Annotated in this window: 52 protein-coding genes, 3 pseudogenes and 1 riboswitch (2 of these 56 cut by a window edge); of the genes and pseudogenes, 27 read left to right on the plus strand and 28 right to left on the minus strand. The window is 43.3% G+C overall.

Annotation, left to right across the window (positions count from 1 at the left end):
- The 4 genes from zds to V7K85_RS25300 all read right to left on the minus strand — a co-directional run.
- Nucleotides 1–1,266, minus strand: partial view of a 9,9'-di-cis-zeta-carotene desaturase gene (gene zds, locus V7K85_RS25285; protein WP_334817688.1) — the 5' portion only. Its footprint begins 171 nt before the window's first position; only the first 1,266 of its 1,437 coding nucleotides appear in the window; it begins with the start codon at nt 1,264–1,266; its stop codon lies off the left edge, out of view.
- Nucleotides 1,267–1,538: 272 nt separating this feature from the next.
- Nucleotides 1,539–1,715, minus strand: a complete 177-nt coding sequence (locus tag V7K85_RS25290; RefSeq protein ID WP_292760490.1) for a CopG family transcriptional regulator — start codon at nt 1,713–1,715, stop codon at nt 1,539–1,541.
- A 1,470-nt stretch (nt 1,716–3,185) separates the two neighbouring features.
- The gene (locus tag V7K85_RS25295; RefSeq protein WP_334817690.1) at nt 3,186–3,389 is read right to left on the minus strand and encodes a hypothetical protein; all 204 of its coding nucleotides are present in this window, start codon (nt 3,387–3,389) and stop codon (nt 3,186–3,188) included.
- Nucleotides 3,390–3,647: 258 nt separating this feature from the next.
- The gene (locus V7K85_RS25300) at nt 3,648–5,288 is read right to left on the minus strand and encodes a DUF6930 domain-containing protein (protein ID WP_334817692.1); all 1,641 of its coding nucleotides are present in this window, start codon (nt 5,286–5,288) and stop codon (nt 3,648–3,650) included.
- Between the two features lie 327 nt (nt 5,289–5,615).
- On the opposite strand from V7K85_RS25300, the gene V7K85_RS25305 reads away from it, so the two are divergent.
- The 3 genes from V7K85_RS25305 to V7K85_RS25315 all read left to right on the plus strand — a co-directional run bounded on the left by V7K85_RS25305 (nt 5,616) and on the right by V7K85_RS25315 (nt 6,856).
- Nucleotides 5,616–5,972, plus strand: coding sequence for an iron-sulfur cluster assembly accessory protein (locus tag V7K85_RS25305; protein ID WP_334817694.1), 357 nt, complete (start codon nt 5,616–5,618; stop codon nt 5,970–5,972).
- A gap of 120 nt (nt 5,973–6,092) precedes the next feature.
- On the plus strand, nt 6,093–6,515 hold the full coding sequence (locus tag V7K85_RS25310; RefSeq protein ID WP_334817696.1) for a tetratricopeptide repeat protein: 423 nt from the start codon (nt 6,093–6,095) through the stop codon (nt 6,513–6,515).
- A gap of 95 nt (nt 6,516–6,610) precedes the next feature.
- Nucleotides 6,611–6,856 carry a hypothetical protein gene (locus V7K85_RS25315; RefSeq protein WP_334817839.1) on the plus strand — a complete coding sequence of 82 codons (246 nt, stop codon included), beginning with the start codon at nt 6,611–6,613 and terminating at the stop codon, nt 6,854–6,856.
- Nucleotides 6,857–6,940: 84 nt separating this feature from the next.
- Here V7K85_RS25315 and V7K85_RS25320 read toward each other — a convergent pair whose 3' ends face one another.
- Nucleotides 6,941–7,951 (minus strand): TIGR01777 family oxidoreductase, encoded by a 1,011-nt coding sequence (locus V7K85_RS25320; protein WP_334817698.1) that lies wholly within the window; start codon nt 7,949–7,951, stop codon nt 6,941–6,943.
- Between the two features lie 301 nt (nt 7,952–8,252).
- Between V7K85_RS25320 and V7K85_RS25325 the strand changes: the two genes are divergently transcribed.
- The gene (locus tag V7K85_RS25325) at nt 8,253–8,552 is read left to right on the plus strand and encodes a hypothetical protein (RefSeq protein ID WP_334817700.1); all 300 of its coding nucleotides are present in this window, start codon (nt 8,253–8,255) and stop codon (nt 8,550–8,552) included.
- A 117-nt stretch (nt 8,553–8,669) separates the two neighbouring features.
- Nucleotides 8,670–9,017, plus strand: a complete 348-nt coding sequence (locus tag V7K85_RS25330; RefSeq protein ID WP_334817842.1) for a hypothetical protein — start codon at nt 8,670–8,672, stop codon at nt 9,015–9,017.
- 72 nt (nt 9,018–9,089) lie between these two features.
- Here the strand turns inward: V7K85_RS25330 and V7K85_RS25335 are convergent, their stop codons facing one another.
- The 5 genes from V7K85_RS25335 to V7K85_RS25355 form a co-directional block, all read right to left on the minus strand.
- Nucleotides 9,090–9,587, minus strand: coding sequence for an FHA domain-containing protein (locus V7K85_RS25335; RefSeq protein ID WP_334817844.1), 498 nt, complete (start codon nt 9,585–9,587; stop codon nt 9,090–9,092).
- Nucleotides 9,588–9,812: 225 nt separating this feature from the next.
- On the minus strand, nt 9,813–12,260 hold the full coding sequence (locus tag V7K85_RS25340; RefSeq protein WP_334817702.1) for a heavy metal translocating P-type ATPase: 2,448 nt from the start codon (nt 12,258–12,260) through the stop codon (nt 9,813–9,815).
- Between the two features lie 353 nt (nt 12,261–12,613).
- Nucleotides 12,614–12,889 (minus strand): TM2 domain-containing protein, encoded by a 276-nt coding sequence (locus V7K85_RS25345; protein ID WP_334817704.1) that lies wholly within the window; start codon nt 12,887–12,889, stop codon nt 12,614–12,616.
- A 257-nt stretch (nt 12,890–13,146) separates the two neighbouring features.
- Complete coding sequence (locus tag V7K85_RS25350) at nt 13,147–13,443, minus strand: hypothetical protein (RefSeq protein WP_334817706.1); 297 nt, start codon at nt 13,441–13,443, stop codon at nt 13,147–13,149.
- A gap of 336 nt (nt 13,444–13,779) precedes the next feature.
- On the minus strand, nt 13,780–15,357 hold the full coding sequence (locus V7K85_RS25355; protein WP_334817708.1) for a type II CAAX endopeptidase family protein: 1,578 nt from the start codon (nt 15,355–15,357) through the stop codon (nt 13,780–13,782).
- 253 nt (nt 15,358–15,610) lie between these two features.
- Here V7K85_RS25355 and V7K85_RS25360 point away from each other — a divergent pair.
- Nucleotides 15,611–15,886: pseudogene (locus V7K85_RS25360) on the plus strand (hypothetical protein); the annotation flags it as partial.
- Between the two features lie 417 nt (nt 15,887–16,303).
- Here the strand turns inward: V7K85_RS25360 and V7K85_RS25365 are convergent.
- Both V7K85_RS25365 and V7K85_RS25370 read right to left on the minus strand, forming a co-directional pair.
- The gene (locus tag V7K85_RS25365) at nt 16,304–16,486 is read right to left on the minus strand and encodes a CsbD family protein (protein ID WP_334817710.1); all 183 of its coding nucleotides are present in this window, start codon (nt 16,484–16,486) and stop codon (nt 16,304–16,306) included.
- A 359-nt stretch (nt 16,487–16,845) separates the two neighbouring features.
- Nucleotides 16,846–17,313: a hypothetical protein gene (locus tag V7K85_RS25370; RefSeq protein WP_334817711.1), complete on the minus strand. Its 468-nt coding sequence runs from the start codon at nt 17,311–17,313 to the stop codon at nt 16,846–16,848.
- Nucleotides 17,314–17,571: 258 nt separating this feature from the next.
- Here V7K85_RS25370 and uvrB point away from each other — a divergent pair, with 258 nt between their 5' ends.
- The 4 genes from uvrB to V7K85_RS25390 all read left to right on the plus strand — a co-directional run bounded on the left by uvrB (nt 17,572) and on the right by V7K85_RS25390 (nt 20,932).
- On the plus strand, nt 17,572–19,569 hold the full coding sequence (gene uvrB, locus V7K85_RS25375) for an excinuclease ABC subunit UvrB (protein WP_334817713.1): 1,998 nt from the start codon (nt 17,572–17,574) through the stop codon (nt 19,567–19,569).
- Between the two features lie 401 nt (nt 19,570–19,970).
- On the plus strand, nt 19,971–20,240 hold the full coding sequence (locus V7K85_RS25380; RefSeq protein ID WP_334817715.1) for a ParE family toxin-like protein: 270 nt from the start codon (nt 19,971–19,973) through the stop codon (nt 20,238–20,240).
- A gap of 267 nt (nt 20,241–20,507) precedes the next feature.
- Nucleotides 20,508–20,714 carry a type II toxin-antitoxin system HicB family antitoxin gene (locus tag V7K85_RS25385; RefSeq protein WP_300413054.1) on the plus strand — a complete coding sequence of 69 codons (207 nt, stop codon included), beginning with the start codon at nt 20,508–20,510 and terminating at the stop codon, nt 20,712–20,714.
- Nucleotides 20,711–20,932 (plus strand): type II toxin-antitoxin system HicA family toxin, encoded by a 222-nt coding sequence (locus V7K85_RS25390; RefSeq protein WP_334759173.1) that lies wholly within the window; start codon nt 20,711–20,713, stop codon nt 20,930–20,932. The genes V7K85_RS25385 and V7K85_RS25390 overlap by 4 nt, the downstream gene beginning before the upstream one ends.
- A gap of 453 nt (nt 20,933–21,385) precedes the next feature.
- Here the strand turns inward: V7K85_RS25390 and V7K85_RS25395 are convergent, their stop codons facing one another.
- Nucleotides 21,386–22,090 (minus strand): calcium-binding protein, encoded by a 705-nt coding sequence (locus V7K85_RS25395; protein ID WP_334817717.1) that lies wholly within the window; start codon nt 22,088–22,090, stop codon nt 21,386–21,388.
- A gap of 395 nt (nt 22,091–22,485) precedes the next feature.
- Between V7K85_RS25395 and V7K85_RS25405 the strand changes: the two are divergent.
- Nucleotides 22,486–23,046: pseudogene (locus V7K85_RS25405) on the plus strand (Uma2 family endonuclease).
- 464 nt (nt 23,047–23,510) lie between these two features.
- Complete coding sequence (locus tag V7K85_RS25410) at nt 23,511–24,584, plus strand: hypothetical protein (RefSeq protein WP_334817719.1); 1,074 nt, start codon at nt 23,511–23,513, stop codon at nt 24,582–24,584.
- A gap of 350 nt (nt 24,585–24,934) precedes the next feature.
- On the opposite strand, the gene V7K85_RS25415 is transcribed toward V7K85_RS25410, so the two are convergent.
- On the minus strand, nt 24,935–25,081 hold the full coding sequence (locus tag V7K85_RS25415) for a hypothetical protein (RefSeq protein WP_334817721.1): 147 nt from the start codon (nt 25,079–25,081) through the stop codon (nt 24,935–24,937).
- 79 nt (nt 25,082–25,160) lie between these two features.
- On the opposite strand from V7K85_RS25415, the gene V7K85_RS25420 reads away from it, so the two are divergent.
- On the plus strand, nt 25,161–25,886 hold the full coding sequence (locus V7K85_RS25420; RefSeq protein WP_334817723.1) for a gamma-glutamylcyclotransferase: 726 nt from the start codon (nt 25,161–25,163) through the stop codon (nt 25,884–25,886).
- Nucleotides 25,887–26,150: 264 nt separating this feature from the next.
- Here V7K85_RS25420 and V7K85_RS25425 read toward each other — a convergent pair whose 3' ends face one another.
- The 3 genes from V7K85_RS25425 to V7K85_RS25435 all read right to left on the minus strand — a co-directional run bounded on the left by V7K85_RS25425 (nt 26,151) and on the right by V7K85_RS25435 (nt 28,442).
- The gene (locus V7K85_RS25425; protein ID WP_334817724.1) at nt 26,151–26,792 is read right to left on the minus strand and encodes a TetR/AcrR family transcriptional regulator; all 642 of its coding nucleotides are present in this window, start codon (nt 26,790–26,792) and stop codon (nt 26,151–26,153) included.
- Between the two features lie 120 nt (nt 26,793–26,912).
- Entirely contained in the window at nt 26,913–27,410 is a 498-nt protein-coding gene (locus V7K85_RS25430; RefSeq protein ID WP_334817726.1) for a GNAT family N-acetyltransferase, read from the minus strand.
- 291 nt (nt 27,411–27,701) lie between these two features.
- Nucleotides 27,702–28,442, minus strand: coding sequence for a DJ-1/PfpI family protein (locus tag V7K85_RS25435; protein ID WP_334817728.1), 741 nt, complete (start codon nt 28,440–28,442; stop codon nt 27,702–27,704).
- A gap of 387 nt (nt 28,443–28,829) precedes the next feature.
- Here V7K85_RS25435 and V7K85_RS25440 point away from each other — a divergent pair, with 387 nt between their 5' ends.
- The 4 genes from V7K85_RS25440 (at nt 28,830) to thiC (ending at nt 32,929) form a co-directional block, all read left to right on the plus strand.
- Entirely contained in the window at nt 28,830–29,339 is a 510-nt protein-coding gene (locus V7K85_RS25440; RefSeq protein ID WP_334817846.1) for a protein tyrosine phosphatase family protein, read from the plus strand.
- A gap of 781 nt (nt 29,340–30,120) precedes the next feature.
- Nucleotides 30,121–30,942 (plus strand): alpha/beta fold hydrolase, encoded by an 822-nt coding sequence (locus V7K85_RS25445; protein WP_334817730.1) that lies wholly within the window; start codon nt 30,121–30,123, stop codon nt 30,940–30,942.
- 198 nt (nt 30,943–31,140) lie between these two features.
- The gene (locus tag V7K85_RS25450) at nt 31,141–31,386 is read left to right on the plus strand and encodes a DUF6887 family protein (protein WP_334817732.1); all 246 of its coding nucleotides are present in this window, start codon (nt 31,141–31,143) and stop codon (nt 31,384–31,386) included.
- Nucleotides 31,387–31,450: 64 nt separating this feature from the next.
- Nucleotides 31,451–31,547: riboswitch (TPP riboswitch) on the plus strand.
- A gap of 8 nt (nt 31,548–31,555) precedes the next feature.
- The gene (gene thiC / locus V7K85_RS25455) at nt 31,556–32,929 is read left to right on the plus strand and encodes a phosphomethylpyrimidine synthase (RefSeq protein ID WP_334817734.1); all 1,374 of its coding nucleotides are present in this window, start codon (nt 31,556–31,558) and stop codon (nt 32,927–32,929) included.
- A 262-nt stretch (nt 32,930–33,191) separates the two neighbouring features.
- On the opposite strand, the gene V7K85_RS25460 is transcribed toward thiC, so the two are convergent.
- Complete coding sequence (locus V7K85_RS25460; protein ID WP_334817736.1) at nt 33,192–35,180, minus strand: S8 family serine peptidase; 1,989 nt, start codon at nt 35,178–35,180, stop codon at nt 33,192–33,194.
- A gap of 653 nt (nt 35,181–35,833) precedes the next feature.
- Here V7K85_RS25460 and V7K85_RS25465 point away from each other — a divergent pair.
- The 3 genes from V7K85_RS25465 to V7K85_RS25475 all read left to right on the plus strand — a co-directional run bounded on the left by V7K85_RS25465 (nt 35,834) and on the right by V7K85_RS25475 (nt 37,543).
- Entirely contained in the window at nt 35,834–36,397 is a 564-nt protein-coding gene (locus V7K85_RS25465; RefSeq protein ID WP_334817738.1) for a hypothetical protein, read from the plus strand.
- A 106-nt stretch (nt 36,398–36,503) separates the two neighbouring features.
- Complete coding sequence (locus V7K85_RS25470) at nt 36,504–36,845, plus strand: hypothetical protein (protein WP_334817740.1); 342 nt, start codon at nt 36,504–36,506, stop codon at nt 36,843–36,845.
- Complete coding sequence (locus tag V7K85_RS25475; RefSeq protein WP_334817742.1) at nt 36,845–37,543, plus strand: DUF6745 domain-containing protein; 699 nt, start codon at nt 36,845–36,847, stop codon at nt 37,541–37,543. Before V7K85_RS25470 ends, V7K85_RS25475 begins: the two co-directional genes overlap by 1 nt.
- A gap of 39 nt (nt 37,544–37,582) precedes the next feature.
- On the opposite strand, the gene V7K85_RS25480 is transcribed toward V7K85_RS25475, so the two are convergent.
- From V7K85_RS25480 to V7K85_RS25490, 3 genes are all read right to left on the minus strand, one after another.
- Nucleotides 37,583–38,008 (minus strand): type II toxin-antitoxin system VapC family toxin, encoded by a 426-nt coding sequence (locus tag V7K85_RS25480; RefSeq protein ID WP_334817744.1) that lies wholly within the window; start codon nt 38,006–38,008, stop codon nt 37,583–37,585.
- Between the two features lie 143 nt (nt 38,009–38,151).
- Nucleotides 38,152–38,364, minus strand: coding sequence for a hypothetical protein (locus tag V7K85_RS25485; protein WP_334817746.1), 213 nt, complete (start codon nt 38,362–38,364; stop codon nt 38,152–38,154).
- Between the two features lie 197 nt (nt 38,365–38,561).
- Complete coding sequence (locus V7K85_RS25490) at nt 38,562–40,415, minus strand: vWA domain-containing protein (RefSeq protein ID WP_334817748.1); 1,854 nt, start codon at nt 40,413–40,415, stop codon at nt 38,562–38,564.
- Nucleotides 40,416–40,760: 345 nt separating this feature from the next.
- On the opposite strand from V7K85_RS25490, the gene V7K85_RS25495 reads away from it, so the two are divergent.
- Nucleotides 40,761–41,120, plus strand: a complete 360-nt coding sequence (locus V7K85_RS25495) for a Rieske (2Fe-2S) protein (RefSeq protein WP_334817751.1) — start codon at nt 40,761–40,763, stop codon at nt 41,118–41,120.
- 385 nt (nt 41,121–41,505) lie between these two features.
- On the opposite strand, the pseudogene V7K85_RS25500 reads toward V7K85_RS25495, so the two are convergent.
- Nucleotides 41,506–41,991, minus strand: a pseudogene (locus V7K85_RS25500) (GNAT family N-acetyltransferase); the annotation flags it as partial.
- An 802-nt stretch (nt 41,992–42,793) separates the two neighbouring features.
- On the opposite strand from V7K85_RS25500, the gene V7K85_RS25505 reads away from it, so the two are divergent.
- Nucleotides 42,794–47,911 carry a PAS domain S-box protein gene (locus V7K85_RS25505; protein WP_442940619.1) on the plus strand — a complete coding sequence of 1,706 codons (5,118 nt, stop codon included), beginning with the start codon at nt 42,794–42,796 and terminating at the stop codon, nt 47,909–47,911.
- 12 nt (nt 47,912–47,923) lie between these two features.
- Nucleotides 47,924–48,448 carry a response regulator gene (locus V7K85_RS36670; protein ID WP_442940622.1) on the plus strand — a complete coding sequence of 175 codons (525 nt, stop codon included), beginning with the start codon at nt 47,924–47,926 and terminating at the stop codon, nt 48,446–48,448.
- 309 nt (nt 48,449–48,757) lie between these two features.
- On the opposite strand, the gene V7K85_RS25510 is transcribed toward V7K85_RS36670, so the two are convergent.
- From V7K85_RS25510 to V7K85_RS25535, 6 genes are all read right to left on the minus strand, one after another.
- Nucleotides 48,758–49,090: an endonuclease domain-containing protein gene (locus V7K85_RS25510; protein ID WP_334817753.1), complete on the minus strand. Its 333-nt coding sequence runs from the start codon at nt 49,088–49,090 to the stop codon at nt 48,758–48,760.
- A 232-nt stretch (nt 49,091–49,322) separates the two neighbouring features.
- Entirely contained in the window at nt 49,323–50,630 is a 1,308-nt protein-coding gene (locus V7K85_RS25515; protein WP_334817755.1) for a CO2 hydration protein, read from the minus strand.
- 94 nt (nt 50,631–50,724) lie between these two features.
- On the minus strand, nt 50,725–52,221 hold the full coding sequence (locus tag V7K85_RS25520; protein ID WP_334817757.1) for an NADH-quinone oxidoreductase subunit M: 1,497 nt from the start codon (nt 52,219–52,221) through the stop codon (nt 50,725–50,727).
- A 255-nt stretch (nt 52,222–52,476) separates the two neighbouring features.
- Nucleotides 52,477–53,187 carry a carbonic anhydrase gene (locus tag V7K85_RS25525; protein ID WP_334817759.1) on the minus strand — a complete coding sequence of 237 codons (711 nt, stop codon included), beginning with the start codon at nt 53,185–53,187 and terminating at the stop codon, nt 52,477–52,479.
- A gap of 51 nt (nt 53,188–53,238) precedes the next feature.
- On the minus strand, nt 53,239–55,116 hold the full coding sequence (locus V7K85_RS25530; protein ID WP_334817761.1) for an NAD(P)H-quinone oxidoreductase subunit F: 1,878 nt from the start codon (nt 55,114–55,116) through the stop codon (nt 53,239–53,241).
- Between the two features lie 346 nt (nt 55,117–55,462).
- Nucleotides 55,463–55,648, minus strand: coding sequence for a hypothetical protein (locus V7K85_RS25535; protein WP_334817763.1), 186 nt, complete (start codon nt 55,646–55,648; stop codon nt 55,463–55,465).
- A gap of 245 nt (nt 55,649–55,893) precedes the next feature.
- On the opposite strand from V7K85_RS25535, the gene V7K85_RS25540 reads away from it, so the two are divergent.
- From V7K85_RS25540 to V7K85_RS25555, 4 genes are all read left to right on the plus strand, one after another.
- Complete coding sequence (locus V7K85_RS25540) at nt 55,894–56,106, plus strand: hypothetical protein (RefSeq protein WP_334817765.1); 213 nt, start codon at nt 55,894–55,896, stop codon at nt 56,104–56,106.
- A complete protein-coding gene (locus V7K85_RS25545) occupies nt 56,096–56,560 on the plus strand; it encodes a type II toxin-antitoxin system VapC family toxin (RefSeq protein WP_334817767.1) in 465 nt (154 codons plus the stop codon). The genes V7K85_RS25540 and V7K85_RS25545 overlap by 11 nt, the downstream gene beginning before the upstream one ends.
- 208 nt (nt 56,561–56,768) lie before the next feature.
- On the plus strand, nt 56,769–56,990 hold the full coding sequence (locus V7K85_RS25550) for a hypothetical protein (RefSeq protein ID WP_334817769.1): 222 nt from the start codon (nt 56,769–56,771) through the stop codon (nt 56,988–56,990).
- A 75-nt stretch (nt 56,991–57,065) separates the two neighbouring features.
- Nucleotides 57,066–57,671, plus strand: partial view of a pentapeptide repeat-containing protein gene (locus V7K85_RS25555; RefSeq protein ID WP_334817771.1) — the 5' end (the start) only. It continues 1,053 nt past the right edge of the window; the window shows 606 of its 1,659 coding nt (coding positions 1–606); the start codon lies at nt 57,066–57,068; its stop codon lies off the right edge, out of view.

Here is a 57,671-nt window from a genome sequence, read left to right on the forward strand (position 1 = left end):
GAGAGACTGGGCAAGTTTTACCACACTGTACCAAGTCATATTTAGCTCCCGCGACGAGGGAAACAGTTCATGCACTTGCTTGAGGACATGCTGCGCGATCGCTTCATTACTTTGGGCAATAAACGGATCTCCCGGTGTCAGCACCAGCTGCAACAATGACCCCTGTCCTGGGCGATAATAATCAGCAGGGCTAGTCAACGCCAAATCAGCAAAACAAGAAAAATCAGCATCGGCTGTGTAAAGTAAATTATCTATTCCAGCCGCATGATTTAGCTGTTTACGTTGCTCTCCATCACTCAGTTCCGTTACCCAACCATCGAAGCGTAACTGCACTGTAGCCACTGGCACTGCATCCAGTTTGTAAATATTGTCAAATTCTGACCACTTACGCCACTCGTGGGGTAGGATGCGTTGAATTCCTGGAACATCACAGGCAAAAACGTAAGCATCAGCAGTGATAGTTTCTACTGTATCACCTTGGGCAACTACTATACCAGTGACGCGGGTTTGTTCGTCTGATGTAAACTGAATTTCTCGAACTTGCCGACGCGTGTAAACTTTGGTGCCTCTAACTTGCAGATATTCCAGAATTGGCTTGTGTAAATACTCATGGGGAGAACCCTCCAGCATTCGCAAAACTGAAGCTTCAGTTCTGGCAGCAAATAGCTGGAATATCGTTAACATACAACGGGCAGACATATTTTCGCAATCAATAAATCCCAGAGCGTAGGCGATGGGGTTCCACATACGCTTGATGCTGCCATTACTTCCACCATGACTGCGGAACCAATCGGCAAAGCTAATTTTATCTAATTTGCGGATGGTTTTCATCGCCCCTTTAAAGTCTACCAATCCGCGAACTATGGGACTAGTACCCAAAGCGATCGCATTTTGCAATTTATCCTGCAACGATAGTTGGGAAGTAGTGAAAAAGGCCTTTAAGCCATTGAAAGGCGCACCTGTAAGGAAACGAAAATCTAAAGCACCAGTCTGGCCCCCTTTGTTAATGAAAGTGTGGGTATGTTCCTTGAGCCGTAAGTTTTCTAACACCCCCACTTTCTTCATCAAGTCAAATAGTTCGTAGTAGCACCCGAAAAATACGTGCAACCCCATTTCTAGATGGTTGCCATCTCCATCAACCCAACTGCCAACTTTACCACCCACAAACGGACGAGACTCAAAAATCTCTACTTCACAACCAGCATCCGCTAGATCTACTGCGGTTGCTAGCCCAGCCAGTCCCGCACCTACGATTGCAACGCGCATTCCGTCGTTCCTTTTCAGTTTCTTTACAGATTGTAACTGGGTTGGTGTCGGAATTTACTACTTAATATCAACTCCACCACCATATCTGGGCATAAGTCGATACTAGAACTTCTTTGATCACTCCTTTTAGCCCCGGCAATTGACCAGACGCGAGAAAAACGCGTCTGTATCACTTAGACAAACTCTTGTCCATTCCGGCGGACTCAAAAAAGTATTATAGCTATTTTTTTGGTGGCAAAGCAGTTATCTGGATCAGTCGTGAAAGCATCTTCTTACCTATTTACATCTTTGCTGTCGTCGGAGACAGGCAAACTTCTAATCAGTTCACGAATCACGTCGGTTGCGGGTCTACCTGTTTGTTCGCAATATTTTTCTAGTTTTTCCGCTTCCTGTGTTGCGAGATTAACTGTTATACGTTTAACGGCCCATTTTTTATTTGTCATTATCATGCTATTTGCTGTATATTTTAGATCATTGAAAGAATCTAACTAAAGAAGAGACCGATAACATTATCAGAGTTTGTCTCAGGAAACAAGTAATACCATTAATATTAAAAATGTTCCTTTTGTCAAAGAAGTCATCATTTTCTAAATAAATCAAAAAACTACACTTTATTTGTTGCTATTGTGACAATCAAAAGAGCACATAGTTGCTTTGGAAGATAATAACCCTACTAACAGCATGAGTAAAGCCTGACAATGAAATTTGAGAAATTAATTTGAGACACCTACTGTTGACTCAATCAAGATTTCCAAAATTATTCTCCATTGAAAGCATTTGACCTTCTATCTTAACCAAGTTTGTCAAACCCGCTTGGAGAGAACATCTGGTATCACACCAGACAAGAAAGCTTCAGAATCCTTATGATGCTGAAACGCTGGCTTACAGGCGGGTTAGAGTGGTGTGTATAGATCGTGAATAATCACTTAGAAAGTAGGCAAATAAGCGATCGCTCTAGAACAAACACCCATCTGCACCCATTACTGGAACCAAGAAGTTAAGAGCTACTTGAACGGTTATAAATTTTGGCTTCCCTCGATCAAGCTGATTGCTTTTCCGTGCCAATATAGTAACCATATACTAGCCACAAAAAAGGGGACAAGACTCAGTTTTCTGGGTGTAAATAGCCCAGTTTTTTGGTAAATTTTAACAGCATTATCTGTAATTTCACACAGATGAATGCTCCGAGAACAGATATGATGTTAGTTGACTGTTGCCGATAATAGTATTTTAGTTTTGTTTTATGCTTTTACACTAACTCCCCGTAAAGATACGATGAAATTTTAGATGTGTTTTCTCTTCCCTCTAGCGATATAGTTTGTCTCAAACTCAGCAATTTTTTTCCCGTTCATAGTATTCATCTATTGGCAGGTTCTACTAATCATTTTTCGCCAATTACTGTACGAAAAATTCGACATTAAATATTTTTTATATCTAAAGTAAGATATAAATTACTGCCAATAAAGTTTATAGTTGCAACTATTTATTATTGACTAAGTATTTCCATAAAAATAATTGTATATTTCAATTTTTTTCGATTATGTGTTCATTATAGCGATTATTTATGCACTTTAAAGAATCTTCATTTAGCGACTAAATAAGCTCATTTTCATCCTTTATAAAAAAAATACAAAGAAAAAGATATCACCTAAGCTTTTGCTTAATGATATTGATACATAACAAGATGCTAAACTCAAAAACTTGTTAAAAAAACATTCTGATATATCAGTACGTCAGGTAGGTTTGATTAAACGGAACTTTACAGAGAAATTTTTAGCATATTGTACGGATTTATACTGATAAATATCCAAATGAAATGACTGGAAAAATAGGAAAATACAGATACTTCATGAAATTAAGGTAAAGTTAACTTCTAATCATTGGTTGCTTTTTGGCAATTGTTATACATACAGCAGAATTCAGAGAGAACTCTGAGCTAAACGAAAAACTGGAGCGGAGGTTTCCGACGCTCGTTGCGCGGCATCGTCTCCCCTTCGTGAGAGGCTAACGCTAACGCCTGCCGTAGGATGCCCAAAGGGCTGTAGGGAGAAGACAAAGGCTACCGCTGCGCTATCTGTAGACCCTTTGGGGTGAGTCAGCCCTGAAGGAGGGTTTCCCTCCATAGGGGACTGCGTAAGCTTGCTTACGAGCGTCACCCGATAGCGCAGCGGTAGCGAGTCAGACGATCCTACGTGGCTAACGCTTCTTCTCTACAAGACGCCCAAGAGATGCGTTCCGTACCCTGCAGGAACGCTGCGCGAACAGAATGACATTCCTGATTTTTTGACTTTTGCAAGAGGTCTAATATGGGAATCAAATACACATCAACTTAATTTTTCATAGACACAATTTGAGATTGAGGATTGCGGGAATTAGTGCAACTATTCAAATTTAAGTTGGGGCATCAGTTGGAGAGTACCAATACCTAAATCTTTAGGTGAAAGCGATCGCGCTTCAAACAAAGCCATCATGTCTCGTAACTGAGGATTGCCACGGGAAGCTCCCGTTAGTCCTTTGGCAATGATTAAACCACAGTAGCCCTTAGTATTTTTACACCGCTGGTTCCATTTTTTGCGGGCTTCTACATGAATAGGATCTTCATCTAAAAATTCACCAAATAGGAACAATTCGCCATTTTGAGTTTGCAATAAACCTAAATCGTAACGATCGCCATCGAAAGGGTCGGCACCTGGATTAAAGCAAATTGCTCTCAGTCCGTCTGCGGCTTCAATTCTTTCAATTACAGTCTTAGCCTTGGGCCGGGAAGTTTGAATTAAAATCACCGGCAAACCGTCACCCACTTGTTTTATTTCACCAGCCTTATGGTAGCTGACCCCCTTCTGGAGGTACTCCAACATTTCCCAGGACACCACACCTAAGCTGAGGAAGGAATCTTCTGGTATCAAGTCATCTTGCAATGATTGGAACCTTGGGGAGCCAAGGTTGTCAATCTCCTGATCATCAACACCAAAGCCTGCCATTTCCTCTAATTCTGCTGCTAACTGCGGCATGGTAGAAACTGTCACAGCCACAGATTTAGTTGATTCTTCCGACTGCGGCAGAGAAATGCGATAGCGACGGCTGAGGGTAGGGAAGGTTTCCTCATGAAGGTGGCGACGGTGATCGCGAATAAAGCGGCTCAGGCTTTCAATCGCAACAAATATTACTAGTGCTTCTTCGTCATACAAAACAGACCGCAGTCCTTCTAAGGGGTGGATATTACCGAAGGTGGGGTCAATTTCTGATACTGGCAGATCCGCCAAATCACCCGCTTCATCCTCATCTTCATCGGTTTCATCAGCACTTTCAAAAGTAAGAAACAGGCAATCTTGCTTGAGGAACGCTTCTTCTAGATGCTCCGTTGATTCTTCATCTTTTAAAACTGCGGCGCGAAACTGTTTTAAAGACTCTTCTGAGCGATAAAACAAAATCCCATACTCCATTCCCAGCATTCCCATAATTGAGGCGTAGAGTGTGCCAACATCCCACTTATTAATCTCGATTGACAAAATTTGTTGTTCTTCCAAAAATTCCCAAGGTGCTGCTTGCCAAATTGCAAATGCTTTCTCTCGCAAGATTTGTGCATATTGTGGGGGTAAGTCGGGCGTTTGACTATCGAGGATGTCCGCAAATCCACGAAATAGTTCGTCAATTAAAGGCAGTTCTGGTGCGTAGTCAATGGCGATATCCAAATCTTGCAGCACCCCCCGCAGGTAAAATTGGATCTCGCGGTCTTTGACTACAATTCTTTGGGGTCTGGCAGGTCTTGCCGGACTGTGGGGATGCTCCATTGCTCGCATTAAAGTGCGAACTATTGCTTCTGGACCGATATCTGAAGCTACCACGTCCATTCCTCGAACCATACCTTGGGAGAAATCTACCCAAAGAATGCATTCTCCCTTTTCCTCGGAGTCTGAGTGCTGGTTTGGTGATGATAACGGACGGCGATCGCCCTCCCATACAGAAGGAATTTGAGTTAATTTCTTCAACCGACGACTGGTAGAGCGATTAAAACTTGTCATAGAGTAAGTTAATCAAAAGAAGCAATTTGGAAGTAAACTTTGGGGGATAGCTAGCCTCGGATTAAATTTTTATGGCTGCACCTGAAGGGTGGTTGCTTCTCAGGCTGCCGCAAGGCTTGAATTTCAAAAATACCGAATCTATAAACACACTGAGTCTCTCAATTCTAGAATAGAAATCTTTGGCTGCTTTTGACGGAGTGTTTACAATTTGGCATCTAGCAACATCTAAGCCGCTAGAATGAATACAAAAACACCAAGGGCAAGCCACAGGCATTAACAAGCCGATACAAGGTAACGCTAAGACTAATTAAGGAGTTTAAAAAGCAGATGACACAAGCAATTCAGGCTCAACAACGCGGAATTCTGTTGAGCGAAGCCGCATTGCACCAGGTAAAATCCCTCCGGGACAGACAAGGCACAGACTTATGCTTACGGGTAGGAGTACGTCAGGGTGGCTGTTCTGGGATGTCTTACATGATGGACTTTGAAGACAGCAGTAAGATCACCCCTCAGGATGAAGTTTTTGATTATGATGGCTTCAAAATTGTCAGCGATCGCAAGAGTCTGTTATATCTCTACGGCTTAATGCTCGATTATAGCGATGCCATGATTGGCGGTGGCTTCCAATTTACTAACCCCAATGCCAACCAAACTTGCGGTTGCGGCAAGTCATTTGGGGTGTAATATTGTCATTTGTCATTTGTCCCTTGTCATTTGTCCCTTCTCATTTGCAGTTGCCTAATGACTAATGACCAATGACCCATGACCAATGACTAATGACTAATGACTAATGACTAATGACCAATGACTAATACAGTTGAATCCCTGTTTGATACAGGTTTAGAACGCTATAAAGCTGGAGAAAGAGTAGATTCTTTAATCCCTGTGTTTAAAGAAGTGTGCGATCGCGCTCCCAAAACTAGTGCTGCTTGGATTTGTTTGGCGTGGTTATATCTACTCGATAACAAACCCAATTTAGCTTACAAAGCTGCACAGAAGGCAGTTAAGTTAAACCCACAAGATCCACAGGCCAGAGTAAATCTCGCCTTAGCAATGCTGGAAACAGGTCAAAAAGGTTTGCGGGAACACATTGATATAGCACAACAGTTAATTTTTGTTAACGAAGAATGGAGTGATGAAATAAAAAATAGTATTGAAGACGGTTTAAGTAGAAAACCAGATTGGCAGAGTTTGACAAAAGTTAAAAATTGGCTATTTGAAAAGTAGAGGATGGGGAGTGGGGAGTAGGGACTGAATTCTTCCCAATACCCAATCCCCAATACCCCATGCCCAATCCCCAATCCCTAATACCTAGTCCGATCATGAAAGATAAATTATTAAATTGGCTAAACAAGGCTTTAGTCGCAGATGTTTTTTTGGTTTTGTTTGGCTTTGGCTGGTTAGCGATCGCAGCGATCGGTGATGCGGCGGGACTAAACCTGGGTTTGGATTTGTGGCATCAACTGTGGCAACCCTTGTTTAACCCAGCAATTGGCATCCTCATGGGCGGTGCTATTCTCAGCGGTATTATCAGTTGGGTTTCCAGAAAATTTCTCTCTAGTCAATAGTCAAGGGACTGGGAAGTGGGGACTGGGGGCTGAATTCTTCCCAATAGCCAATCCCCAGTCCCTTTGAACTGTTAACTTTTGAGTCTATGTAAGAATTTGTGTTAATGCTGATTGCAAATTAGGATGTTTGTACTCAAAGCCTGTTTCCACAGTACGTTTCGGGATGACTTGCTGACCTTCTAAAACTACTATAGCCCCGTCTCCTAAAAGAGCTTCGATCGCAAAAGCAGGAACAGGCAACCAAGAGGGGCGATTCATCACTCGTCCCAAAGCTTGGCTTAAATCTGCCATCCGGACTGGGTTAGGGGCAGTGGCATTATATACGCCTTCTATTTCCGCTTTAGTTAAAGCTTGCAGAATCAGGTTAACTAAATCGTCTACGTGAATCCATGAGAACCACTGCCGGCCACTGCCAATGGGGCCACCGGCAAAGAGTTTAAAAGGCGGAATCATTTTACCTAAAGCACCGCCATTGCCCAAAACAATCCCAAAACGCAGAATTACCAACCGTACACCAGCATCTTTTACCTTTCTCGCCTCTGCTTCCCAGGCTTGGCAGACTTGGGCGAGAAAATCGTTACCAGATAGGCTTGTTTCATCAAAGGTTGCCGTTTCACTGGTGCCGTAGTAGCCAATAGCCGAAGCGTTAATTAACACGCTAGGGAGGCAGCGCGTTGCGGGGGTTCCCACGCCACTCCCCCCAACGGAGGGAACCTCCGCAAGGGGGTGGTTCCCCGTTGTAGCGACTGCCGTTTTGGGGTTAGCGCTGACTATTGCTTCAACTATTTTTTGTGTACCTAACTTTCGGCTATTGAGGATTTCTTGTTTGCGTTCTGGTGTCCAGCGTCCTTCACCAATGGGTTCTCCTGCCAAATTAACTACGGCATCACAACTAGCGATGACACTTTGCCAAGAACCAGAAGCATTTGGTGTATAGGCAACAATTTCTAGATTGGGGTAAGCCTCAGATGGAAAAACCTTTTGAGCAAAGGCAGTGTTCCGAGTTAATACTACTATTTTATCACCTTTTCCGTGGAGTCGTTGTATCAAACGACTACCTACAAATCCTGTTGCTCCAGTAATTGCGACTTTCATTTTCTACCTCAGCCAAACCTTTATTGTAAAGTTTTTGATCAAACTTTCAGCTTACCAAAGAGGGCAGAGAGCAGGAGGAAGAAAATATATTTTGCTCTCTGTTGAAAAGTGACGTTCCTGCGGACACTCGTTCCAACGCTTGATTACTCGTTGGCATAACCCAAGGTAGAGAAGAGGCTGCGCTAACAAATCGCCGATTTTCGGCACAAGAGACGCCAGTTGCTTCTCCCTACAGCCCTTCTCAAGACAGGAGACGCTGTTCGCGTTCCGGCATCCTACGGCAGGCGCTAGCCTCTCACGAATGGGAGAAGGGGAGACGCGCTTAGGACAAGTCGGGAAACTGCAAGGTAGCACTGGCTCGATTTTTCGCTTTGTCACAGGGTTTAAATACCTAAATTTATTTATTGAATTGGGTAAAAGGATTTTGTTCAAGACGCAAAGTGCCAGACAAAAGGTGCCCTTGTTAGAAAAATACGAATTTATTTATGGGGTTTCCTTCCTGCCTGATGGCACTCTTGAGTTTATACAATATTTCATCAGTGGTTTCCCTTCTGCCTTCTACCTTCTCATGGCACTTTCTTTGTGGATAGAACAGATGTGACTGTATATCTTGGTAATACCTGATCTCAAAACTCAAAAACTTTGCTTTTTAATGACTTTCCGTTTAGATGCTTCGGTATTATACGATGGACGGAGTGTTGCAAGGCGTGGGGCTATTATGGCTCGCTATACCTGTTCATTTATTGTTTCTGTTCCTAGTGAGCATCTCCAGGCGTTACTTGTGGAACTTCTACAGGACTGTCAGTTGGATATTCAATACCACACGGCCGAGTACATTATCGCTCGTGAGGTTCCCGGCAATGTTCATTTTGCTAAATTAGTTACCGTAGAAGTACTGATTGAAAAATCAAAATCTACTGAAACAGAAACCCGGATGAGTATTGTAATTAAAAATGAAGAACTACCACTCCAACTAGATAATTACTGCCGACAAATGTTTGAATTCATCAAGCAGGCTATTGAAAGTAGCCGCCATTGGCATTTGATTGAAAGTCTTGCAGGATAGCTTTGGTGATTGAATTGATACTCCCACGACTTCAAGCCGGGGGATTCTCAGACTGTTATTGGTAGTTATAATTCACTCTCCCAGATCCTCTAAATCCTCGGTCATACCGGGGTTTATTAGTGTAATGTCATACTCACTCGAATCCGTTTGTCCCAAACGCTGAGTGTTTCTTAAAAGGTAATAAATGGCACGTACTTGAGGGCCAAAAACGATCTCGTCTTCATTTTTTAGATCGTGAGCTGGTATCTTACGTCCATTAATCATCAAACCGTTGGAACTAGGCTTCCCTTTGGCATCGCCATCTACAATCCGGTAATAGTAGCTATGACTATTATGCTCTCGTGGCAATCTCACTAATGTGGCATGGCGGCGGGAGACAAACTGCGACATCAAACGGATATTACACTCACGGTCTCTACCAATAGAGTAGACGGGGTGCTCTAGAGAAAATTCTTTGCGACCTTGATCGTCTTCAATAATCAGTAGATGGTTTTCATTGGTTTCTGCTGCCATTGACAAATCGGTGGAACTGTGATTAATCAAGATTTGTTTAGTATTGTATCCGGCCATTCTCATGCACCATAAGTCTGTGGTGCTGATCTAAATAAGCTTTAAAATTGCATAATACCTTGAAAGAGTAGAACATGGCCGTTCTACTCCAGTAGCTATAATAGCTTTGGTAAGTGTCTCAAGAGGCTTTGTGGGCTGCGTAAAACCTGACGGGGCGACTCAGTTTAACTTGAGATGGGAATAACCAAGATTTGTGCTTGGAAATTTTACGTGCAAAAGAGTATTCTATGGGTGATGAGCTAACCGCCGTAATAATATTGAGTTTGTGACGACGCTAACAGAGCTAAAAGCCATTAATGCAGCAGCACCAGATGGGTTAAGGACAAAACCCAGACTGGGGAACAAAACACCAGCTGCTAAAGGAATGCCAACTGTATTATATGCAAAAGCCCAGAATAAATTTTGGCGGATTTTGTTGAAAGTGGCGCGACTAAGTTGAATAGATTCGACGACATCGTTTAAGCGATCGCGCATTAGGACAATTTCAGCAGTTTCCATTGCCACATCTGTCCCAGAGTGTAAAGCAATTCCTACATCTGCTTGGGATAAAGCTGGAGCATCGTTGATTCCATCTCCCACCATTGCGACTACGGAGTGGGGAGTTTTCTTTGTCCCCTTGTCTGCTTGTCCCCCTTGTCCCTTTGTCCCTTCTAACTGGAGAGACTGGATTGCAGCCGCTTTTTTCGCTGGGGGGACACCCGCTATGACATCAGCGCTGTCTAATCCTAGTTGTTTGGCTATGGCGCTAGCTGCTTCTGGACGATCGCCACTGAGTAGCATTACCCGTAAGCCCATCTGACGCAACTTGTCTACGGTGGATCGGGCATCTGGTCTGAGGGTATCAGAAACAGCAATTAACCCGGCTAAAGTTCCCCCAATTGCTACGCAAACGACTGTTTTCCCATCTGTTGCCAAATCCTGTGCTACCTGTTGTGCAGTTTCGCTAATCGAAATGCCGTGCCAACTCAACCACTCCCAGTTACCCAATAGTACAACTGTGCCCTCTACCACAGCAGACACCCCTAGTCCTGGTTCCGTGTGAAAGTCCACAGCCTCTGGAATAGATAACTGTTGCCGCTGTGCTTCTTGCTGAATCGCTTTTGCTAGAGGATGGTGAGTACCGCTTTCTACGGCTGCTGCTAATTGTATGAGGGAGTAGGGATTCTCACTACCCCTTTCTAAAATTAACAAGCAATCTGTAACGATGGGATTACCCGTGGTTAGAGTGCCGGTTTTATCAAAAACTACGGTGTCTAGCTGGTGTACTTTTTCCAAAACATCGCCGCCTTTGATTAACAGACCCCGTTCTGCACCCATAGCAGTCCCGACAAGAATGGCTGTTGGTGTGGCAAGTCCCAAAGCACAGGGACAGGCGACTACCATAACTGCGATCGCTAGTTTTAAGCTGATTAATAGGGGGGAGTGGGGAGTTGGGAGTGGGGAATGGTCAGCGTGGCTGATCATTTCCATACCACCAGACATGGTGATATCAGTCCAGATGTGAGTGCCGAAAAAGTACCAAAAGACAAATGTTAATACAGATGCTGTCAGCACCCCGTAGGTAAAGTAACCAGCTACTGTATCTGCTAATTTCTGTACTGGGGCTTTCCGAGTTTGGGCGGCTTCTACTAAAGCGACAATTTGAGCTAGAGTTGTATCACTTCCAGTCCGGGTTGCCTGAATAGCGATCGCTCCTGACTGGTTTAGCGTCCCTCCTGTCACCATATCTCCTGGTTGCTTGATTACTGGCACCGCTTCCCCAGTCAGCATTGACTCATCGACCGTTGTTTGACCAACCACCACTTCACCATCAACGGGGATTTTATCACCTGGCAGCACTTGTAACCATTCACCAACACGCACCTGTTCTGCAGGAATCTCTACACTAGAAGACCCGACTCCAACTTTTTCTGGGTTGGCAATCAATCGCGCTAAGAGTGGCTGGAGTGCTAGCAATTTCTTAAATGCGGCAGCGGCGCGACCTCTAGCTTGTTGCTCTAATGTCCTTCCCAAAAGAATAAAGCCTAGCATCATTACTGGTTCATCAAAGAAGCACTCCCAACCCATTTGGGGAAAGAGCAGCGCTACTAAACTAGCAATGTAGGCTGTTAGCGTTCCCAATCCCACCAGGGTGTTCATGTTAGGCGCATTTCGCCGCCAGCCCAGCCAGCCATCTACTAAAATCGGGCGACCGGGAATTAATAGCGCCACTGTCGCCAGTCCACAGTGGAACCAGATGTTATTCAGCACTGGCAGTACTGAGCTACCAAGATTACCAAAATGTCCACTTCCCGATAACACCAGCAACATCGCAGCAATCACCAACTGCCTAACAGAAGAGCGCATTTCTCGGCGTTGTCGTTCTGCTGGGTCTTGTAAGGTAGATATCTCGCCTGCTACTGTGCCACTAGCTTTTCGGGATTGAGTCGGGAATCCAACGGCTGTTAATCGCTGTGCCAGTGCATCTGCATCTACCGCACCAGTTTCTGACTCTACAACTGCTACCTCTGTGGCCAGGTTCACACAGGCACTCTTGACTCCTGGATGTTGAGTTAGCTGTCGCTCTACTGCGTTCACACACCCAGCACACTTCATGCCTCCAACATCTAGAATAATTTTCTCTAGGATTGGGTCAAGTTCTGGGGCTAGCTTAGTTTTCGGGACAAGTTGCATGGCAAGTGTTTAGATTCGCTACAGAAATTCAACGCCTGACTAAAAGCGTCTCTAATTTGAGCGTAGACGAAATATGGAACTACGACTGTATGTCAACCATATTAAATTTCTTAATTTATCGTAGTTCGCTGAAGGTCAATGACGGCTCCAGCGTAAATAAGTCACATAGATAATAGCTACCACCTGCATTGGCATGATCACAATCAGACTTTTTAAGAAATAGTTGGTTTCCAAATGAGACATAACACTGAAATACCCTATGCCCAACAAGAAGAACATTACCCAGTTAAGCTGTTTAGGTTTGAGAATAGCGTGTGTTATCTTCTGCCGCAAGCTCGACCTGCCTTCTTGCACTAGAACCAGGCCTGCTTATTTACAAAATAGGTATTTACAAATTCTTCCGGGGACTTATTCAAGTAGATCATGCCTTCAATTAAACCTACAAGTTGCATAATTAACAAGGCAATGCCGTAGGTGAAAGAACCCCCAACTACAGAAATCACCAACATGATAAAGCCTTCCGAAGTGTATCCTAGAATAAACTTATGAACCCCAAATCCTCCAAGGATAATGCCACAGTAACCAGCTAGAAGTTGTTTGGTAGGGTGAGTGGGGTTGAGATTTGCCATATGAGTGTTGCTCCTTGATAAGTGAAGTATAAAAATAAAATCTTTATTGTAATGAAAGCGAGTAAATGTATTTGCCTAATAAATTTTTAATTTTTCCAGTATAAGTAAGCCCCAAGACGAATAACCAAAATCAGCGTGCTTCTATGCCAGAGGGGACGCTAAGATGTTTTGTGGCATAGCCGGAAAATCTGGCGCTCCTTAATGACTTTTGGTGGATTTGATGATCGCAAATCCTGGTGCGGCAGTTTTGCAGATTTTTAGGTATAGCGTTTCCTAAGCAACTGAGGTACACCCAAATCTTGTTTAACAAGGTTAGTAGCCTTGAAAACGTACCTCACCAGATCGGAAACTGCTATAAGACATTTATCTTGAGAAAAATGAACCTCAATAATCAGCAAAAACTGCTGTGATATACCACTTTTTACAAGTCCATCAGTATTAGTTCCGGAGTTTTTTACGTAGGCGTAGCCCGTCGTAGACATCGCTTCCAACGGACGTGAAACGCCATCGCACCAATCACCAGACCAGTTGCTAGTGAGAATGTAGAAGCGCAAGAGGCATCTTCCATATCTTTCCAACCCGTTTTTAGTTGCCGATCCCTACTTCCATAAGTGCAAAACGGAATTTTAATCCAATTCATTACACCTAAAAATGGTTCAAGAAGACAATTAACATCTCAAAAATGGCTAAAATCACCCGGATGAGAATAAATGCTTAACTAGATAATTTGTTGTCTATGTTAAGAGCATTCTTTGATTTGCTTTTGCGATTATCTTAATTGGGTTTTCAGCTAGTATTTATGCTTGCAACCAATTAATACTAGTAAATTGTTCTTACCTATGGAGATAAAAACAGATATTTTCGTTTTAAACAACAGTAATTATCAAGTATTAATTACTACCTAATACGAACAGACTTAATAATGTACCACTATTCCAGAGGCTGTGGAGGAGCATAGGAGCAAGGAGGTTGCGCGATCGCGTGTAAACGACCCCCAACACAATCCCCAATGCGGTCAGCGGCAGAATTTCTGACAAGCTGAGGTGAGCGATCGCAAACAACAAACTACTGACAAGAATTGCTCCCCACACGGGTAAGTAACGAGTCAGAGATGGTAACAAAAAACCGCGAAACAGAATTTCTTCAAAAAATGGAGCGGCGATCGCCGCTGTGGAGAAAAATATGCCAAGTGCTACACTATCTTGGCTTTCTAGCGCTAATTGCAACAGGGGATTACTACCACCCTGTCCTTGCCATAGCTGTTGATTAATCAAAGATACTATCACAACTATAGGTAAAGCCGCGCAATAGCCTCCCAGTCCCCACAAAAACCAATTATCTTGAAAACGGAAGCGAAACCAAAATTCAGGTAGTGGAAAAAAGCGCTTTAGAGAGAAATACAGCACTAACAGCGCACCCGATGCTACCAATAGGTAACTAACCAAAACAGAAAACGCCTGAAGTCGTACATCAACAATGGGACGCGGGATGGGTAACACCGATATCACCAAGGGCACAAAAATTTGCCCCATGAAGAAAAAGCCTACAACAAAAACCTGCAAAATCGTTTCACCATCCCAAGGCGTTGACCAAGGGACATCAGCATTTTGAGCTAATAAGGAGGCTTTTCCTTTCAACAAGCGTTGAGCAAATAATAAAATCAGCAGTATTAGACCAATTAAAGCTGCCAAGGTGGGAATAGTGCCAATAACCGCTAATTTGATCACCGCTTGAGCAGCAGATTCTTGTTGTGCAGCTTTAACTGCTGATAAAGCGTCTTGTCGTTCCTGGAGTTGGTATAGCTTAACCAAAGCAGTAGAGCGAAACCAACCTTCTAAATTTTTTTGAATTGGTTGTTGAGCATTTGGGAGGAGACGGGGAGGATTGCTCCATAGTCCACTCAATACAGCAGTAGTTTGTCCAAATTCTGAATTGATACCTGAGCGTTGTTGTAATTCGCTCCAAGTCTTGAGAGCTGTATCCGTCTGTCCTTGCTGTGCTTCTAAAATTCCCACCCGCAGGTCTAATTCAGCCAGTAATTTTTGTAATTGCTTAAAAGACTGCTGTAACTGTTGCTGCTGTCCTTGTCGAGAGGTTTTAGTAGTCGGAGGAACGTCCGGTAGAGGTTTCGGAGGTATGGGAGTTATTTCAGGTTGAGAGCGTAATTGTGCAAGTTTATTGTTAACTGTGTCCAAATTAGCTTGAACTGATTGACGCGCCTCTTGATACTGCTTTGTAGCACTTTCCAGGGGTTGCTCACCAAGTATCGCTTCCCGAATTGTCTGGAGATTGTCATCGTTGCTATCTTCTGATTGCCAAGCTTGGGCTTGTAGAGCAATATTGGTTTGGTACAGTTCCAGGCGACTTTGGAACTGAGGTTCTTGCCAACTACCGAATAAAGACGAAACTGCCAACAGAACTGCTATCGGCGTTAGCACAAAAATTAAAACTAACCGCTTGAGTGTCATCTATCCCCCTTTGACTAACCAGTGGGGAGCGCGTCCCCCTTGGGAATTATCGCAAGAAAAAGTCAGAGGTGGATAGATATCATCAATATTATGAGTTTGCGATGAATGTGCGTCACCGAACAGCCCGTCGTAGACATCGCACCCAGCATGTTACAGCATATTGCAACTTTTCTACGAGAGGCTACGCCAAGGTGAAGTACAGATAATCGTAGGGGCACAACATGTTGTGCCCCTACCCGTGTACTTCATTTACCTGAAATATGCTGTAAATTACAACCCATTGCACTGCTTACCCTCCGCCGAGGATCTGCCCGATTCTGACGATGAACCTGTGGATAATCAACTACAACATTTGATTCCTGGCTTGCTAGAAGCCATCTTACCTTGGCTGTGGGTAAACCGAATGGATTGGTTTTTTGGCGTTGATGTGGGTATTTATTACGATCTCGAACTACCGCCGATTGTGCCCAATGGGTTTTTAAATTTAAGAGTCGAGCGAGTTTTTGGTCATAACTTGCGTTTAAGTTATCGGGGTAAGCGCATCTCAGTTGGAGTTAACTAGTATAAATCAGACTCATAAATCAAAACCTTTAAGTCTTGATTAGGGAAGTTCTTATAAAAACCTTGAACTAGGGATTTTGCTAATGGTCGCACTTCCTTAGAAGGAATTTGATGGTAAATCACAACACCTAAGTTGTTGTGAACATGGAGAATATATAATAGAGTTTGATTATCTAATTTTTTTTAATTCTGAAAATTGTAGAGACGTGATTAATTACGTCTCTACAAAATTTCTACCAATCAAGCGATATTCTATTTTCTATTCCTTGCTCAGGGAATCTGAAAAGAGTTTAGCTTAATTATGGAACAACTCATATTTTTTTTGCAAAGATGGGATACACCCCATTTATATCCCTCGATTTTATGCAAAAAAAAGTATAAATTCTTAGTCAATTTTTTTCTTTACGTTATCTTTGACGTCTTCAATACCGTGACGTACTTCGCTTTCAGCTTGCTTTGCTTTACCTTCAGCTTTATCTTCTGGATCTCCAGTAACATTTCCTAATGCTTCTTGGGCTTTACCTTCAACATTTTTAGCAGCGGCTTTTGCGCGATCTTCTATGCTCATTTTGGTACTCCTTATTTTATGGTAAGTTAATTTCAAAGCTGTAAACTAACTTTGAAATCTTCTTGTTATTACCTTTACACAATAGCTTAAGGTTTTTGCTAAAGCCTTCCACCACAAGGCATATTAAACAATTCAAAATTCAAAATTCAAAATTCAAAATTCAAAATGGAGAAAAGTAATTAGAGTAAGCATCCTGGGTGTTGTTTGAATATCAATTAAAGACCATAACGGTTTAATTACCTATGCTAAAAGACATAGAAAAAGTGCAAATATCGTAATTTCTACTTTTAACTGTTTAACTAAAAAAACCCAGATCCATACAGAAACTGGGTTAATAAAGTTATGGGGATATTTTTTGTCTAATCTAGAAAACCCATTAGGTTTTCAGAATTGTCCATCTCATTTGATGCTATCGGACGGTTCCCGAATGTGGAATAGCTTTCAGCAATTACCAATGAACTTGAGCCAATTGGACGAATACCAGAAATATTAAGACTTTCAACAACTTGGAATTTATTAGAACCAATTGGACGAATACCCATTTCATTATAGGTTTCAATTACTTCCAAGCCACTGGTGCTAACGGGACGCACCCCAGCAATTGAGAGATTTTCAGCAACTTCTAAGTCACTAGGGCCTATGGGACGAACTCCAGCAAGGGCAAGTGTCCCAGAAGCACCCGACACTGGCTGTTCAGTAACATGCTCGAGTTTATCTCCATTCAAGCTATGGTCTTGTTGATTTTCAACTTCCTCTGTAGTTTCCGCTAGAGATTTGGCATATTTTTGCCGAGAACCCGTTGTTTTGCCAGTGTTGCTAATAGTCATAAACTAACACCTCTGATTTGTTAATTGAATTTTACAATAATTAAGGAAAGATGAAATTTTTTCCCATATATCTTAGAGTTTAACCTTAAAAAACCTCATATAGATATAAATATTTTTCAAACTGATACATAAGTAAATAAATAGTATTAATTTTTGTAAAAAATTAATACTATTTATTTTGGTCTGATAACCCCGCTACAATGGATACAGGGTGAAATCGTCACCATGAGTGAGATTGGGTATTTTCAGCAAAACTGTATGACAGAATTTTGTCTTCAAGCTCCCTTTAGTCCCACAGGCGATCAACCACAAGCGATCGCCCAACTTACCGCTAGTATCCAATCTGGTAATCGTTACCAAACTTTACTAGGAGCCACTGGAACTGGCAAGACATTTTCGGTAGCGGCAGTTATTGAGAAAATTGGCAAGCCTACTTTAGTTCTGGCACATAACAAAACCCTTGCTGCACAGCTTTGTAACGAGTTGCGGGATTTCTTCCCCAACAATGCAGTCGAGTACTTTGTCAGCTACTACGATTACTATCAACCAGAAGCGTATATTCCTGTTACCGATACTTATATTGAAAAAACGGCGGCAATTAATGATGAAATAGATATGTTGCGGCATTCAGCGACGCGATCGCTTTTTGAACGCCGTGATGTAATTGTCGTTGCTTCCATCAGTTGCATTTACGGTTTGGGAATGCCAGCAGAATATCTGAAAGCTGCCATCCCCCTTCAGATAGGTATGGAAGTAAATCAACGCCAAATTTTACGGGATTTGGCAAATGTTCAATATAGCCGCAACGACATAGAAATGGGTCGGGGAAAATTTCGCGTCCGAGGCGATGTCTTAGAAATAGGCCCAGCATACGAAGACCGAATTATTCGTGTCGAATTCTTTGGTGATCAAATTGACGCGATTCGCTATATCGATCCGGTGACAGGGGAAATTCTCAAGAGTTTGTCAGCAGTAAATGTCTACCCCGCACGTCACTTTGTCACCCCAGAAGAACGCTTAGAAGTAGCTTGTGATGACATCGCCGCAGAATTAAAACAGCAAAAAGCAGACTTAGAACAAGCTGGGAAATTATTAGAAGCGCAACGCATAGATCAACGCACACGCTATGACCTAGAAATGCTGCGCGAAGTAGGTTATTGCAACGGTGTCGAGAACTATTCCCGTCACCTAGCAGGAAGGCAAGCTGGAGAAGCACCAGAATGTTTAATTGATTATTTTCCCAAAGATTGGCTACTAGTTATAGATGAATCTCACGTTACTGTGCCCCAAATTCGCGGCATGTATAATGGTGACCAAGCTAGAAAAAAAGTTTTAATTGAACATGGATTTCGTCTTCCTAGTGCTGCTGATAACCGTCCTTTGAAAGCAGAAGAATTTTGGCAAAAGATGAATCAGTGTATTTTTGTTTCAGCAACCCCAGGAAATTGGGAATTAGAAGTTTCTGAAAACCATATAGTTGAACAAGTGATTCGACCAACTGGGGTGATTGATCCAGAAATTTCTGTACGTCCCACAGAAGGACAAATTGATGATTTGTTGGGAGAAATCAAAGATAGAGTTGACCTCCATGAACGAGTGTTAATTACCACATTAACTAAGCGGATGGCGGAAGATTTAACCGAGTATCTGCAAGATCATAGTATTCGGGTACGGTATTTACATTCCGAGATTAATTCAATTGAGCGAATTGAGATTTTGCAGAACTTGCGCGAAGGGACATTTGATGTATTAGTTGGAGTTAACTTGCTGCGGGAAGGTTTGGATTTACCCGAAGTTTCCTTAGTAGCAATCATGGATGCTGATAAAGAAGGTTTCTTGCGAGCCGAACGTTCCTTAATTCAAACTATTGGTAGAGCCGCGCGTCACATCCGGGGACAAGCGATTATGTATGCTGATAATTTGACAGACAGCATGATTAAAGCCATTGATGAGACAGACAGGCGGCGTGGGATTCAAACTGCACATAATCGATTACATGGAATTACACCGCAACCGATTGTGAAAAAATCGAGTAACGCGATTTTGTCTTTTTTAGATGTATCTCGGCGGTTGAATGCAACTGACTTGAAAGTCGTAGATGAACATATAGATGAACTGCCATTAGAACAGATTCCACAATTGATTACCGTGTTGGAAGCGCAGATGAAAGAGGCAGCAAAGAAACTGGAATTTGAAGAGGCGGCAAAATTGCGCGATCGCATTAAACATCTGCGGGATAAAATGTTGGGACATTAATGTGAATCTTATACTCACGAATCAGCAATTACCCGCGCAGAAAGGTTATAGCTTGGGTGACAAAGCGCTCAACTTGCCACCAAGAAGCGATAATGGATAAGATGCCATTTACGTTTTAAGAGTGTGGTAGCCATGACTGAGTTACTTGAGCGTGCCGCAGCTACGCCCGTCGTAGACATCGCCCAACTAAAAACTCTACCTGTTGCCGAACAGGATGCGTAGGCGTAGCCCGCCGCAGGCATCGCTGCTCGTCTCCTTGCCGAGATAGAGGATGAGCAAAGATGGAAGGCTCAGTTTGAATTTACAACAGATGCTCAATGGGATCGGCTAGCTGATATGGTACGGCAAGAAATTGCTGCTGGCGATATCACTCCTCTAGCTGACGTTTTTCCCTATGAGCAATGAAGTCAAGTGTTACGAAGGTATTTCGCAACAAACTTGATGAACTTCCTGCATCAGTTCAAGAACAAGCGGCCATTGCCTATGCCCTTTGGCGTTCAGATCCTTACCACAATAGTCTTCAGTTCAAACGAGTTAGCCAGCGCCAACCAATCTATTCGGCTCGTGTTAGTTTAGACTACCGCCTTCTTGGCTTGTTGGAGGACGATCACATTTACTGGTTCTGGATTGGCGCACATGCAGAGTATGATGAACTGCTTCAGAAATTGTAGCGCCAGCAGCCTAACCGTTAGCTTCTCCATGCGCTGCAGCTACGCCCGTCGTAGACATCGCCAGTAAAGCATCTACGGGATAAAATACTTGCTTAGAATAGTGCAGTTTGAAACCGAAGCCAACCGACAATTTAATAAATGATCGACGAGGATGCATAGACGCACCGATAAATATATAGTTTGAGGTTGAAATGCACAGTGGAAGGCAGATTTAGGAGGCTTACTTGCTAAGATCGAGAACAGTCATACACATTTTTTGTTATCAATATGAGACAGGTAATCGTGTATCGAGATGAAGATGGCTACTGGATTGTAGAGTGTCCCAGCCTAAAAGGTTGTCTTAGCCAGGGTAAGACTAAACAGGAAGCGCTTTCCAATATCAAAGAGGCGATCTCAGGTTACATCGCCGCGTTGGAGGAGGATGGCTTGCCTGTTCCAGAAGATAACTTTGAAACGTTTCTGGTACTCGTGTGAGCAAACTACCGAGCATTTCAGGAAGAGATTGCACCAAAGCCTTAGAAAAGGTGGGTTTTTACGAAAAGCGTAGGCAAAGTAGCCATATTATTCTACGACGAGATGAACCGTTTGCTCAAGTTGTTGTCCCAGATCATCAGGAATTAGCTAAGGGTACGTTGCGGGCAATAATTCGGGATGCTGATTTAAGCGTAGAGGAATTTATTGCATTGCTATAGGGCTGCACTGGCTGAGGCGATCGCATTAAGCAACTGCGAGATAAAATGCTAGGACGTTAATCTGAATCTTATACTCACGAATCAGCAATTACCCGCGCAGAAAGGTTATCGCTTGGGTGACAAAGCGCTCAACTTGCCACTAAGAAGCGATAATCGATAAGATGCCATTTACGTTTTAAGACTTCTGCCTTCTGCCCTCTGCCTTCCCCCAACCTAGATCACCAAAAGTTGCCAAGACCCTTAATCCTGGTTCAGTTGCACATAATCCTGGTTGAAGTGTAATTATAGTTGCAAATAATCCTGGTTTGAAAATGTATTGATTGCAGATTTGAGTGATTAGTATTGCAGGTCGTTACACATAGAAGGCATACATCACAGTATGTTGGGGCAATCCGACGAAGTTTGCCTCAACATGTTCAATCTCTCGGTTGTGGTTGACTTAACACACGGTTTCTAGAAAATGTTGATGGTACCACTAAAAAACGAGAATGTGCTGAAAATAGAGGAAACTGTGGCAATCTGAGTGTCTTCAACGAACAGTGCGCCTGTTCTGTAGTTGGTCGTAACCGCATCGAGAGAGTCTATATCTATTCCGAAACCTTCGGCGGAAATCCAAATCTCATCATTATCAGTTACGTTATTGAAGTCAGTGATGGTATCAATTCCTTCATCTGGGGAATTAAAGTAAAATCTATCGGCACCGTCTCCGCCTGTAAGTATGTCCTTGCCCAAGCCTCCAACTAGGGTGTCATCACCGTCTCCGCCTGTAAGTATGTCGCTGCCCAAGCCTCCAACTAGGATGTCATCACTGGCATTACCTTGTAACACGTCATTGCCATCATTGCCAATCAGGCTATCATTGCCAGCGCCACCGAAAAGGCTGTCAGCACCCGTCCCACCTTCTAAGGTGTCATTACGGGTGCCGCCAGTCAGCACGTCGTTGCCATCATTGCCAATCAGCCTATCATTGCCAGCGCCACCCAAAAGGCTGTCATTACCAGTAGCACCATTTAAGATATCGTCACCAAAGCTGCCATTCAGGGTGTCATTACCAGACGGGCTATTAGCATTGCCACCCCTAGCCCATCCATATAATGTGTCATTTCCCGAAGTTCCATTTCTTGTGTCAGAACCTGTGGTGCCGTAGATAGTTGCCATTTTTGTTTTTTCCTAACTTTCCTAATTGATATTCAGGCAAAAGTCAGCTTATCACATTTGCAGAAATGGATTTATCGAGCAACAGTGATGACAGGGTTGTTTGGCGATTAGCTCAGGAAAATCAGATGATTTTGCTTACAGCTAATCGCAGCATGAAAGGGAAAGATTCGCTCGAACAAGTCATACGGTAATTACGATTGGCAATGCCGATCGACTGCTAAACGACTCTGAATATCGAGGTAAGTGTGTTGAAAGTCTGATTGAAATTGTGCTTGATATTGATAGTTATCGAGGTGCAAGGCGAATCTTCATCCCGTAATGTGGTTAACTATTCGTTCATTGCGATCGCATTAATCATCTGCGGGATAAAATGTTGGGACATTAACGTGAATCTTATGCTGACCAATATTCGCCTAATTAGTGTTCAAGAATATCACCGAATGGCGGAAATGGGGATTTTTCATCCTGAAGAACGCTTAGAATTAATCGTGGGACAAATCTTCAGGATGTCAGCAAAAGGAACTGTTCACGAATCAGCAATTACCTGCACAGAAAGGTTATTACGTCAACGTTTGGGTGACAAAGTTTTATGAAAAATCCAGTCACCAGTGCAACTTGACGATTACTCAGAACCAGAACCAGATATTTCAGTGGTGAAGCTGAATCCATTAGATTATGATGACCACCATCCCGATGCTTCGGAAGTGTTTTTATTGATTGAAATAGCAGATTCCAGTCTCAAATACGATCGAGAAGTAAAAGCAATCGCCTACGCTAAGTCAGGTATTATTGAGTACTGGATTTTAGATGTTAATGGACGTAAGTTGTATATGTATCGTCTTCCCAGTCCAGACGGCTATCACAGCGAGAGCATACTTGCAGAGGATGTGACAATTTCACCTTTAGCCTTCCCTGAATGTGCGATCGCAATTCGAGAATTATTGCGAAAAATCTAGGAGGCGATCGCCAGAAAGCATCTACGAGATAAAATGCTAGAGCATTAGTGCTTGGTCAGGGTAGCAATTCGGTGGATGTAGAAATAGCGATGTCTACAACGGGCGTAGCTGCGGCTCATTTCTACCGACAAGTGCAGTTTGAAACCAAAGCCATCAAAAATTGAATAGATGATTGATGAGGATGTTATTCGGATAAATTTAAGATAGCCCCGATATTTATACGGAAATTTTCCAGTTAATAACCCATATAAGGTAGTTATACGAAACATTTTTGCGTAATGCTCTGATTGAGGATTTTATATGGAAAAGGTCTGTATAAATACCCTATACGCCATCGTTATCTTGATATGAAAAGTTTCAGTATAATGGTAGTTTGCAAAAATCCGATCAGTAGTGTGGTGAACGACAAAAGGCTGTCTAGGATCATAGAATAGAGTCTTTTGTTACTATGAGTTGCATAGCACATGGCATCCCAACGAGAAGCTGTTATTTTTGTTCATGGTTTTTATCTTGGCAGAGATAGAAATCACTTTATTGATTGTTTATCCGTTGGTCTTACAGAGGTTTTAGAGTTCCCCAGAATTAAAGAAATAGGAGAGGAAAAGATAACAGGACACATTGGAAAGAAATTCAAGTTAGATTTAGGTAAAAATAGCTCTAAGGAAATTGATATTTATGATGCTTATTGGAATGACTTATTTAGTAAACAGCTAAGTGGTAGCAACTTGAAAACTCAAGTGTTTCGCGGGATATATATCTTGTTCTATTGGTTCTTTACAAAGAACCTACTTGCACTGAGAAACTCTCCTCCTCTACTAATAGGTTTAGGAACGTCCTTAGTATTGTGGATTTTTTGGTTTTATGGAATTGTTGGACTTGCATTTGTAGCACTAGGACAAGAGCCAAACTTTTTAGGATTTCCCATTCCGGAAGATTGGTCAAAGCCAATCAGTTCTTTCGGAAAGCAGATGACTAATTGGTCAGCCTGGCTAGTTGTAAGTGGCATCTTCAGCTTTGTGCCAATCAACCTAATTGCTGATATTGCAGATTTTTCAACACGATATTTGGAAGAGAACTCTGAAGGGAAAATCTTGAAGGCAAAGATCCGAAAGCAGGTTGCAGATAAATTGAATGCTGTTCTAGAGACAGGGCTTTACGATAGAGTGACTATTCTAGCCCATAGTTTCGGCGTTGTTATCGCAACTGATTTACTCGCGGATTATCAAGAAGACCATAGAGTTAGATATATATCTATGGGAGGTTGTCTAAAATTGCTATCATGTAAATCTAGACAACTAGAGAAGGAAATTAGCAAATGTCTTGACAACGAAAAGATAGAAGCTTGGATTGATTTTTATTCAGATCAAGATTGGCTGTGTACAAAAACACCTATTCTCAAAAAGTCTAATCCTGAGAGAATACAGCAGAAAGAAACTCGAACGACCTTCTCTCTGTGGAAGCAGCTTACTGGTGAATCTCATGATCACTATTTTACGAATGAAGAAGTTCTGAAAGCAGTTCTGAATCTGCAAAATTAAATATGTGGTTCAGTATTTTAGAGACCAAAGTTACCTTTTTGGAGTTGTTGCCAACCTTTTTGTTTGTCAAATATTTAGGATTAATGAATAAATACCTTCGCAACAGGTGCAAACGCCTCCTCTAAAAAATCAGTAAATTTGGACAGACTAAAAACAAGCTTTTGATTAGATAAACAACCTTTGTACTAAAATTGAGATGTTAGCCTTTGTTGGAGGGTTGATCTATGTGTTTAGAAGAACTCAAAGAAGAAGTCTACAATATCTCTGTGAGCGATCGCCTAAGCCAGTGACACATCTGAAAAGCACATATATATCACTTCTAACAAGCATAAACGCCTACAATAGCGATTCTAAGACAGTGTGCGTAGGCGTAGCCCGTCGTAGACATCGCCCAATCCATGAGCGGAATTGACCGAGACATCACTCCAGATCCCCGACCAAGCCTCCTTGATCGCCATTTGCCCAATACCCTCTACTTCAAGTTTATATTTCTTCATATACATTTAATTTTTCTCGCCGACTTACTTATCTAGAGGGAATTACTGAAGATTTCCAGAAAAGGAAATAATCTACATTATGTCACTCAGTCGTAGCGACCTCGAAGCCGGAAATGAACAGACAAGACTATTAGAAGCATCACACTCTGGAATCAAGCTAACTACCCTGAGCGAAGATGAGTTACAGCGATCGCTCGATAATACACTACAACAGCAACCACCAAATTCTGATATCTGGATATTTGCCTACGGTTCGCTGATTTGGAATCCCCTAATCACATACGTCGAGCGCCGTGCTGGGATCATTTATGGTTGGCATCGGTGCTTCTGTACATGGATGATCCTTGGTCGGGGGACTCCAGAGAATCCCGGATTACTTTTAGGACTTGATCGGGGCGGTAGTTGTCATGGTATTATTTATCGAATTGCTGCTGCCGATGTACCATCCGAATTACTGCTGATTTGGCGACGGGAGATGATAGCTGGTGTCTACGTTGCTCGTTGGGTAAGGGTGTTTGATGGTACGCAGGAATTCCAAGCGATCGCCTTCGTTGCCAATCGCCAACATCCCAGGTACGCTGATCAGATACCATTAACAACCACTGTTAATAGTATTGCCACCGCATCTGGAAAATTGGGTTCTTGCGCTGATTATCTGATGAGAACTGTCGATGGATTAATCGCAGAAGGCATTAAAGATAGAAAATTGCTCTTGTTACGCAAACAAGTGCTGGCAAAACAACAAGCCCTTTTAGTTAATAGCGATCGCTCTACTTTACCGACTATTTACGGGCAACAGCCATGATGTGAGCGCTCATCCCCAATATAGAGGGTTCGGTTTCTAACCAACGAATCGCTTTTAAAAGGCGATCGCCAAAGTTCAGCACCTGACATAATCAGCATCTTAGTTAAGCCCAAGTCAAAAAGTTGTCACACAGTCCCAACTGCTGGCTCGTCTGGGACTGATCAAACAACAGCCGAATTGGGATAAGGCAATTGATACAGCGATCGCCAAAACTATTGCCTCTTGAGTAGCTTTGGTAGCGAGTCGTGCAGAAATAACTTACCTTCATAGATCATAGCTTACAGCCGTATTCACAACTGAGAGGGGAGTGGCACTGATACCGCGCACAAAAATATCTATACAGGTTTCGATATAGTCCTCACAGCTATAGCTGCCTTGATTGTATTTTACACTGCGGCATAGCATTCCAGCTAACAGCATTCCTGTAAACATATCGACTGCTGGAAATGGATCAAGGTCTGCTCTGACGATGCCTCGTCTCTGACTCGATTGCAGGTAAGCTACCAGTTTTTCTTTTAAGGGCTTGGCAGCTTCTTGAATCACTTGTTTGGCTGCCTCAGGATGACGTTTAGCTTCTCCAATGAAGGTACGAATTAAGTCTTCCTGTGCCTCGAGCATAGTATTGTAAAGATGGGCATAATGTTTTAAATCAATTTTTAGATCCTGCGTCCACGCTTCCGGGTGTGCAAGGGCTTCTGTCTGGAGTGCAAAGGCATTTTTGATTACGGCTCCCAGAAGTTGTTCTTTGCTAGCAAAGTGGCGATATAAAGTCACCTCATTCACACCAGCAACACGAGCTATTTCACGGGTAGTTGCTCCTTGAACACCTAAACTGGCAAATATCTGCGAGGCGGCTTCTATCAAACGTGTACGGGTGAGAGTTGATGAACGGATGGTTTTATTCATTTATGCTGGCAAGTACTTACTTAGATCATAGGTTATGTGGAAAAAGTGGTCACAACTTGGGGAAAAATAATCTTCATACCAGTATTTTTAAAGTTATTAAAAATCTTTCCACTATCAAATTTATTTATGTGTAGTAACTAATGTTTTACTCATTTTAGTAACTGGGACAACCACCCCACTGCTTAAATAATGAGGTACTCTTTGGATAGCAGTAAATCCCAGTTGTAAATAAAACCCTTCAGCATAAAGACTAGCAGTTGTAATTACCTTATCTATATCTTGCTCAGTTGCTTCATCGCAAAAATGTTGAACTAAAGCACGCCCGATCCCTTTACCTTGATATTTAGGATGAACATACAGCCCGATGAGTTCATCAACAATAAAACTAGCAAAACCGATAACAACATCTCCCTCGATCGCAACCCATAAAGTTTCCACTTTCATACTCTTCAAGATATTTGAACCATCAGGTTTGTTGCGGTAATTACGCCAAGCTAAAAGTTCTTTTTTTGTGTAGAAAGTTGCAGGCAAAGCTTTGATAGCAGCAATATGAATTGCACTCAGCACCCACGCATCTGTTTCTTGTGCAGGTCGAAGAGATATTTCCTTAGCGCTCATAAATTTAGGGCTAGCATTCAGATTACATCAGGACTTACGCAAAAAAGCAGTGAAAGCCTTGATTTACCGTAGGGGTAATTCATGTAGACGCATACTCCCACGGAGAAGCAAGCTACGCAAAGCGTCTGTCTGCGACACGCTGCGCGAACGTAGAGAAGCGGCTTAAGGCAGGGTATTGCCCCGACATTTCGTACTTGATGCGTAAGTCCTATACATACCTGTTTGACTTTTTGGTATGTTATAAGAAATTTTAGTTGCCGCAGCTACGCCCGTCGTAGACATCGCAAGACATCAACTAGACAAATTCTCAACTGCCTTACTGGTATTAGCAGTTTGCAATTGAGTTACAACTCGCTGGACAATCTGCCGTCTGATTTCCTGAACATTTTGACTCGCCGCTGTAACGTGAGCAAGTACAGCTACAGGGGCAGTTTGGGGAGAACCACTCTTAAAGGGTGGTTGGGGATTATATTCGATCCCTAGTTGAATTGCTTGAGCTATCGCTTCCCCAAATAACTCAGCTGCTAGAGCCAGCCCAAAATCAATGCCAGCTGTCACACCGCCGCCTGTAATTCGATTGCGATCAATCACAACTCTTTCTGAAACTGTCTCAACTCCCAACATCTCAAGCAAATCCAAAGATCGCCAGTGAGTAGTGGCGCGATATCCCTGAAGTAAACCGGCCGCCGCCAGCAGCAGAGAACCAGTACAGACAGCCGTAACGTAGCGGGCTTGTTTCCCTTGGGTTTTGAGAAAATCGAGGAACTTTTGATCTTCCATTTTGGCATTGATGCCTGAGCCTCCTGGTACAAATAACACATCTAAGGCTGGGGCTTGAGCAAAGGTTGTGTCCGGAAGAAAGGTAAGGCCGCGATCGCTTTGAATTGGTTCGAGTGTTTCTGCCAGCAGATATAATTGCACGTTTGGCAATTTGGCAAAAACTTCGTAAGGCCCTGTGAAATCTAACTGCGTCACATTTGGGAACAAAATTATCCCAATGGATAGAGAAGAAACAAGTTCTTTTACAGTCACTATTTATATCCTCATTCAAAATACTCAAGATGCCGATGCTTAAGATAGTTTAGGCTAAATTCTAATGTATCTAGTTATACTATTTCACAAAAATCTTGAGCCAATTGCTCACCCAAGCTCAATAGTAGAACTCTCGAAACATAAACACCCATAGACCTATCGACAAAACGTATAATAAATTTTAAAATACGGTAAATCTATCGGTAAAGTGTACATTATGGATAAAGCAATAAAATAACCAACTTCAAAAGACAAAATTTGAAGTAATTAAGCAATATCGTTTGATATTTAGCTAATTTTGCTGTGTTTACTTGAATATATTCTCAAAGTTTGCTTATCAGAGTATTTACCAAGCTGGAAGACATTAGAAAGTCAAAAGGAGTGAATGTGATCAACGCCATACAGATTAACGAAAACCTGACAACCACAGGACAAGTCATACCAAAACAGCTTGAGCAAGCTATCCAAGAAGGTTTTAAGTCCGTTCTAAATCTGCGATCGCCTGATGAACTAGGATTTTCCCAGGATGAGCAAAAAGTAGCGGAAGCATTGGGGCTGCATTATACGAATGTTCCACTCAAGGTGGATTTAAAAAATTTGAATGAAGAGGCGATTACCAAAATCCTCAGAACACTCCAAGAAATTCCTAAACCAGCAGTTGTGCATTGTGCAGCCGGAATGCGATCGACTGGAATTGCGCTATTGAGTATCGCTATCCAGGAAGGATTAACACCAGAGGAAACCTTAGCAAGAGCTAAGAATTTGGGTTTTGGATTCTTTGAACACGCAGGCGTTAGTCCCAGGCTGAAGCAATTATTTGTAGACTACGTTAACAAACACGCGAAAGTAGCTGTGCCTACTCGCAAAAACAGCTGTACTCATCTAACAGTAAGGTAAGCTAAAAATCTTTTAATTTGTATCCTCCAAAAAATAAATCTCTTGTGGGGTGGGCCGAAAAGCCCGCCCTAGTTGTGCAAATTAAAGCAAGGGCAGCTTCGTAAGTTGTTTACCTGCGCTTCATACCCCATTTTTCTACTGTTCTAATCTCAATCAGAAGATGTAATCGAGAGCTAAACCCAAAGCAGCAATCACAACTAATCCGGCAAACCGATCGCGTGTTTACAGAAAATAGCGACTGTTATTGATGTGCCATCTTAAACCAGCGTTCCCCGTTTGGTTTCAACAAATATCCAGGTGATTGAAGGCGGGGTAGTTCACTGTCTTTAACTACCAGTAGGCTGGAGAAACTTGGTTTTTATGACAAGTTTGAGGAGAAGCGAACATCTCAATATATATAAAATATAAGCGATCAATCAAAAGATGTGACTAATGCATAGGTAATGCTTAATTCCAAACTCTCTGCTCTATCTTCTTCCTAACCTTTCGCTCTTTTGTTAAGAAAGATATAAACAATGCAAAGGTATTGAATAGAGGTAGTATTTTATTTCCTTAGTTGAGGCTAACTTAATTTTCGGACGGGTCTATTACAAGGATCGCAAACGCGGATCAGCCACTCCTGTGGTTTGGGTACAGACACACTTCAAGGGATTACTCCCGAAGAACGTTTACTGGGGGCTTTTAGGTCCATGTGTCTTTTCCCTTGTGTTGCTCCTTATGACCTTACTGCTGAAGTTATCCTGTATCGACGACCCCTAAGCAGGAAAAAGGAGGCAAAAAGATGAGCACGATCACAACGAAAGACGGCACGCAAATCTATTACAAGGACTGGGGCACAGGACAACCCGTCGTCTTCAGTCATGGTTGGCCGCTCAATGCTGATACCTGGGACGAGCAGCTAATCTTCTTGGCAGACAACAGCTATCGCGCGATCGCCCATGACCGTCGCGGCCATGGACGGTCAAGCCAGCCCTGGAGCGGCAATGAAATGGATACCTACGCAGACGACCTGGCGACGCTGATTGAAACACTGGATCTAAACGATATAGTTCTGGTGGGTCACTCGACGGGTGGCGGCGAAGTCACCCGCTATATCGGTCGCCACGGCACGAAGCGCGTTGCTAAAGTCGTACTAGTCGGCGCAGTGCCACCGCTGATGCTGAAGACCGAAGCTAATCCCGGCGGACTGCCAATCGAAGCCTTTGACAACATCCGCGCGGGTGTTGCTAACGATCGTTCCCAGTTTTACAAAGACCTCAGTGAGTCATTCTACGGTGGCAACAGAGCGGGTGCTAAACTCTCCCAAGGTCTGCGGGAGCAGTTCTGGCTCCAGAGTATGCAGGTCGGTCTTAAAGGCGCGTTCGACTGCATCAAAGCTTTCTCGGAAACGGACTTCACCGAAGACCTCAAAAAGTTTGACGTGCCGACGCTGATCATTCACGGCGACGACGACCAAATTGTGCCGTTCAATGACTCAGCTCCTCTCTCCTCGAAGATTGTCAAAGACTCGACTCTGAAGGTCTATCCGGGCGCACCTCACGGACTGGCAAGCACGCATCGGGATCAATTTAACAGCGACCTACTGACATTCCTCAAGACCTGAGATCGGAATAGCACGCTCGTAAAGCTCTAAGCTGTGACGGATAAAGATTCCAAGCTTTAAATCCCATTGAGCAGTAGGCGGCTCGGTCAGGCGATGTCTACGACGAGCTACGCCTACGCTTTTTGAGGCAGTGGCATTCATCTTGGCTAAAGAAGATATATAAATTCTGATTAGTCGTAATGGTAACTGGGAATATCCATGAGCAAACCAAACTTTGATGCTATGAGTAAGGCAGAATTACGCGCCTACGTCATTGCACACCAAGATGATCAAGAGGCTTTTTACGCACTTGCGGATTGTTTGACGGCAAAACCTCCCTCTGCAACTTATCCCGCATCCATGACAAGAGAAGAAATCCACAAGGCAGTATTAGACATTATTCAACAAAAACAGCGATGTCTACGACGGGCTGCGCCTACGCTAGACTCCGAAAAAACAGCTTAATACCACACTCACCTCATAAATTGTTAACACCCTTGTTCGCAACCATAACCAAGGTGGTACACTACATCCATGCTAGGGGTGCCTACATAACCAGGCTGAGATCACACCCTTAACACCTGAGTCTGGGTAATACCAGCGGAGGGAAGCTGTTTATTGAGGAATATACAATATGCGGACAGAATGGGTTGCTAAACGACGTGGGCAAAGTAATGTATCTCAAATGCACTACGCCCGCCAAGGTGTTATCACCGAAGAAATGCACTATGTCGCCCAACGGGAAAATCTCCCCGCTGATCTCATTCGTGAGGAAGTGGCGCGGGGGCGAATGATTATCCCGGCTAATATTAATCACACTAACTTAGAGCCGATGGCTATTGGCATCGCCTCCAAATGTAAGGTAAATGCTAATATCGGCGCTTCCCCCAACTCTTCTAATCTTCAGGAAGAAGTTGATAAGCTGAATCTGTCGGTGAAGTACGGTGCTGATACCGTGATGGATTTGTCCACAGGCGGCGGTAATTTGGATGAAATTCGCACCGCTATTATCAAGGCTTCGCCTGTTCCCATTGGTACGGTGCCAGTTTACCAAGCGTTAGAAAGTGTCCACGGCACAATCGAGAACCTAACTGCTGATGACTTTCTCCATATCATTGAAAAGCACGCCCAGCAGGGAGTAGATTATCAAACTATCCACGCTGGGATTTTGATTGAGCATTTGCCTTTGGTGAGAAACCGCATCACTGGTATTGTCTCTCGCGGTGGCGGTATTTTGGCGCGGTGGATGCTGCATCACCACAAACAAAACCCGCTTTATACCCACTTCCAAGACATCATCGAAATTTTCAAAAAATACGATGTCTCCTTCAGTTTAGGAGATTCCCTGCGTCCCGGTTGCACCCATGATGCCTCAGATGAAGCACAATTAGCTGAATTAAAAACCCTCGGACAGCTAACTCGCAAAGCCTGGAAAGATGATGTACAGGTGATGGTGGAAGGGCCTGGACACGTGCCAATGGATCAAATTGAGTTCAACGTCCGCAAGCAGATGGAAGAGTGTTCGGAAGCACCTTTCTATGTATTGGGGCCATTGGTGACAGACATTGCTCCTGGTTATGACCACATCACTTCAGCCATTGGAGCAGCGATGGCTGGATGGTACGGTACTGCAATGCTGTGTTATGTAACACCTAAAGAACATTTGGGTCTACCAAATGCCGAAGATGTGCGGAATGGGTTGATTGCCTATAAAATAGCGGCTCATGCGGCTGATATTGCTAGACATCGCCCTGGTGCAAGGGATAGAGACGATGAACTTTCTAAGGCGCGTTACAACTTCGATTGGAACCGTCAGTTTGAATTATCACTCGACCCAGAAAGAGCTAAGGAATATCACGATGAAACTCTGCCAGCAGATATCTATAAAACTGCTGAGTTTTGTTCGATGTGTGGGCCTAAGTTCTGCCCAATGCAAACTAAGGTTGATGCTGATGCGCTGACAGAATTAGAGAAGTTCTTGGCGAAAGAGCCTGTGACTCAAAGCTAACAGATTGTCATATCGATTCCGGTTGAATACTTGTAGCAGTTTTCAGATGGATGAGATATAGGATAGAACACGCAGTAGGGGCGCATAGATGTCCGCCCCTAATGGAGATTGTGGTTTACAGCAGTTTTCATGTATTACCTCGTTAAGAGTCTCTGACTGGGAATGCCTACTTTGAGGCTCCGCCTTCCTTACTCGCGGCAGAGCCGCAATGATCAGCATTTCCAGCCAGAGGCTGGAAACGAGATTTTAAAAGGGTATTGGCTTAAAATCCAATTTCAATGGTCAAACTCCGAATCTTTCCTGTATCTCCCTCAGCTTTATCTGCAACTTGAAGAGTCCAGATTCCTTGAGGACTTTTACCCTTAAAGGCAGCAAGCTTAAGGGTGTTTACCTCGTCATAGGTTGTTTTGATATTATCTGTAACTCCACCTTGGCGATCGTGCAGAATTATCGGAAGTACGCCTATTTGCACTGGGGGAAGGAGAGTAACTACAAGATCCCCAATATAGGTATGCTCAATGTCTACATGAACTTTGATGGATTTGATCAGGCTGCTATTAGCGATCGCCACCGACAATGTTGATATTTGCAAGTCGTTAATTGGGATATCTTGGACTGCCTTGAAAATGCTGATAGGTGATGTTTGAGCTGGCTTGGCCAATTCTAAAGCTTTGAGAGTATTGATTCGACCGTAACCGTAGAAGGGGCTGTGACCATTGGCATCATATTTACCTCCAGCTTGATCAATGCGATCGCACGAGCGTTTAATAATATCTCGCACCTCGTCCCAACGCAGATTTGGGTTTCTGGCAATAATCAGGGCTGCGACACCAGCTGCACCTGGACAAGAACTGGAAGTGCCGCCGAATTCGTTCGTGTAGTTGCCTGCGGCCTCACCCAGATTCCGATTACCCGAATTATAACCAAGTACACCAGAGCGATCGGTTGTCCAAATTCCAGGGGTTTGAGAATTGTCGCCATTGTTGCTGGGAAAGGCGCACCAGACCGCTTGACCAAAGTCACTGTAAGCGCTTCTGATGCCGTAGTCGTTACAAGCTGCCACAGCAATCACCTTTTGGTAGCTGGCATAGCCGTCGTTACCCACACTTTCGTTACCATTGCCAGCCGCGAATAAAATTACACAACCCTTGCCGTTGCGTCCCTTATTAATTGCAAAGTCCATAGCAAGCCGTGTGGAGTCAGGCAGAGGTACTTTCTGATTGTGTGCAGGATCATTTGGCTCATACCAAACACCATCTGCTGGCCCCCAGCTACAAGAAATAACATCAGCACCATTTTGAGCCGCCCAAATAAAAGCATCTGCTTCATCCTGTGACCCCAGTGCCGAAGCTAAACGAATCGGCATCAGCTTTGCACCCGGTGCCACACCAGATGCACCAAAGTTGCCGTTTGCACAAGCGACTCCAGCACAGCCTGTCCCGTGGTTATTGTCGTTTCCCGGTCTGGGATTGTTAGTTTTACGTGTAACATCACGCGGGGCAACAATTTTTCCAGAGGAACGGAACTCTTCATGATCGAGATCCACACCGTCATCGATAATTGCAATAATCGTCCCTGCGCCATCGCTTAACTTCCAAGCTGCCTCAACGTTGGCATGAGCGTTAATTACCTTACCATTAATTGTTGTCTGCTTTAAGTGCCACTGCTGCGGGAAAACCTGACGTTGGCGTGATTCACGCGCTAGTTCAGGATGGCACAGTTCTACTGATTTCTCATTCAGAAGTCTCTCAGCGATGTCAAAGACGGCTATACCAGTATTTGTCGGTGCACTGACAAAGTAAGCATTTCGTGCATATTCAAGTTGGCGTTTAATTGTTAAGCCGTAACGTCCTAATACCTGCTGGCAGACCCTTGACTCTTCTTCGTTGTCGAATTTAACGAAGAGGTTTTCGGTGTAAACTACAGGTTGTTTGGATACTGGATCGACAAGAACACGTCCGGCAAATTGGACTTCAGACTCGTTGTTGAGAATTTCACGGGCGTGATCGCGCAAAGCCACACCTTGAGTCGGAACTTTCGTTCGCAGAATTTCTACACCCGCTTGCCGAAACCGCGTTACTAACTCGAATTGATTGAGAATGCTACGAGCTGTAGGTGACATAGGTGCAACTTCAAACGGTCTTGCACCGACAAGAGTACTGCGGCTTTCGGTACGCACTACAACGTGTTCGTTACTGATAGCAAGTTCATACTGTTGACCGTTTTGTCCACCATAGCGAACCTGAACCATAGTTTAATCTCCTGGGATATTAAATGTCTTGAGAATTGGGCATTGGGCATTGGGCATTGGGCATTGGGCATTGGGCATTGGGATGAGAAAAACTGCATCATATGTTGTGTTCCCGCAGCGTGCGCTTTATGCTTACGTTTAGTTTATAGATGCTTCTTATTTCATGTGTTATACAGCGTTTTTCAGGTAAATGAGGTACACAGGTAGGGGCACAACATTGTTGTGCCCTTACAATAATCTGTACCTCACTAAGTTGCAATCTGCTGTATGTGTATTACGGCATTAAAAAGATATAGCTTAAACAGAATCTAATCTCTCCAAGTATAGTTTTGCGTAAAAGCGTAACGTTTTTAATGCAAGCTGACGCATTAATAATGCAAGCTGACGCATTAATAATGTAAGCCGACACATTCACAATGCAGCCGACGCATTGGCATTGTAGGGTATTGCCAAATTTAATTTGCTACAAATTAATGAAATGCTGTACTAAGTTCATACAAGCCTTCGATTCGTCTTGCTAGAAAAAAGGGATTCAAAGTCAGGTTACTTTAAAAATCTTCACTATCAATAGGGGCGTATAGCTTGCATCCCCATGAAAGATTTGTATTCCATACCACTGAAAAACGCTATAACATCATTAGAACTTAAGAAAGATGTTTTATTTTCCGGCTGAGTATTTTCTACAGGTGTACTCTTTACCCCTGATTGTTGAAGTGAGATTTCAAAAAGACTACTTTTCTGAGTATCCTGAAAAAATTCGCGTTGGCAGCGAGCGCACTGCTGTATTCTACACTCGTAAGCCTGGATACTATGCAGTCCACTATAATCAACCCAACACCGTGGCACCAGGAGCAATTTTACAACTTAACGACGGTGCAATCGCAGTTTTTCCAGGCGAACCCAATCAATTAGAACAGGGGATACTAAGTCCAATTTATATACTAGAACCCAATGATTCGGTAGCAGTACCAACTGGACTAGTTTTCATCCGCTTTGCTGAAGGCGTTGATGTGGAGTCCCAGCGCCAGGTAATTAATCAAGCGGGTTATGAAGTAGCCCAAAGTCTTGCCTATGCGCCTCACGCCGCTTGGTTGCGTGCCCAATCAGGTAATATTGCTGATGCGATCGCCGGGATTCCTCAGTTAGAAGCGATACCTAAAGTTGAGAATATCGAACCTCAGATGCTTATGGAAAGAGGTTTGAGACTAGGGCGTTGATTTAGTTGCATATTTACTATCTTGAGTGTTAGATATGGCTCAAAAGCCCAAAAGTAGTATAGTACATATGTATGCATGATGCGTAAGTCCTAGTTATGATCAAAAGATGTTTAACCACAGCAATAACTCCCAAGCTCACCAAGCTAGTGTTCTCTACAGACATGGCGACGTTCTGATCAGACGTATTGCTAGCTTACCTGTCGGTGTTCAGAGGCGTGTAGGTGCAACTCTGGCTCATGGTGAAATCACAGGACACAGCCATCGCATTCAGCAATTCAATGCTGTTCAGTTGTGGGTGCATGGTAGTGACCTTTTTCTTGAGGTGAAAGAACCAAGTGCCACTTTAGTTCATGAGGAACATCGGGCGATTGAATTACCCCAAGGGCTTTACCGCGTCTGGAGACAACGTGAATATCGCCCTGATGCTTACGTAGAGGTGATGGACTAATGCTGAAGATGATGTCGAAGGGACGTGTGCCGAATAAACCAGTTAAGCAGCGCCCAAACGAAAGCCACGAGCCTGTATCGGCTGAACATGCTCGAAAACTGATCCTTGAGCATCGCGCCTGGGATGGTATGCGTGTTTTGGGTCATCTAAATTTAAGCGGTGCGTTGGCTCTTTACAATCTACCTGAAAATCTCACCTGTGAAAGTATTGATATCAGCGACTGTGTAAACCTCACTACCCTTCCCCAAGGACTTCACATCACTTATTGGATCGAGTTGGCCGGAAGTGGGATTACCAGTCTATCTGCGGGGCATGGTTTTGTCTTGCACTGGCGAGGCGTGCAGGCGAACGATCGCATTGCCTTTGAATCCCAGTCGATAACGGGGCAGGATATCCTCAATATAGAGAATGTTGAGTTGCGCCGCGTGCAGATTGAACGTCTGGGATACGAGACATTTTTGCAGCAAGTGGGAGGGTTGATTCGCGATCGCGATCGAGACGCTGGTGGAGAACGTCAACTAGTCTACATTCCTTTTGAGGATGACGAGCCGCTGATGGTTTTGAAAGTTACCTGTCCATCCACAGGACATATTCATATCTTGCGTGTTCCTCCGAACATGCAAAGTTGCCATCAAGCAGCCGCCTGGATTGCAGGCTTTAATAACCCAGATGATTATAACCCTGCGATCGAGGCGTAATCTCAATTTGGGATTTTGCGAAAAGTTATAGAAGCGTACCTATTCTCTTGACCAATCTTCTGTTGGCAATTCTCTGATTTGCCCAAAATCTGACTGATTACGGGTAACAAGAGTCGCATGATTGGTCAAGGAGATTGCAGCTATTTTTAGATCCATATTCCCCAGACGAGGATAGGCTTTTCGTAAGCGTTGATGTTCCAAAGCTCCTGTCCGGTTGAAAGGGATAATCACGATAAAGCGGTAGTCTGTTGCAAGTTGTTGTAGCCCTTGATAAGCAAAAACTCGTTCATCTAACGTTTTTGATCTAGATAGGAGGTCGAGCCGACCTCTAACTTGCTCTTCATAGGTAATCACGGTGACTGCAAGTTCAACTTCTTCAATGGCTGCCAGCCTTGTCAGAATCCGCTTCCCATCCCGTCCATTGCGCTGGATGAGGCTGAGATGGTCGGTATCAAGAATGTACATTGTGAAATGTCTACAATCTACTTAAGTAGGTGGACGCTAAAAAAGACAACTAGATTAAGAAATGTAAATTGCTTAAAAGCTTATATCTAAAGCGTTTTTGGCACTTTACATAATTTTACACATTTCGGTTTAATTATGCCTACCTACTTAGCAGATTTTCGCCATTCTTGTCCTAGACGAACAGCTTCATCAAAAGTGGGATCATCTTCAAAAGTACCTACAATTTTCAACCACCAGGGTTCTTTTTTCTGAAGGGACTCTGCTAGCATTTGCTTCATCTGCGCCAGTTCTCTCTCCAATGTTGAGATTCGTGCTTCGAGTTGTTGAGAACGTTCTTCAAGTTGCTGAGGAGTCATGGAAGCCTCTGGTTGATAAAGGGGCTAGAGGTATTATATAACGACGATTAGTAACACCTGGTCTTTTGGGCTTCGTGGAATTTTACTCTGAGTCAATAGTGGTCTGTCAAACTAGTTTTGATGGTTTGTAGTAAGGACTTTAGTGCTTACAAAATAAAGACTAAAGTCCTTACCAAGAGCTTGTCTACCCATCAATTTCAACTTGACATAGTAATGGTAGGTTGGACAAATCGCTTAATTTCACCACATGCAATATAGGATTTGCCATCAGGTGCTGTTTTGACTTCATCAACCAGGTAAAGCATTCCTTCCTCGCGAACCGATCGCGGAAAACGCATGTTCCAATCTGGTTCATATCCGTCGGCAACCACCCTAGCGCGTAGCTTGCTGCCATCTTTGACACACTGAACTAAAATGCTGTCCCCAACACTGTCAGTTGTGGGAAGATCCGCGGCACTGGCAGGGCCTTTGGAGGCTTTGCCTGTGTTAGTTAGGTTCGATTGTCTAGGGGCAACGAAAATATCTGCTTCACCGGGTTGAGCAAAACGGGTGATCTTACCATGTACACGGTAGAAAGTGCCATCGCTTGAGAGTTCCAGTCCTTCAACAACATAGCGTGCTCCCTCGGCACGAATGGCCCGAGGAAACTGGACATTCATGGTTGAATCGTAGCCTTCGGATATGACTTTGACTCGCAGTTTACCCCCTTCACGAACACAGCACAATTGAACACCTGAACCAACTTCATTGACAATCGGCATCGCATACACATCATCGCCAGCAGTGACACCGCGACCCACTAGATCGCTGCGATTGCGCGTCATCGTCTGGTAAGTCTGATCCCGCATCTCTTTACGTCCGGCATTACCTAGAGCTTTTTGGGCGATCCGACCCGCGAAATACTCAAGCTGATCAATCTCCTCAGCAATTTCAAAATTCTCATTCAATCCTTTATCCCGCAAATCTTTCATCAGCGCCCGGAGGATTTCTTCAGCTTCCTGATGCCTGCCATGTTCAGCTAGATTGAGGGCAGTCTCTTTGGCCTTAGCGATCGTCAGGCGACTCAGTTCCAGAATGATATGGCTCGTAGAGGCAAAAGCTGCTTCCTCAACGGTGCCAATTTTGGCAACGATATCTACTGTACCTGACACACTTTGAATCAGGTCATCTTGCACAACATCGGCGCTGTAATGCAGTTTCATCACAGGTAACTCACCAACTTGAGCGCTTGATATCTCCAGACTCAAGCCGAGAAGTTTGTCTTCGCCTTCGTAAAGCTCTCCCAAGGTGAGGACAGCTTGAGAAGCGTCATTCTGGGTAACTTTAGCAAGACTTAAGGTATCAACAAGGCTAACACCATCAGCCAACTCAAGTGTCACCTTAAGATTCTGTCCTACTACTGCTCTGAGACTGTCTAGCTCAATACCAAACACTTCAGTTGCTTCGTCGATGCTCTGAATGAAATAGAAGTTGCCCGTGGCGGCCCTTGCCATACCAATCAATAGGTCTTCATTGAAACCCTGAGCAAAACCTAACGTAGTTGTGGTAATGCCTTCCTCAGCTTTTTGCCCCGATGTCGCCGTGAGTACCTTGGGGTCTTGAATGCCCATATTGGCGTGACCATCGGTAAGCAGGAGAACACGGTTGATTTTTTGCGGATCAAGTCGCGTCTTCACATGTTCACAACCTTTGAGCCATCCCCCCGATAAGTTGGTAATACCGCCTGCTCTAACCTTGTGGATAGAATTTTTCAGTGCGGCCTTGTTAGTCACTGGCTGGGGTGGCACAACACTGTCCACTTCATCGTCGTAAACAACTACTGAGAGAATGTCATCTGGCTCAAGTTGATCTACCACAGACTCAGCGGCTTTGAGTGCGTGATGCAAGGGAGCGCCTGCCATAGAGCCTGAACGGTCAATTACAAGAGAAAGGTTAAGGTGACGTCGGGGAGATGAAGCTATGTCAGCCCGAAAACGTAGCAGAATATTAGTCTTTAATGAAGATCCTGCGGGGAGGATAGACTGGTCAAATTCGTAACTTGTCTTAATCATTTTTTATATCCCTCAAAATTGTCTGTTATAAGCTACAAGCCCTATGATGCCAAGATAGGAAGTGCTGTTTTTAGTTTACCCAGAAATCAGTTTATTCAGTAGCAAGATAGAATTTGATGTAAAATTTTATAGTTGTGACATCTCCCCAGCATTGGCGTAGCCTCTCGTAGAGGGAGCATGTCTTAGACATCGCTTTTTGGGGAAAAGTTTGTGGTCATACTGACTTTATCCTTCCCCGCTCCCCAGTACTGAAAGGCGTAGACGCTTTGCGGCTTCTTGTCAGACATCGCACTGGTCACAATTACGGGAAACTGAAAGCAGATCTATTAAGAAAGGAGAACCATTGTGAGCTGGACTAAAGTTCTTGCAGTCGAAGCACTTTCCCCAGGTGCGCGACAAGTGGTGAAAGTTGGTAACCAGAAAATTCTGCTTTTGAATCACGAAAGTCAGCTTTATGCTGTAGATAACAACTGTCCCCACTTAAAATTACCGTTGAAAAGTGGGAAAATCACTGAAAGTGGGGCAATTGTTTGTACCTTCCATCGCAGTGCTTTTGACCTGCGGACTGGTGAGGTACAAGGCTGGTGTTCCTGGCCACCTGGTGTAAGTAAAGTACTCTCGTTGGTTTCACAACCGAAGACACTGCCAGTATTTCCAATTCGTGTGGAAGAGGGCAGTATCTGGATTGATGTGCAAGAGGAATAGCACCCTCTGGCTGAATTTACTGCTATTGGGCAAATATCTAAAGTTGCGAGTAAGCTACAAAATTTTACTCAAACTTTTGCTAACATTTTGCCTATTCCTTTTTGAAGGACAATAGAAATATCGGAAACGGAGGCTTGACAAAAAAGCAACCTCCGCTTCCATAGCTTGCTCAAGCCTCATTTGAGCGCTACAAAAATATAAGGTGTAGGAATGTGGATGCAATGATTGGAAGATTTTATTAAAAATAGTCAAGTTCAGCATAAAATCACGCGAACAATGGTAGTCTAAATGCTGCTATGTGGATACAAACATCAAGAGATAATGCCAATACTGGGTGTTTCGTGTGGCTTCATCAGTATATCGAAAAAAGCGTGTTTTCAAAACATCAGCGTTTTCGGTACTGGACTTCGTGCTTAAATTCATATTGGGGAGATTTAATATTTTGAAAAAATGTCGAGCGGACAAATCCCAGATTATGCAATAAAGCAATAGAATGATGATTTTCTATATCAACGTCAGCGCAAAAATCAAGATTTTGATATGTCTCAACTAAATAATTAATCATACAATTCACCGCTTCGCCTGCATAACCTTTTCCCCAGAAATTAGGGAAAAAAACATATCCAAGTATTGCACTGTTATCTAGAGTAATTGTTGCTTGAACATATCCAACATAGCATCTCTCTACAAGAGAGTAGACAGCCCAATTCAACCAAATCTCCGTTCCATCTGGTGATTGACGACGTGCCAACATCATGTAGCGATCGCGAAGCAATTCGACGCTTTGTGGCGGCACATCTTCGATAAAGTCGTATATACTCGTACTCTGTAATCCATCAAAAAGCAGTTCGGCATGATCCGGTTCTAGTGGTTCTAAACAAAGTCATTGAGAGTACATTTTCATTTTCTGATCTAGCGCTGCACTAACAGGCTACACCGAATAGCTTGGACTAACTCATCTTCAACATCTATTGTCCAAAAATTTTACCCACCTTGAAAGGGCTAATATATAAGACTTACGCAGTCTACAAACTAATCCTAATGTGTATTACCCATATCCGTTTCAAGAGCTGTTCACAACGCTGATTTAGTCGTATATTTACTGGTTAGGTGTTATATATAGCTCAAAAGCCCAAATTTTGTATAGTACATATGTATGATGCGTAAGTCCTAACTTCTACATTCAGATTCTCCATCTAATATCACTAGTTAATGATTGCCTCTGACACGTTAGGCGATCGCCCCATGCCCTCGCACTACATTTTTCCGTTTATTTTGTGAATTATACAGCCGTTATTTACAGCAGATTGCAGGTAAATGAATTACACAGGTAGGGTCACAGCACTGCTGTGCCCTTAAAATCATCTGTACCTCACCGGCGTTGCAATCTGCTGTATTTCTGTTATCCCCTCCGCGTCTGCCTTACACCTATGTTAAGAAAGATCCGGGTAATGCATAGCTTTTATGGGAGAGGCTAGCGTCAAGGGAGAAGATCGCATTGCTTCACCTTTTGCCTTTCTTTTTGATAGCGATACTCTAGACCTTGCGCCGAAGTCTGGTGGTAAGCGACGATGATTTTATTTATAATCTTGTAACAGAGTTTTGCTTTCTAATTTCATGTTCGGTTTGATTCAATAATTTATTCCTGATTGACAATTAACTTAGTAACTGATATGGATGCTCAAAAAATAAAAATTTTATTAGTTGATGAGAAGCTAGAGAATTTACATTTTTTATCAGACATCCTACAACACCAAGGTTATCAGGTGCAAAGTGCCCTTTCTGGACAATTGGCAATCAATACGGCGCTAGCTTCTCCCCCTGATTTGATTTTGCTAAACGTTCTCATGCTAGAGATGGATGGTTATGAAGTTTATCAACGTTTGAAAGCTAACCAGAAAACTCAAGATATTCCGATAATTTTTTTCGGTGTTTTAGATGAATTATCTGAAGAAGTTAACGTCTTGGATTTAGGCGATGTTGACTATATTACTCAACCATTCCAAACTAAAGAAGTTTTGTTACGCATACAAAATCAACTCACTCTCCAAAGGCTAAAAAAACAGTTAAAAGAACAAAACGCCCAACTGCAAGAGGAGATTAAAGAGCGTCAGCGGGTTGCTGTTGAGTTAAATATTCGCAACAAACAAATAGAAGAGATTTTTAAAGAAATTCCTGTTAGCCTTGGCGAAGCCTTTTGTAAAGAAGTTTACCAAAGCGAACGCCTTTTAGTCGAAGCCGCTCTGAAGAAGAGTGAAAGTCAGTATCGCCACCTAGTGGAGACATCCCAGGATATGATCTGGTCGGTGGACATTGATGGAGTAATTACCTTTGTCAATCCGGCAGTCAAGCAGATTTATGGCTACGAACCCCAGGAAATAATCGGGCGTGCCTTGACTGATTTCATCTCGCCGACACAAGTTGCTAAAGATAAAGTAGCCTTTGAGCGTGTTTTTCAGGGAAAGCCGATCTTCCAGCATGAAACTACCTGTGTCGCTAAAGATGGTACTTTACTTTATCTAATGTTTAATGCGATCGCCTTACGCAACGAAGAAGGTCTGGTTATAGGCATGACAGGCACTGCTAGTAATATTACACAGCGTCGAGGAGTAGAAAAATTACTCCAAGAAAGTGCGATTAAGCTCCGCAATCATAACCTAGTGCTAACCCAACTCGCACAAAATCAGACGCTTTATCAGGGCGACTTGAAAACAGCTTTGAGTAAAATCACAGAAACAGCTGTCAAAAATATTGGGGTGGAACGAACCAGTGTTTGGCTGTATGACAAAATAGGCACGAAAATCCGGTGTTTTGACCGATTTGAGGCCAGTCGTAATCAACATAGTGAAGGATTTTCCTTAACAGCAGCAGACTATCCAGCTTATTTTGCAGCTTTGCAGCAAGACCAACCCATCGCCGCAGATGATGCCCATACCGATCCCAGAACTAGAGAATTTTCTGCATCTTACTCAAGATTAAGCATTACCTCTATACTCGATACACCTATTAGGCTGGAGGGCAATACCGTAGGAGTTTTATGTATGGAGGCAGTAGGAGTTACTCATCATTGGACGCTGGAAGACCAAAATTTCGCTCGCTCTCTGGGCAATTTAGTATCCTTGGTATTGGAAGCAAGAGAACGCCAACGCGCAGAAGCAGCACGACGGGCTTTTGAAGAGAAGTTAGCATCAGCTTTTCGGTCATCTCCTGATCCAATTGCCTTAATTACTGTTCCCGACAACCGCTATGTCGAAGTGAACGACAGCTTTTGTCGGTTTTTTGGTTATTCTCATTCTCAGATTATTGATCGCACCGAGCAAGAATTGAATATTTGGGCGAATCCAGAAGAATATAATTTCCTCGCCCAGATGCTGCAAAAAACAAAAGCCATCCGCAACTATGAGGTTGATGTCTGCACTTCAACAGCAGAAATTAGGACAACACTGTTTAGTGCGGAAATGATCGAGATTGATGGGCAATGGTACATACTGGGCACAGCGAAAGACATTACTGAACGCAAGCAGGCAGAAAATGAAAGCCGTTTGCTGTTGTTGACAACCCAAGCTATCACTCGCGCCAGTGATGTCAATAGCGCTTTAGCAGTGGTCTTGCGCTTAATTTGTCATACCATTGGCTGGGATTTTGGTGAAGCATGGATACCTAATGAAGATAATACTGTTTTAGAACACAGTCTGGGCTGGTACGGTGAGCAGGACAATTTAGAAGAATTCTGCCGCCAAAGCCAAACTATCAAATTTGCTCTGGGAGTGGGACTACCAGGAAGAGTTTGGCAAAGCCAGGAAGCAGAATGGATAGAAGATGTTTGTCAAGTTACAGAGCCAGTTTTTTTGCGATCGCAACAAGCAGCAAAGGTAGGATTAAAAGCTAGTTTTGGTGTTCCCATACTGGCTGGAAACCAAGTATTAGCTGTTTTAGTGTTTTTTAAACGTAGCTCAGTATTGGTAGATAGACGTTTGCTCTTGCTAGTAAATGCTGTTGCTGATCAGTTAGGTGGGTTGATTGAGCGCAAAACCCTAGAACAAGAACTAGCGCTCAGAGAAGCTCGCCTCAACGCCTTTTTCAGCAGTGCTCCTGTCGGCATGAACATTGTAGATAACCAACTGCGGTTTGTGCAAATCAACCAACTGCTGGCGGAGATTAATGGACTACCCCAGCAAGATCATATTGGCAAGACCATCCATGAAGGCTTACCCCAGATCGCCCCCCTAGTGGAACCAATCTATCATCAGGTTCTGTTGACTGGTCAACCCATTCTCAACCAAGAATTAAGCGGCGCATCAATTAAACAACCAGATATTATCCGCCACTTCTTAGCTTCTTATTTTCCGATTCCTGGTGAGGACGATCGCCCCTCTGGTGTGGGAACAGTTTTAGTAGAAATTAGCTATCGCAAACGTATCGAACAAGAACTGCGTTTAGCCAACGAACGCCTACAATATCTGCTCACCTCTAGCCCTGCGGTCATTTATAGCAGCAAAACATCAGGAGATTTTAGCACTACCTTTATTAGTAAGAACGTTAAGGCAATGGTTGGGTATGAAGCCCAGGAATTTATCGAAAATCCCAGTTTCTGGCTGCATCACGTCCACCCAGAAGATGTTGAACTCATCTTGGGGAAATTTAATAAGCTTGTTGAACGGGAGTACAGCTCTTACGAATATCGCTGGTTACACGCTGATGGAACTTATCACTGGTTTTACGAAAAGATGAGGTTAATCCGTGACGAAGTTGGTAACCCTATAGAATGCGTTGGTTATTGGGCAGACATCAACGATGCTAAACTGGCAGAACTGGCTTTGCAGCAAGGTAGGCAGCGATATCAACTTTTAGCAGAAGCCTCACCAGTTTGTATATTTGACGCAGATATAGATGGCAATTGGTTTTATTTAAATCAGCGCTGCACTCAGATTACCGGACTTTCCCTACAAGAGTCTCTGGGGAAAGGTTGGATAAATGCTTTACATCCAGAAGACCGCGATCGCGTGCTGAGTTTATGGGATGAAGCAGCCGCAGGGAAAGTCCCGTACCAGTCAGAATATCGCTTCTTACATCCAGATGGCGCAGTTGTCTGGGTAATTGCTCAAGCATTGCCCGAATTTGGTGATCATGGAGAAATTAAAGGTTACATCGGTACAATTACAGATATTACTGAGAGAAAATTGGCAGAAGAAGCCTTGCGTGAGAGTGCAGAACGGGAAAGAGCGATCGCCCAAGTGATTCAAAGGATGCGCCAAACACTGGATTTAGAGACTATATTTGCGGCTACAACCCAAGAATTACGGCAAGTGCTTAACTGCGATCGGGTTGTTGTCTATCGTTTCAATCCCCACTGGAGTGGCGAATTTGTCTCCGAATCGGTGGGTAATGGTTGGATTTCTCTGATAGAAGAACACAACAATGACCCTGATCTCACAGAAGGTGTCTTACAAGACGGTCTTTGCCTAGCGAAAATTTTGGATAGCGCGGATAACCAGGTGGAAGATCCTCATCTGCAAACAACCCAAGGTGCAAGTTTCCGCTGTGTCCCAGACATTTACAACGCTGGGTTTCATCCTTGTTATATCAACCTTTTAGAGCGCTTTCAGGCTAAAGCCTACATTATTGTCCCCATTTTATATGGTAGTCAGCTTTGGGGATTACTGGCGAGTTATCAAAATTCCGATCCCCGCCAATGGAAAGCAGGAGAAATTAACATCGTAGTTCAAATTGGCAATCAGTTGGGTGTTGCTTTACAGCAGGCACAATTGCTGGCACAAACCCAAAGGCAGTCACAAGCATTGCAAGAAGCTGTGATCATAGCTGATGCTGCCAACCGCGCCAAAAGCGAATTCCTCGCCAACATGAGCCACGAACTACGTACCCCACTCAACGCCATCCTTGGTTTTACCCAAGTCATGAGCCATGATCATGCTTTATCCACTGAACATCAGCAAAACCTAGTAATCATCAATCGGGCTGGCGAACATCTTCTTAACTTAATCAATGACATTTTGGAAATGTCTAAAATTGAAGCCGGCAGAATCACATTAAATCTCAACAGTTTTGACTTAATTCGCCTCTTAGAAAACCTCGAAGAGATGTTGCGCTTCCGCGCCACCTCCAAAGGATTAGAATTGGTTTTTGAATATACATCTCACCTCCCCCAGTATATCCAAGCTGACGAAAGTAAACTGCGTCAAGTCTTGCTTAACCTCTTGGGAAATGCAATCAAATTTACCGATACTGGGAGGGTGATGTTGCAGGTGGGTCTGTGGAACTCGGGGCCCCCTCTGGGGATAAGGGGCAATGGGGACTGGGGAGTAGGGGAGCAGGGGGAGCAGGGGAGAATAATTAATGCCCAATCTCTAATCTTCGAGGTACAAGATACTGGTCACGGTATTGCTCCACAAGAAATTGACTTGCTGTTTGAAGCTTTTGGGCAAACTGAAACCGGAAGGAAATCGCAACAGGGAACTGGACTAGGTTTAGCAATTAGCCGCAAATACGTGCAACTAATGGGAGGAGATATTAGCGTCTCCAGCGCTATTGGCGAGGGAAGTAAATTTGCTTTTGATATTCAAATTGGTCTAGCCGTAGCCAGCGAAATCCAGATCAAGCAGATTAGACGCCAAGTTATTAGTTTAGCGTCCGTTGAAAGTGAATACCGGATCTTGGTGGTTGATGACGCCACAGACAGCCGTTTAGTCCTAGTGAAAATTCTGACATCTATCGGCTTTGTAGTCCAAGAAGCAGCAAATGGCACTGAAGCGATCGCACTTTGGCAGACATAGCAACCACACTTAATCTTAATGGATATGCGGATGCCGATTATGGACGGCTATGAAGCCACAAGAATTATTAAAGCTAGAGAAGAAACCTCAATCCAAAATTGCAAGACTATTATCATCGCCTTAACCGCTAATGCCTTTGAGGAACAGCGAGAGGCAATGAGCAAAGCGGGTTGTGATGATTATATTAACAAGCCTTTCCGCGAGGAACAATTACTAGAAAAATTGAGCGAATATTTAGGAGTTCAATATATTTATCAAGAAGAAAGCTATCAGATAGCAAACGCAAACCAACAGGAAATAGAATCAATGTTGACGCTTACGGATTTAGTGAATTTATTATCTGAAATGTCGCCTGAATGGGTGAAACAGGTGTATACTGCCGCAGCCCAATGCAGTGATGACCTGATTTTAGAATTGATTGAGCAAATTCCTTCAGAAAATGCTGCACTGCGAAATTTTATTAAGAATTTCGCTCATGATTTTCAGTTTGAGAAAATTATGGAATTGACGAGTATTACAGGAGTCTTATCTAGTTAAGAAGAATTTGACCTCTTGCAAAAGTCCAAATATCAGGAATATCATTCTGAGCGGAATGCAGTGCAGAGAAGAATCTCACTACTCTGTTTCGCTCCGCTCAATATGACATTTTAAGCATTTATGCAAGAGGTCTATTGTAGATTGGGTAACAATAAGATCCCCCCTAACCCCCCTTAAAAAGGGGGGGATAAGAGCAAGCATTTTTGAATTAAGCCCCCCTTCTTAAGGGGGATTGGGGGGATCTTCCTGGGCAAAATATCACTAACACCAAGCGTATGGCTTTTTAAAGGGGGTTGGAGGGAATCTCAACTAACTGTTAGTAAAAGTGATAACCTCCTCTATCTGTTGACACACCCCTTCAAAATTGTTTAAAACATCATTATTGGTGAATCTCATCACCTTTAGTCTATAACCTTCTAGTATCGCTGTTCTTTCTGTATCATAATCTTTACCTTCATCGGTGAAATGGCTATCACCATCAACCTCAATCACTAATTTCAAGTTTGCACAGAAAAAATCAACAATAAAGTTATGAATTGGTCTTTGCCTTAAAAATCTAAATTTCAAGTTTTTTAGGTAGTTATTCCACAGCTTTTTCTCTGCTGGGGTCATGTTTTTTCGTAGTTCCTTTGCCCTTTCCACAAGTTTCGGGTTGTAGGGTAAGTGAAAATTTGAGTGGAGTAAGCTTTTTTATCTAGACATTTGTGGATACGGGTGAAGATCCCCCCTAGCCCCCCTTTTCAAGGGAGGGATTTGAATATTTAATTTATTAAGGGCATGATTTTAATCTATTCCACAGATATTATAAAGAGAAACCGTAAATCCACTATTAGTAAAAAAAGCCCCCTTTTTAAAGGGGGGTTGAGGGGATCTCTTATCTATAATCTTGCTTTTGAATATTTCGCAAACGTGCAGCATCACGAATATTATATTCGGGTCGAGTAAAACGATTTAGCTGCATCTCAAAAAAATCTCGATTGGCTTGCAAATGTTTAGGATTTGGGTCATCTAAAGGATATAAAAGTGCAGTACGCAAGGCTTGAATTACCGCAGAAGTGACACAGTACATTGACCGTTGAAAACTAACTCCCAACTGAATCAACATATCTTCTTCACCTCGGCAATGTTGGCTGTAGTAATCAACAAGATATGGTGGCAAAAAATGCAACATATCTTGCATTAATAATGTCGGGGGAATGCCAGCAGTACCCACTGGAAATACATCAGCGTAAAGAATGCCATAGTGAAAATCTTTTTGGTCTTCCGGTACTTGACGCGCTTGAGCATTATAAGATTTTGTCCCCCGGAAGGGTGCAGTGCGGTAGAAAACTGCTTCTACATAGGGTAATGCGGCTTCATATAGCCACATGAAACCCTTGGATTTGGGGATAATTTCGTAGCATTCACCACGAATATAAACGTGATGGTAAATGGGACGACCTGCGATCGCAAATATACCATTAACTAAGAAACTCATTGCTTCTGGGACGCTGGTAATCGTGCCCTCATCATAGCGGTCGGACATTTCAAAGAATACCGGGGCCATGACTTCCCAGAATAAGCCCAGATTAGCGTAGTATGACATCTGGCGACACTGTTCTAAAAACATATCGGGGAACAGCTTGTAAAGTCCCAGCATTACAGGATTGCCTTGGAAGTAAGCTTTAATTGCCCTGTCAGCGTTGGCTTTGTATTCTTCAGAATCTAGGTAAGGGTCAAATTGTCCACCCATCCCTCTATGCCACAACATCGCCCGCATACAAGCTTCAGCAAATTCCATGTTAATGCGGTCGTGGAACAAGTGGTGCAGCAACTTTGGCATTTTAAAAGTTTCACCCCTCTCAATAAATGCCAAAAGTTCTGGATGTGCAGTAGCTTCACCACGCCAAATTCGCAAATCGGCATCATCGCCAGCGTAATGATTATGCAGTTCTAAATACTCTTTGGGTAAGAAGTATTTAAACAAGGGAAGCGGGTTTAAAAATTCGCGTTCAGCAATATAAAGTAGGTCGCGCCAGTAAAAGTCCATCGGCACAGCATAAGCTTTGTATAACCCGATGATTTGCATTAAGTTTTCTGGGGTATCGGGTAACATTGCACCGCCTGCTTCTAGGCGATGAATTACTTCGGCAAATTCATGCTTGGAAGAAGGTAACTTAGTCGCTATCTTAATTGCTGTCATGGTAATAGTATTTGCTAAATTGCGTAAATTTATAGCGAATCGAATTCACAAACTCTGCGCCCCTTTGCGCCACGCTGCGTTTAAATTCCAACTCTCAATTATTTACCGCTTCAGAGATTACGGTTTTTTCCAAAGAGGGAATTGCAGCCACCATTGTTGTAGTTGTGGATTCACTCCAACGCACTAACCAAGTCGGTTGTACTCCCAAAAAGATGATAAAAGCTGCCAAAATTAAAGCTGGTATTTTTTCAGACCATAGGACTTTGGGATAGTAGGCTAAATTATCGAGTCTGCCAAAACAAGTGCGGTTGAGGAGGATGACGAAATAAACTGCGGTTAATCCACTAGCTACTACACACAAAATTGTTGAGATGGGAAAGGCAGAAAAGCTACCTTGAAAGACGAGAAATTCGGCGATAAATCCTGTTAAACCGGGTATACCTGCACTAGCCATACCGCTTAAAACTAGTAAGGCACTAATTAGAGGTAAGCCGCGTATAGGACTCATCAAACCATTGAGTTTATCTAACTCGCGGGTGCCGACTTTGGCTTCCACTACTCCCACCAAATGGAAGAGAATCGCCAGGATGATGCCGTGGCTAAACATTTGGGCGACTGCACCAACGAGTGCTAGGGGAGTACTGGCGGCAGCAGCTAGCAATACATAGCCCATGTGGCCAATGGAACTGTATGCTACCATGCGCTTGATATCTTTTTGAGCGATCGCAATTACTGCCCCATAGATAGCGCCGACTGCTCCCCAAATTGCCAAAGTCGGTGCAATAATACTCCAAGCATGGGGAAACATACCCAACCCAAATCGCAGCAGTCCATAGGTTCCCAGCTTTGCCAACACACCACCGAGAAGAATGGCAATTGGTGCTGAAGCCTCAACGTAAGCATCTGGTAACCAAGTATGGAAGGGAACCAAGGGAATTTTGATGCCAAAACCTAATACTATCCCTGCTAGTAAAAGGATTTGCTTTGCTGTTGACAGATTTTCTGTAGAGACTGCATCAAAAGCAAAATTGGTAGAACCACTCAGCCACACCATACCCAAGAATGTCGCCAGAATTAATGCTCCCGAAACAGCAGTATAAATCAGGAATTTAATCCCAGCATAACCCCGTTTTGTCCCTCCCCAAATGGAAATTAGTAAGTAGAAGGGGATTAATTCTAGTTCGTAAAATAAGAAGAATAGCAGCAAATTCTCTGCTAAAAAAGCACCCGCAACTCCTCCACTAACTAATAAAATCATGGAGTAGAACAGACGGGGGCGTTCAGTTTGTTGACTGCTGCTGTAAATAGAAATCCAGGTGAGTAGGCTATTTAAGACCAACATCAATATAGAAAGCCCATCAACACCTAATTGATAACTCAAACCGAGAGTTTCATTCCAGGGAAGATATTCTTCAAATTGTATCCCCGGATTGCTGATATCAAATTTCAGCAGCATGAAAAGGTTCCAGAAGAAAACTATCGCCGAAAAAATTAATGCTGTCAAACGAATGCGATGAGTAGGGATACTTACAGGTAATATTGCTATGAGAACAGCAGCGAAAATCGGGAGCCAAATCAAAACACTTAACATGGTATACTTGTCCTTTATTTTTGGTTATTTGCCTTTTGTCTTTTATGATTTATTTTTAGCCAATGACCAATACAACTATTAGAGAGGCTACTTCTCTGCGAGAGGCTGCGCCAACGGCTACGCTCAGCACAAGTGCGCCCTAAGCGTAGCTATGCCGCAGGCTTTACGACTGCGCCCTTCTCTACGAGAGGCTGCGCCAACGACGCCGCTCAGGCTAAACTCAGTACAAGTGACTAATGACAAAGGACAAAAAAACTAACTTACTATACTAATTTCTCCAGTATCTAAGTCGTAGTAACCACCAACTATTTTCAGCTTTTCTGCTTTGATTAACTCAGACAAAACTGACGATGATTTTAGTTTTTTAATTTGTGCCAAAATATTTGCTTTACAAACATTTTCTACCATATCTCCTGATTTACCTTTTGAACTTTCTACACTTGGTTTAATTGCTTCCAGCAAACTTCCAATATTTCCCGGTACTGGATCACCTTTAATCGCCGCTTGTACCGCACCGCATCTTTCATGCCCTACTACCATGATGACTTTGGTGCCTAATACTAAGCTGCCAAATTCTAAACTACCAATTTGCTGTGTTGTGGCAATATTACCAGCTATCCGGCAAACAAATAAATCTCCAAGTCCTTGGTCAAAAACAATCTCTGAAGGCACTCGTGAATCAGCACAACCGAGAATAGAAGCGAAAGGCTTTTGACCTTTAGCAACTTCGACTAAACGTGAATAGCTTTGGTCAGGATTACGACGTTTTCTTTTGGCAAATCTTTCATTTCCATCTAATAACTCTTGCAGTGCTTTATCGGGCGTAATATCTTCTACTGGTTTTTTTTCGGCTGCAAGTAAATTTGAACCAAGTCCGGCTGTCAATACACCTGTACTGATCGCACCTGCACCAAACTTGAATAAACTTCTTCTGGAAAGATTAATTTGGGGATGTTGTCTGCTCATGGAATTTTCCTTAAAATATGAAACTGTTAACTTTTAGTAGGATAGTTACTCCTACCCAAGTGTCGAAATTTGAAAAACAAAATTTAAAAACTGTACTCCCCAAAATGGCCAAGTTACCCACATTCCTAAAACACTTACTCCTAAAAGGACGGTTAAGGCATAAAACTGGGTTTGACCAGAGGTGCTGTATTTGAGACCTTCGCCACCTAATAGCGAAAATAAACCAATGAAATTAACGATGCCATCGACTACAAAGCGGTCAATCATATCGGCAAGTTGAGAAATCTTGGCAACGCTGAAAATAATCGTCATTCGATAGATATTGGGAGTGTAAAAATCGTATGCGATTAAGTCTTGTAAACCTTTCCAGGGCAAACGAATCGGTTTAGGAATATTCCCTAAATAAATTATGCCAGTAATACTGCACCCGAGAAAACTCGACCACATTAAAAGTAGTGCGACATCTTTATTGAGGTTTGTCCAATCTGGTAAAAGTGATAAGCTTTGCAACACTAAAGAAAGATGTAGACTGACACCAAGTAAAATCATTGTTGGCAGAATCATCGGCCAGTGGGCTTCAGGCGATCGCTCACTCATTTGTGTAGCTTTACCACCAAAAATTAAAGCGAATTCTCTCGTTAAACTGACGGCTGTCAAAGCATTTACCGCTATCAATACTCCCACTAACCAAGGTTGGGTTTTCCATAACCCATCTGCTAATTCCAGCATCGCCGAAAAGCTACCCAGGGGTGGAAAACCAATTAACCCCAAACTTCCAACGATAAAGGCGATTCCGGAAATTGGGCGGCGTTTCCACAGTCCACCAAGTTGGGTTACGTCTTGGGTGATGCTATTCCAGATAATTCCGCCGGTACTCATTACCAATAGTGCTGCGGATATGGCATGGGTAAGGACTAACAATAGTGCTGCCTCGTCTTGTTGCACTCCCACAGCGATAAACACTAAGCCCATGTATGCACTGACAGAATAGGATTGACAGCGTTTTAGGTCAATTTGAGCGATCGCAATTAAAGAAGCACCCACGGCTGTCACCGCACCAATTCCCACCATCGCCGAGGAAACTATCGGCGACAGGCTTAACACAGGTTGGAGTTTAATCAGCACCCATGCACCACTAGCGACTACTACCGAATTCCGCAAAATTGTACTGGGAACAGGGCCTTCCATTGCTTCATCTAACCATAAATGCAGGGGAAATTGGGCACATTTACCCATCGGCCCAGCAATTAAAGCTAAACCCACCAGTGTGATTGCTGTCGGGTTGACGTTCGCAGTCGCCGCCCACTGGGCTAATTCTGTATAATTCCAAGTTCCAGCTAAAGGCCATAATGCCAATACACCCATCAGCAAGAATAAGTCTCCCACCCGCTTTGTTAAAAAAGCATCTCTTGCACCTGAGACTACCAACGGCTGACTAAACCATAAGCCGACTAGCAGGTAGGTTCCCAGCGTCAGGACTTCCAGAATTATATAACTGAAGAACAAGTTATTACATAGAGCAAGGGCACATAATCCGGCTTCAAATAATCCCAACAAAGAATAGAAGCGTCCCCAACCCCAATCCATTTCCATGTAGCCGATCGCATAAATCTGCGCCAGCAAATTCAAGCCAGTAATCACAACCATAGCGCCGACACTCACCGAGGAAATTTCCAAAGCAATTGTCAGGTTTAAACCAGCCGTAGATAACCAAGGAATAAATACTTCTTGGGCTGGCTGATTCCAAGTTGCTTGTAAGGCGATCGCACTATGCACAAACGCCAAAAATGTCATCACCAAGTTTACATAACCCGCCGGTCTTGGCCCTGTTTTCCGAATGATCCCTGGCGACCAAGGCACGGCTAACAAGCCACCTATTAAGGCATAGCAAGGAACTAGCCAAACAGTCTCAAGTAGAAACTGAGCCATCAACTTACCTCTAGATTTTCATCAAAAATTTCGGGTTTTGAATCAACTTGCGTTGATCCCTGTGAACCCAGCAATTGCAGATAAGGCAAATTTATCTTTGCTTAATTTTGTTAGAAATAGCTTACCTTTATATGAAGCAAAAAGAAATTATTTTACTAAATAAATTTGAGATAATAACTCTAATAATTTCTTATATAAGGAACTATTCAAGTAACGAATAATAGCTATTAAGTTTTATCTATGCATTGAGTGAGGAATGAATCTATAGTGATCATTAGTTTTATCAATTGATCTAAATGACAAGAGACGCTATTGATTGCGTCTCTACAAATCGACTAAATGTAATCTATATTTGTGTAATTTTGTCAACCTGCCAGTGAGAGATAGCGATCGCAGGCGGTGAGTCAACTTGACTAATGGGGGCGGGTTTCATGTCCCGGTAGTCCAGGAGTTGGACTAGAATCAGGTAGGCGATCGCTAAAATCACCGAAATCGCACCTGTAAGAATAGCAATTATTTTCGAGCGGTTCATCAGTATTTCCTGTAATGCAAATTATTGTGCTGTGCCTATCTCTACATTAATACTTGAGAAACACATAACACACTTACCGATATACATCGCTCCGATGGGCTACCAGTAAAATAGTAATTAGTTTTAATCATAATTGAGTACCAAGAGACTCCAACTCATCCACTGTTAAAGTTTGCAGGCATTATCAGCGACGAAGAAGCAGCACAATTGCAGTCTGTGATTCATCAGGAATTTGAGCCATTGCCATGACAACCAAACAAGCCATTTTTGACGCAATAGAACAACTGCCAGAGCAGCACCTCAAAGACGTGTTGCAGTATGTTCAAAAACTTGCAGGTACTCTATCACCAGCATCTAACCCACCCACCCAAAGCAGCGATCCCCTTGCAGGCTTCATTGGTGCAGTCTCTCACGGCTCCCTGGCTGCCAACTTAGACGACGAACTTTATGGCGACTAAGCTTTTTATTGATACATGGGGCTGGCTCACGCTTCATGACAGAAGTGAACGCTATCACCAAGAAGCCACAGAAGCTTACCAACGTGCCATCGCTCAAAATGGGCAAATTTATACAACAGATTACGTTCTTGACGAGACGATTACTTTCTTTTTTCGGCGACTTGCAGCTCCTTTGGCAGACCAATCCATGAAAGTGCTACTGTCGGCTTTTTCAGCTGATCACTTTTATTTAATCCGCATTACTGAAGAACGCTTTTCCCTAACTGAAGCATTCCATTCTAAGTTTATCGATAAGCCTCTTATTTCTTTCACTGACCTGACCTCAATAGTTGTCATGCAAGAATTTAGCATTAAAACAATCCTCACCGCAGATGCTCACTTCACCCATGTGGGTATGCAATACGGTTCGGATAAGATCCCCCCGCCTGCGGCGACCCCCTTCAAAAGGGGGTAAATATCAAAAAAAGCCCCCCTTTTTAAGGGGGGTTGGGGGGATCTTCGAGAGACAAACATGTTAACCGAACCGTATTGTGTAGGTATGAGCTTTCAGCTAGTTACCTAGTTTTGACTCTTGACAAACCGCAATAATCTTGAACTTTTCATCTAACAGCGGTAAATCATTTAAGTCGCTTTTAATATAAAAGTGCAAAAATGAGCCTTTGATGCTCAACCTTGACCTTCTGAGGCTCGATGTTGACCTTCTGAGGCTCAACGATGACCTTCTGAGCCTCGAAGTTGCGCCTTTAACCCTCGAAGTTGCACCTTTGATCCTCGAAATTGCACCTTTTAACCTCGACGTTGACCTTCTGAGGCTCAACGATGACCTTCTGAGCCTCGAAGTTGCGCCTTTAACCCTCGAAGTTGCACCTTTGAAGCTCAACTAACAAATATATCTAACCATTCCTGAATGTACAGGGGTGAGCGTGTAGTAAAATTTGCTCACCTCTGTAAAGTGGAACATGGCTTTAGACTTCTCCGGTCAAAATCTCCGAGGACGCAACTTCAAAGGTAGAAAAGACCTTGCGGGTGCAAACTTTAGCTATGCCGATATCCGAGGGGCAAACTTCACCAATGCTAATTTAACAGGTGCAAACTTCAGCCATGCCAAAGCTGGACTGCAACGCCGTTGGGCAATTTTACTAGTCATTGTCTCGTGGCTGTTGTCAGGACTGTCAGGATTGTTATGGGCTTTCAACGGTTATTTGGTATTACTAATATTTGATTCCAGGTTAGAGATGCAGATTGCCGGCTGGACTACCCTAATTGTATTAATTGCCTTTTTCTTCGTCACAATTCGCCAAGGAGTAGTAGCCGGAGCTTTAGCCGTCGCCTTCGCCTTCGCCTTCGCCAGAGTCGGAACCGCAGCCGGAGCCTTAGCCGTCGCCTTCGCCGGAGCCTTAGCCGGAGCCTTCGCTTTAGCCGGAGCCTTCGCTGGAGCCGTCGCCGTCGCTGGAGCCGTCGCCGTCGCTGGAACGTTATTTAGTATCTACATCAGTTGGCGAGCCATGAAAGGAGATCAAAAACACTCCTTAATTCGCAATATCGCTGTTACCTTTGCTGCAACA

It is taken from the genome of Nostoc sp., from assembly GCF_036917615.1.
Taxonomy (GTDB): Bacteria; Cyanobacteriota; Cyanobacteriia; order Cyanobacteriales; family Nostocaceae; genus Nostoc.

Bases quoted from the DNA above. Each gene is read 5' to 3' on its own strand.
- V7K85_RS25320 (WP_334817698.1), bottom strand. From the start codon at position 7,951: ATGAAAGTCGCAATTACTGGAGCAACAGGATTTGTAGGTAGTCGTTTG.
- V7K85_RS25515 (WP_334817755.1), bottom strand. From the start codon at position 50,630: ATGACAGCAATTAAGATAGCGACTAAGTTACCTTCTTCCAAGCATGAA.
- V7K85_RS25305 (WP_334817694.1), top strand. From the start codon at position 5,616: ATGACACAAGCAATTCAGGCTCAACAACGCGGAATTCTGTTGAGCGAA.
- V7K85_RS25520 (WP_334817757.1), bottom strand. From the start codon at position 52,221: ATGTTAAGTGTTTTGATTTGGCTCCCGATTTTCGCTGCTGTTCTCATA.
- V7K85_RS25505 (WP_442940619.1), top strand. From the start codon at position 42,794: ATGGATGCTCAAAAAATAAAAATTTTATTAGTTGATGAGAAGCTAGAG.
- V7K85_RS25545 (WP_334817767.1), top strand. From the start codon at position 56,096: ATGGCGACTAAGCTTTTTATTGATACATGGGGCTGGCTCACGCTTCAT.
- V7K85_RS25485 (WP_334817746.1), bottom strand. From the start codon at position 38,364: ATGACTCCTCAGCAACTTGAAGAACGTTCTCAACAACTCGAAGCACGA.
- V7K85_RS25330 (WP_334817842.1), top strand. From the start codon at position 8,670: ATGGCTCGCTATACCTGTTCATTTATTGTTTCTGTTCCTAGTGAGCAT.
- V7K85_RS25445 (WP_334817730.1), top strand. From the start codon at position 30,121: ATGAGCACGATCACAACGAAAGACGGCACGCAAATCTATTACAAGGAC.
- V7K85_RS25530 (WP_334817761.1), bottom strand. From the start codon at position 55,116: ATGGCTCAGTTTCTACTTGAGACTGTTTGGCTAGTTCCTTGCTATGCC.
- V7K85_RS25365 (WP_334817710.1), bottom strand. From the start codon at position 16,486: ATGAGCATAGAAGATCGCGCAAAAGCCGCTGCTAAAAATGTTGAAGGT.
- V7K85_RS25410 (WP_334817719.1), top strand. From the start codon at position 23,511: ATGGCATCCCAACGAGAAGCTGTTATTTTTGTTCATGGTTTTTATCTT.
- V7K85_RS25385 (WP_300413054.1), top strand. From the start codon at position 20,508: ATGAGACAGGTAATCGTGTATCGAGATGAAGATGGCTACTGGATTGTA.
- V7K85_RS25425 (WP_334817724.1), bottom strand. From the start codon at position 26,792: ATGAATAAAACCATCCGTTCATCAACTCTCACCCGTACACGTTTGATA.
- V7K85_RS25490 (WP_334817748.1), bottom strand. From the start codon at position 40,415: ATGATTAAGACAAGTTACGAATTTGACCAGTCTATCCTCCCCGCAGGA.
- V7K85_RS25420 (WP_334817723.1), top strand. From the start codon at position 25,161: ATGTCACTCAGTCGTAGCGACCTCGAAGCCGGAAATGAACAGACAAGA.
- V7K85_RS25415 (WP_334817721.1), bottom strand. From the start codon at position 25,081: ATGAAGAAATATAAACTTGAAGTAGAGGGTATTGGGCAAATGGCGATC.
- V7K85_RS25290 (WP_292760490.1), bottom strand. From the start codon at position 1,715: ATGATAATGACAAATAAAAAATGGGCCGTTAAACGTATAACAGTTAAT.
- V7K85_RS25475 (WP_334817742.1), top strand. From the start codon at position 36,845: ATGCTGAAGATGATGTCGAAGGGACGTGTGCCGAATAAACCAGTTAAG.
- V7K85_RS25525 (WP_334817759.1), bottom strand. From the start codon at position 53,187: ATGAGCAGACAACATCCCCAAATTAATCTTTCCAGAAGAAGTTTATTC.
- V7K85_RS25535 (WP_334817763.1), bottom strand. From the start codon at position 55,648: ATGAACCGCTCGAAAATAATTGCTATTCTTACAGGTGCGATTTCGGTG.
- V7K85_RS25550 (WP_334817769.1), top strand. From the start codon at position 56,769: ATGCTCAACCTTGACCTTCTGAGGCTCGATGTTGACCTTCTGAGGCTC.
- V7K85_RS25395 (WP_334817717.1), bottom strand. From the start codon at position 22,090: ATGGCAACTATCTACGGCACCACAGGTTCTGACACAAGAAATGGAACT.
- V7K85_RS25460 (WP_334817736.1), bottom strand. From the start codon at position 35,180: ATGGTTCAGGTTCGCTATGGTGGACAAAACGGTCAACAGTATGAACTT.
- V7K85_RS25295 (WP_334817690.1), bottom strand. From the start codon at position 3,389: ATGGAGGGAAACCCTCCTTCAGGGCTGACTCACCCCAAAGGGTCTACA.
- V7K85_RS25300 (WP_334817692.1), bottom strand. From the start codon at position 5,288: ATGACAAGTTTTAATCGCTCTACCAGTCGTCGGTTGAAGAAATTAACT.
- V7K85_RS25340 (WP_334817702.1), bottom strand. From the start codon at position 12,260: ATGCAACTTGTCCCGAAAACTAAGCTAGCCCCAGAACTTGACCCAATC.
- V7K85_RS25315 (WP_334817839.1), top strand. From the start codon at position 6,611: ATGAAAGATAAATTATTAAATTGGCTAAACAAGGCTTTAGTCGCAGAT.
- V7K85_RS25335 (WP_334817844.1), bottom strand. From the start codon at position 9,587: ATGGCCGGATACAATACTAAACAAATCTTGATTAATCACAGTTCCACC.
- V7K85_RS25450 (WP_334817732.1), top strand. From the start codon at position 31,141: ATGAGCAAACCAAACTTTGATGCTATGAGTAAGGCAGAATTACGCGCC.
- V7K85_RS25380 (WP_334817715.1), top strand. From the start codon at position 19,971: ATGAAGTCAAGTGTTACGAAGGTATTTCGCAACAAACTTGATGAACTT.
- uvrB (WP_334817713.1), top strand. From the start codon at position 17,572: ATGACAGAATTTTGTCTTCAAGCTCCCTTTAGTCCCACAGGCGATCAA.
- V7K85_RS25470 (WP_334817740.1), top strand. From the start codon at position 36,504: ATGTTTAACCACAGCAATAACTCCCAAGCTCACCAAGCTAGTGTTCTC.
- thiC (WP_334817734.1), top strand. From the start codon at position 31,556: ATGCGGACAGAATGGGTTGCTAAACGACGTGGGCAAAGTAATGTATCT.
- V7K85_RS25325 (WP_334817700.1), top strand. From the start codon at position 8,253: ATGGGAGAAGGGGAGACGCGCTTAGGACAAGTCGGGAAACTGCAAGGT.
- V7K85_RS25465 (WP_334817738.1), top strand. From the start codon at position 35,834: ATGTTTTATTTTCCGGCTGAGTATTTTCTACAGGTGTACTCTTTACCC.
- V7K85_RS25540 (WP_334817765.1), top strand. From the start codon at position 55,894: ATGACAACCAAACAAGCCATTTTTGACGCAATAGAACAACTGCCAGAG.
- V7K85_RS25480 (WP_334817744.1), bottom strand. From the start codon at position 38,008: ATGTACATTCTTGATACCGACCATCTCAGCCTCATCCAGCGCAATGGA.
- V7K85_RS25310 (WP_334817696.1), top strand. From the start codon at position 6,093: ATGACTAATACAGTTGAATCCCTGTTTGATACAGGTTTAGAACGCTAT.
- V7K85_RS25430 (WP_334817726.1), bottom strand. From the start codon at position 27,410: ATGAGCGCTAAGGAAATATCTCTTCGACCTGCACAAGAAACAGATGCG.
- V7K85_RS25345 (WP_334817704.1), bottom strand. From the start codon at position 12,889: ATGGCAAATCTCAACCCCACTCACCCTACCAAACAACTTCTAGCTGGT.
- V7K85_RS25355 (WP_334817708.1), bottom strand. From the start codon at position 15,357: ATGACACTCAAGCGGTTAGTTTTAATTTTTGTGCTAACGCCGATAGCA.
- V7K85_RS25370 (WP_334817711.1), bottom strand. From the start codon at position 17,313: ATGACTATTAGCAACACTGGCAAAACAACGGGTTCTCGGCAAAAATAT.